Source organism: Pseudomonas sp. QC2, assembly GCF_002859085.1.
GTDB lineage: Bacteria > Pseudomonadota > Gammaproteobacteria > Pseudomonadales > Pseudomonadaceae > Aquipseudomonas > Aquipseudomonas petroselini.
Window position 1 is genome coordinate 1 of sequence record NZ_PKKS01000016.1, and the last position, 57,163, is coordinate 57,163.

A 57,163-nucleotide genomic window follows, 5' to 3' on the forward strand; every position below is an offset into this window, starting at 1 on the left:
GGATTTGTACCTGTGTGATTATTCCTTGGGGAGGCTTGGACGGGGTATGACCCGCGTCCAAGCCTCAAATGTGTAAACGATGTCCCCGGTTTCAGATGTAAACGATGTCTACGGTTCTACAACCCGATGGCAGTGTTTCAGTCAGCTTATCTGTAGCTGACCCACTGCCATCGGGGGCAAGCCTCCTCCCACATTATTTTCGTGACCCGCAAATCTTTCTTCGCCCTCCCAATCCCTCGCTACACTCCCTCTAATACTAAGGTCGTCTGGAACCTGTTCCGCAGCCGCATACAGTGGATACGTTCCAATAATAAAAAAGCTGTGCTGCGAGGATAAAAACAATGAACGACAGCATTTACCTCTCGATTCAAAACAGCCCGCGTTTCAAGGAGCTGGTGAGAAAAAGGGAACGGTTCGCCTGGATTCTCTCGGCGATCATGCTAGGGCTCTACTCCGGATTCATCCTGTTGATCGCCTACGGGCCACAAGTATTGGGGGCCAAGATCAGCCCCGGTTCGTCGATTACCTGGGGCATTCCCCTGGGCGTCGGGCTGATTGTGTCTGCGTTTGTCCTGACCGGCATCTATGTGCGTCGGGCGAACGGCGAATTTGACGACCTGAACAATGCGATTCTCAAGGAGGCTGCGCAATGATCCGGCGTCTACTGGCAGTACTCGGCGCTTCGCTTTTTGCTCCAGCCCTTTGGGCGGCGGACGCATTGACCGGTGAAGTACACAAACAACCGCTGAACGTCTCCGCCATCTTGATGTTCGTCGCGTTTGTCGGTGCCACTCTGTGCATCACCTACTGGGCTTCCAAACGTAACAAGTCGGCGGCCGACTACTATGCGGCCGGCGGCAAAATCACCGGCTTCCAGAACGGCCTGGCGATTGCCGGCGACTACATGTCGGCGGCGTCTTTCCTGGGTATTTCCGCGCTGGTGTTTACCTCCGGCTACGACGGCCTGATCTACTCGATCGGCTTCCTGGTGGGCTGGCCGATCATTCTGTTCCTGATCGCAGAGCGCCTGCGTAACCTGGGCAAGTACACCTTTGCCGACGTGGCGTCCTATCGCCTCGGGCAAACCCAGATCCGCAGCCTGTCGGCCTGTGGCTCGCTGGTGGTGGTGGCGTTCTACCTGATCGCGCAGATGGTGGGCGCGGGCAAGTTGATCCAACTGCTGTTCGGCCTGGACTACCACGTAGCGGTGATCCTGGTGGGCATCCTGATGTGCCTGTATGTGCTGTTCGGCGGCATGCTGGCGACCACGTGGGTGCAGATCATCAAGGCCGTGCTGTTGCTGTCCGGTGCCTCGTTCATGGCGCTGATGGTGATGAAGCATGTCAACTTTGACTTCAACATGCTGTTTGCCGAGGCGATCAAGGTTCACCCTAAAGGTGAGGCGATCATGAGCCCTGGCGGTCTGGTGAAAGACCCGATCTCGGCATTCTCCCTGGGCCTGGCACTGATGTTCGGTACCGCCGGCCTGCCGCACATCCTGATGCGCTTCTTTACCGTGAGCGACGCCAAGGAAGCGCGTAAGAGCGTGTTGTATGCAACCGGCTTCATCGGCTACTTCTACATCCTGACCTTTATCATCGGCTTCGGCGCGATCTTGCTGGTCAGCACCAACCCGGCGTTCAAGGATGCGGCAGGCGCCTTGCTGGGCGGTAACAACATGGCGGCGGTGCACCTGGCCAACGCGGTGGGCGGCAGTATCTTCCTGGGCTTCATCTCGGCCGTGGCCTTCGCCACCATCCTGGCAGTGGTTGCCGGTTTGACCCTGGCGGGTGCCTCGGCGGTGTCCCACGACCTGTATGCCAGCGTGATCAAGAAAGGCAAGGCCAACGATAAAGATGAGATTCGCGTGTCGAAGATCACCACCATCGCCCTGGCGGTGCTGGCTATCGGCCTGGGTATCCTGTTCGAAAGCCAGAACATTGCGTTCATGGTCGGCCTGGCGTTCTCCATTGCTGCCAGCTGTAACTTCCCGGTGTTGCTGCTTTCCATGTACTGGAAGAACCTCACCACCCGTGGCGCGATGATCGGCGGCTGGTTGGGCCTGGTCAGTGCCGTTGGCCTGATGGTGCTGGGCCCGACCATCTGGGTCTCGATCCTGCATCACGAAAAAGCCATCTTCCCGTACGAGTACCCGGCGCTGTTCTCGATGATCATTGCGTTCGTCGGCATCTGGTTCTTCTCTATCACCGACAAGTCGGCGGCGGCAGAGAAAGAGCGTGCGCTGTACTTCCCGCAGTTTGTGCGTTCGCAGACTGGCCTGGGGGCGAGCGGGGCGGTTAATCACTAAGGTTGCAGCTGGATAAAGAAATGCCCCGGTCGCAAGGCCGGGGCATTTTTTTACCTGAATATCGGTGAGGGTAGGTCTGTAGTGAGCGGGCTTGCCCCGCGCTGGGTGGCGAAGCCGCCCCATCTCAGGCACTCAGTTCTCCAATTAGAACCGAGGTGCCTGGGTTTGGGGCGGCTTCGCCACCCAGCGCGGGGCAAGCCCGCTCACTACAAGTTGCACAAATGAATAAGGCCTCCAGAGGAGGCCTTATTCGGTACAACTCAAGTGCTTACTTGCGATCTTCCAGCTTGGTGATGTCACGCGACTCGTAGCCGGTGTACAGCTGGCGCGGGCGGCCAATCTTGTACGGGCTGGAGAGCATTTCTTTCCAGTGGGAGATCCAGCCCACGGTCCGCGCCAGGGCGAAGATCACGGTGAACATGCTGGTTGGAATGCCGATCGCCTTGAGGATGATCCCCGAGTAGAAGTCGACGTTCGGGTACAGCGAGCGTTCGATGAAGTACGGGTCGGTCAGGGCGATCTCTTCCAGGCGCATGGCCAGTTCGAGTTGCGGATCGTTCTTGATCCCCAGTTCCTTCAACACTTCGTCGCAGGTCTGCTTCATCACGGTGGCGCGTGGGTCGCGGTTCTTGTAGACCCGGTGACCGAAGCCCATCAACTTGAACGGATCGTTCTTGTCCTTGGCCTTGGCGATGAATTTGTCGATGTTCGACACATCGCCGATTTCATCGAGCATGGTCAATACGGCTTCGTTCGCACCGCCGTGGGCAGGGCCCCAGAGTGCGGCGATGCCGGCGGCGATACAGGCGAACGGGTTGGCACCCGAAGAGCCAGCCAGGCGCACGGTGGACGTGGAGGCGTTCTGCTCGTGGTCGGCGTGGAGGATGAAGATCCGGTCCATTGCCTTGGCCAGCACCGGGCTGATCGGTTTGATCTCGCACGGGGTGTTGAACATCATGTGCAGGAAGTTTTCCGCGTACGTCAGGTCGTTGCGCGGGTACATCATGGGTTGGCCCATGGAGTACTTGTAAACCATTGCGGCCAAGGTCGGCATCTTGGCAACCAGGCGGATCGCGGAAATTTCGCGATGCTGCGGGTTATTGATGTCGAGGGAGTCGTGATAGAAGGCCGACAGGGCGCCAACCACGCCGCACATGACGGCCATCGGGTGGGCGTCGCGACGGAAGCCGTTGAAGAAGGTCTTCAATTGCTCGTGAACCATCGTGTGGTTCTTGACGGTGCTGACGAACTGGGCCTTCTGCTCGGCTGTTGGCAATTCGCCATTTAGCAGCAGGTAGCAGGTTTCCAGGTAGTCCGACTGTTCGGCGAGTTGCTCGATCGGGTAGCCGCGGTGAAGCAGAATGCCATTGTCGCCATCGATATAGGTGATCTTCGACTCGCAAGAGGCGGTCGACATGAAGCCTGGGTCGAAAGTGAAACGGCCCGTGGCCGTCAGGCCCCGTACGTCGATAACATCGGGACCAACGGTGCCGGTTAAAATGGGCAGCTCGACGGGGGCTGCGCCCTCGATGATCAACTGCGCTTTTTTGTCAGCCATGTGGCCTCCTATTTATGCTTCAAATCATCAGACAGACCCCCCACGCAGGGCCCGCACCACTATAGTGAGATAAATTCAGATGTCAATTTGCCTAAAGTCTTGCCCCAGAAGGCTTTAACCGTACTTTTTCCTCGAAATTGAGCGCCATTTACGCCTTTTATCCCGCCAGCGCAATCAGCTATTAGGGTGAGGAGTGCGCGTTGTCATTAGTAACCTAACTGTCTATACTCGGCCACCGACCGCCAAGGGCTTTTGGGCTTGCTTTCATTGGGGGTCGCACTCCCTGGGTGGTGCTTACCTGACCAGTCGCACTCCCCAACAACTTTGCCCTGATTGTTAGGGGCTCTTCAGTGTGAAAAAAAGCCGTGAATAGCCAACGACCTGTAAACCTAGACCTAAGGACCATCAAACTCCCCATCACCGGCGTTACGTCGTTCCTGCACCGTGTTTCCGGCATCATCCTGTTCCTGGGCTTGGGCATCATGCTTTATGCATTGAGCAAATCCCTGGGTTCCGAGGAAGGATACGCCGAGGTGAAGGCATGCTTGACCAGCCCGCTGGCCAAGTTCGTAGCATGGGGCCTCCTGTCTTCTCTTCTGTATCACCTGGTAGCCGGTGTGCGCCATTTGATCATGGACATGGGCATCGGTGAGACGCTGGAAGGCGGCCGCCTGGGCTCGAAAATCATCATCGCCATTTCCGTGGTGCTGATCGTTCTGGCAGGAGTTTGGATATGGTAACCAGCGTTACGAACCTTTCGCGTTCGGGCCTCTATGACTGGATGGCACAGCGTGTGTCTGCGGTCGTTCTCGCGGCTTATTTCATTTTCCTGATCGGATACCTCGTCGCAAACCCGGGCATCGGCTATGAGCAATGGCACGGCCTGTTTTCCCACAATGCGATGCGAATCTTCAGTCTGCTGGCCCTTGTTGCCCTGGGCGCACACGCCTGGGTTGGCATGTGGACCATCGCGACCGACTACCTGACGCCGATGGCGCTGGGCAAGTCCGCGACTGCAGTACGTTTTCTCTTCCAGGCAGTCTGCGGCGTCGCGATGTTCGCTTACTTCGTCTGGGGTGTGCAGATTCTTTGGGGTATCTGATTCATGGCTAACATTCCAACTATTTCATTCGACGCCATCATTATTGGTGGCGGCGGTGCTGGCATGCGCGCTGCGCTGCAGCTGGCCCAGGGTGGTCACAAGACTGCCGTGATCACCAAGGTGTTCCCGACCCGTTCCCACACCGTATCGGCCCAGGGTGGCATCACCTGCGCCATCGCCTCCGCCGACCCGAACGATGACTGGCGCTGGCACATGTACGATACCGTCAAGGGTTCCGACTACATCGGTGACCAGGACGCTATCGAATACATGTGTCAGGAAGGCCCGGCCGCGGTGTTCGAGCTGGACCACATGGGTCTGCCGTTCTCCCGTACCGAACAAGGCCGTATCTACCAGCGTCCATTCGGCGGCCAGTCGAAGGATTACGGCAAAGGCGGGCAGGCTGCCCGTACCTGCGCCGCGTCCGACCGTACCGGTCACGCGCTGTTGCACACCCTTTATCAGGGCAACCTGAAAGCCGGTACCACGTTCCTGAACGAGTACTACGCTGTTGACCTGGTGAAGAACGCACAAGGCGAGTTCGTCGGTGTGATCGCCATCTGCATCGAAACCGGTGAAACCACCTACATCCGCGCCAAGGCTACCGTGCTGGCGACGGGCGGTGCAGGCCGTATCTACGCGTCGACCACCAATGCCCTGATCAATACCGGTGACGGCGTCGGCATGGCACTGCGTGCAGGCGTGCCGGTACAAGACATCGAAATGTGGCAGTTCCACCCGACCGGCATCGCCGGCGCCGGTGTACTGGTGACCGAAGGTTGCCGTGGTGAAGGTGGTTACCTGATCAACAAGCACGGCGAGCGTTTCATGGAGCGTTATGCTCCGAACGCCAAGGACCTTGCCGGTCGTGACGTTGTTGCCCGTTCGATGGTTAAGGAAATCATCGCTGGCAACGGCTGTGGCCCGAATGGCGACCACGTACTGCTTAAGCTCGATCACCTCGGCGAAGAAGTGCTGCACAGCCGTCTGCCGGGTATCTGCGAACTGTCCAAGACCTTCGCACACGTTGACCCTGTGGTGGCTCCGGTTCCGGTTGTTCCAACTTGCCACTATATGATGGGCGGCGTGCCGACCAACATCCATGGCCAGGCGATCACCCAGAACGCCGACGGCGTGGACGAGATCATTCATGGTCTGTTCGCGGTAGGCGAAGTGGCTTGCGTATCGGTACACGGCGCCAACCGCCTGGGCGGCAACTCGCTGCTCGACCTGGTGGTCTTCGGCCGCGCGGCCGGCCTGCACCTGGAAAAAGCGCTGACCGACGGCATCGAATACGATGACGCAACCGACGCCAACATCGAAGCTGCCCTGGCGCGCCTGAACGCTCTGAACGAGCGCACGGATGGCGAAGACGTGGCAACCCTGCGTCGCGAGCTGCAAAGCTGCATGCAGAACTACTTCGGTGTGTTCCGTACCGGCGAATACATGCAGAAGGGCATCGCCCAGCTGGCTGACCTGCGCACGCGCATCGCCAACGTCAAGATCAACGATAAGAGCCAGGCGTTCAACACGGCTCGTATCGAGGCCCTTGAGCTGCAAAACCTGCTGGAAGTGGCCGAAGCGACCGCGATCGCCGCCGAGGTTCGTAAAGAATCCCGTGGTGCCCACGCTCGTGAAGACTTTGAAGACCGCGACGACGAAAACTGGTTGTGCCACACCCTGTACTTCCCGGGTGACAAGCGCGTGACCAAGCGTGCCGTGAACTTCTCGCCGAAGACGGTTCCGACGTTTGAACCGAAGATTCGGACTTACTAAGGGTGGCTGCCATGTTGAAAGTCAGTGTTTATCGCTACAACCCTGATCAGGACGCTGCGCCGTTCATGCAGGAGTTCCAGGTCGATACCGGTGGTAAAGACCTGATGGTGCTGGATGTATTGGCACTGATCAAAGAGCAGGACGAAGGTTTCTCCTATCGTCGCTCTTGCCGTGAAGGTGTGTGCGGTTCCGACGGCATGAACATCAACGGCAAAAACGGCCTGGCGTGCATCACGCCGCTGTCCGCCGTGGTTAAAGGCAACAAGCTGATCGTTCGTCCTCTGCCAGGTTTGCCGGTTATCCGTGACCTGGTCGTCGATATGAGCATCTTCTACAAGCAATACGAGAAAGTTAAGCCGTTCCTGCAGAACGACACGCCGGCCCCGGCCATCGAGCGTCTGCAGTCCCCGGAAGAGCGCGAGAAGCTCGACGGTCTGTACGAGTGCATCCTGTGCGCTTGCTGCTCGACTTCGTGCCCGTCCTTCTGGTGGAACCCGGACAAGTTCCTGGGTCCAGCTGCCCTGCTGCAAGCGTACCGCTTCCTGGCGGACAGCCGTGACACCAAGACGTCCGAGCGTCTGGCTTCGCTGGATGACCCGTTCAGCGTATTCCGCTGCCGCGGGATCATGAACTGCGTCAACGTATGTCCCAAAGGCCTGAACCCGACTAAGGCCATTGGTCACATTCGTAACATGCTGCTGCAGAGCGGCGTGTAACTGACGTTGTAACAAGGCAGGACCGTTGTGCCCGTAAATGCTACGGCGCAGGCTTCAACCGGCGCCGTAGTTTTAACTTGAGCAGCGACTTACAAAGCCGCGGCTCTTATTTTGAAGAAATGAGACAAGCAGGGGCATTCGGGTTGGTACCCGAACTATCAGCGTGATCCTAAGTGGCTTGTTTTGGTCGCTGCACTTGGCCTTTTGCAAGCAAACTCGGTGTTTTCGCCGGTGGTGTCCCCAAATCGAGGGTGACCAAGCATGCAAGAAAGCGTGATGCAGCGCATGTGGAACAGCGGCTATCTTTCAGGTGGTAACGCTGCCTATGTGGAAGAGCTTTATGAGCTCTACCTGCACGACCCTAACGCTGTGCCAGAAGAATGGCGCACCAAATTTCAGACGTTGTCTTCAGACGGCAACGCTGCCACCGATGTATCGCATGCAACGATTCGCGATCAATTCGTGCTGCTGGCAAAGAACCAGCGCCGCGCTCAACCGGTTTCCGCCGGCAGCGTGAGCAGTGAGCACGAGAAGAAGCAAGTTGAAGTACTGCGACTGATCCAGGCCTATCGGATGCGTGGCCACCAGGCGGCCCAGCTTGACCCGCTGGGGCTCTGGCAGCGTCCTGCACCTGCTGACCTGTCGATCAATCATTACGGCTTGACCAATGCCGATCTTGATACGACCTTCCGTGCCGGCGACCTGTTCATCGGCAAAGAGGAAGCGAGCCTACGCGAAATTCACGAAGCGTTGCAGCAGACATATTGCCGCACCATTGGTGCTGAGTTCACGCACATCACCGATTCCGAGCAACGTCACTGGTTCCAGCATCGCCTGGAAGGTGTGCGTGGCCGTCCGGTGTTGTCCGCCGACGTACGCAGCCACCTGCTCGAGCGCGTTACCGCTGCCGAAGGCCTGGAAAAATACCTGGGCACCAAATACCCGGGCACCAAGCGTTTCGGCCTGGAAGGCGGCGAAAGCCTGATCCCGATGCTCGACGAGCTGATCCAGCGTTCCGGTTCCTACGGTACCAAGGAAGTCGTGATCGGCATGGCCCACCGTGGTCGCCTGAACGTGTTGGTCAACACCTTCGGCAAGAACCCGCGTGAGCTGTTCGACGAGTTCGAAGGTAAGAAGAAGGTCGAGCTGGGTTCCGGTGACGTTAAATACCACCAGGGCTTCTCGTCCAACGTGATGACCACCGGCGGTGAAGTTCACCTGGCCATGGCCTTCAACCCATCCCACCTGGAAATCGTTTCTCCAGTGGTCGAGGGTTCGGTTCGGGCTCGCCAGGATCGTCGTAACGACACCACCGGTGAGAAGGTCCTGCCGATTTCCATCCACGGCGACGCGGCATTTGCCGGTCAAGGCGTGGTCCTGGAAACCTTCCAGATGTCGCAGACCCGCGGCTTCAAGACCGGCGGTACGGTTCACATCGTCATCAACAACCAGGTTGGCTTCACCATCAGCAACCCGCTGGATGCGCGCTCCACCGAGTACGCCACCGACGTTGCCAAGATGATCCAGGCACCGATCCTCCATGTGAATGGCGATGATCCGGAAGCCGTGCTGTTCGTGACCCAGCTCGCCATCGACTATCGCATGCAGTTCAAGCGTGACGTGGTGATCGACCTGGTTTGCTACCGCCGTCGCGGTCACAACGAAGCGGACGAGCCAAGCGGCACCCAACCGTTGATGTACCAGCAGATCAGCAAGCAGCGCACCACCCGTGAGCTGTACGCCGAAAGCCTGACCAAGGCCGGTGTACTGGATGACGCGCGTGTTCAGGCGAAAATCGATGAATACCGCAACGCGCTGGACAATGGCCTGCATGTTGTAAAAAGCCTGGTTAAAGAGCCGAACAAAGAGTTGTTCGTGGACTGGCGTCCGTACCTGGGCCACGCCTGGACTGCGCGTCACGATACGTCGTTCGATCTGAAGACCCTGCAGGAATTGTCCGCCAAGCTGCTGGAAATTCCGGACGGTTTCGTGGTGCAGCGTCAGGTCTCCAAGATCTACGAAGACCGTCAGAAGATGCAAGCCGGCGGCCTGCCGATCAACTGGGGTTACGCCGAAACCATGGCGTACGCGACCCTGGCGTTCGAAGGTCACCCGATCCGCATGACCGGCCAGGACATCGGCCGTGGTACGTTCTCGCACCGTCATGCGGTGTTGCACAACCAGAAAGACGCGGGCACCTACATCCCGTTGCAGAACCTGTACGAAGGCCAGCCACGTTTCGACCTGTACGATTCGTTCCTGTCCGAAGAAGCCGTTCTGGCGTTCGAATACGGTTACTCGACCACCACGCCTCAGGCGCTGGTGATCTGGGAAGCCCAGTTCGGCGACTTTGCCAACGGTGCACAGGTGGTTATCGACCAGTTCATCACCAGCGGCGAGCACAAGTGGGGTCGCCTGTGCGGTCTGACCATGCTGCTGCCACACGGTTATGAAGGTCAGGGTCCTGAGCACTCCTCGGCCCGTCTGGAGCGTTACCTGCAGCTGTGCGCCGAGCACAACATCCAGGTGTGCGTGCCGACTACCCCGGCCCAGATCTACCACTTGCTGCGTCGCCAGGTGATCCGCCCGCTGCGCAAGCCGCTGGTTGTGCTGACACCGAAGTCGCTGCTGCGTCATAAATTGGCCATCTCGACCCTGGAAGATCTGGCTGATGGTTCGTTCCAGACCGTTATTCCAGAAATCGACACGCTGGACGCGGCCAAGGTGACTCGCCTGGTCCTGTGCAGCGGCAAGGTCTACTACGACTTGCTGGAAAAACGCCGTGCCGAAGGCCGCGAAGACATCGCTATCGTGCGTATCGAGCAGCTTTACCCGTTCCCGGAAGACGACCTGATGGAGGCCATCGCGCCTTACACCAACCTCACTCACGTGGTGTGGTGCCAGGAAGAGCCGATGAACCAGGGCGCGTGGTACAGCAGCCAGCATCACCTGCGTCGCAGCATCGGCAACCATAACAAGGCCCTGGGCCTGGAATATGCCGGCCGTGATGCTTCCGCTGCACCTGCGTGTGGTTATGCGTCGATGCACGCCGAGCAGCAGGAAAAACTGCTGCAAGATGCTTTCACTGTTTAACGCCTTCGCGCTGACTGAAACCGAATTTTAAGGACCCACAGATAATGGCTATCGAAATCAAAGCCCCGTCATTCCCGGAATCGGTTGCCGATGGCACCGTTGCCACCTGGCACAAGAAACCAGGTGAGGCCGTCAAGCGTGACGACCTGATCGTTGACATCGAGACTGACAAGGTCGTGCTGGAAGTGCTGGCTGAGGCTGACGGCGTGCTGGGCGCAATCGTTGCCGAAGAAGGCGCTACCGTTCTGTCGAACCAGGTACTGGGTTCGATCGAAGAGGGCGGCGCTGCTGCTGCCGCTCCTGCCGCCGCCGCTGCACCGGCTGCTGCTTCGGCGCCTGCTGCCGCTCCGGCTGCTGGCGCTGAAGACCCAATCGCTGCACCGGCTGCCCGTCAGCTGGCTGACGAGAACGGCATCAACCTGGCGTCCATCAAGGGCACCGGCAAAGACGGCCGCGTGACCAAGGAAGACGTGGTTGCCGCTGTTGAAGCCAAGAAAAACGCTCCCGCTGCCGCACCTGCCAAGGCTGCTGCCCCGGCTGCCGCTGCACCTGTGTTCGCTGCCGGCGACCGCACCGAGAAGCGCGTTCCGATGACCCGCGTACGTGCCACCGTGGCCAAGCGCCTGGTTGAAGCACAGTCGAACATGGCGATGCTGACCACGTTCAACGAAGTCGACATGACTGAAGTCATGGCCCTGCGTTCGAAGTACAAGGACCTGTTCGAGAAGTCCCACAACGGCGTACGCCTGGGCTTCATGTCGTTCTTCGTGAAAGCGGCCACCGAAGCGCTGAAACGCTTCCCGGCGGTCAACGCTTCCATCGACGGCGGCGACATCGTTTACCATGGCTACGCAGACGTCGGCGTTGCCGTCTCCAGCGACCGTGGCCTGGTGGTACCGGTCCTGCGTAACGCCGAACTGATGAGCCTGGCTGAAATCGAAGGCGGCATCGCCGGCTTCGGCAAGAAAGCCCGTGACGGCAAGCTGACCATCGACGAGATGACCGGCGGTACCTTCACGATCACTAACGGTGGTACCTTCGGTTCGATGATGTCGACCCCGATCGTCAACCCGCCACAAGCCGCGATCCTGGGCATGCACAACATCATCCAGCGTCCGATGGCCATCAACGGCCAAGTCGTGATCCGCCCAATGATGTACCTGGCACTGTCTTACGATCACCGCCTGATCGATGGTAAAGAAGCCGTGACTTTCCTGGTGACCATCAAGAACCTGCTGGAAGACCCGGCTCGTCTGCTGCTGGACATCTAAAGACGCAGCGGCAAGTTGCGAGCTACAAGCTGTAGGAAAAAGCAGCTTGGCTTGCGGCTTGTCGCTTGAAGCTTGTCGCTGAATAGAGGAACTATTTTCATGTCGCAGAAATTTGACGTTGTAGTGATTGGTGCAGGTCCTGGCGGCTATGTTGCCGCCATCAAGGCCGCACAACTGGGCCTCTCGACTGCTTGCATCGAAAAATACACCGACAAGGAAGGCAAACTGGCACTGGGCGGTACTTGCCTGAACGTTGGTTGCATTCCTTCCAAGGCGCTGCTGGACAGCTCCTGGAAATTCCACGAAGCCCAAGACGGTTTCGCGATCCACGGTATCAACCATGCTGGCGTGACCATGGACGTGCCAGCAATGGTCGGCCGTAAAGCCAACATCGTCAAAGGCCTGACTTCCGGCGTTGCCACCTTGTTCAAGGCCAACGGTGTCACTTCCCTGCAAGGCCACGGCAAGCTGCTGGCCGGCAAGAAAGTTGAAATCACCAAGCCAGACGGTTCGACCGAAATCATCGAAGCCGAAAACGTGATCCTGGCACCAGGCTCGCGTCCAATCGACATTCCACCGGCTCCGGTTGACCAGAACGTGATCGTCGATTCGACCGGCGCCCTGGAATTCCAAGCGGTACCTAAGCGTCTGGGCGTGATCGGCGCTGGCGTGATCGGCCTGGAACTGGGTTCGGTCTGGTCCCGCCTGGGTTCCGAAGTCACCGTGCTGGAAGCCCTGGACACGTTCCTGCTGGCTGCCGACACCGCCGTGTCCAAAGAAGCGCTGAAGACCCTGACCAAACAAGGTCTGGACATCAAGCTGGGCGCTCGCGTGACCGGTTCGAAAGTCAACGGTGAAGAAGTTGTTGTCAACTACACCGACAAGGATGGCGAAAAGACCATCACTTTCGACAAGCTGATCGTCGCCGTGGGTCGCCGTCCAGTGACCACCGACCTGCTGGCTTCGGACAGCGGCGTGAACATCGACGAGCGTGGCTTCATCCACGTTGACGATCATTGCGCTACCACCGTGCCTGGCGTCTACGCCATCGGCGACGTGGTTCGCGGCATGATGCTGGCGCACAAAGCGTCCGAAGAAGGCATCATGGTGGTCGAGCGCATCAAGGGCCACAAAACCCAGATGAACTACGACCTGATCCCGTCGGTTATCTACACCCACCCGGAAATTGCATGGGTCGGCAAGAACGAACAGCAGTTGAAAGCTGAAGGCGTTGAAGTTAACGTCGGCACCTTCCCGTTTGCCGCTTCTGGCCGTGCCATGGCAGCCAACGACACCGGTGGTTTTGTCAAAGTCATCGCTGATGCCAAGACTGACCGCGTATTGGGCGTCCACGTGATTGGCCCAAGCGCTGCAGAACTGGTTCAGCAAGGCGCAATCGGTATGGAATTCGGCACCAGTGCCGAAGACCTGGGCATGATGGTCTTCTCCCATCCGACCCTGTCCGAAGCGTTGCACGAAGCAGCGTTGGCAGTGAATGGCGGCGCCATCCACATCGCCAACAAGAAGAAGCGTTAAGCGAGATAATAAGAAACCACGGCGGAGTTGCCCGTCGTGAGCCTTGCGCGCAAGACTCACCGCGGAATATCCGCTGGACGCAGTCTTGCGCAGCTTTACGGGCCTTGAGCCCCGCAAGCTGCGCAAGCAGCAGTCACAGGTGGCGCGGCACTCATAATGAGCGCAGCGCCGAATGCGCAGTACCTAACGAAGACGGTAAAAAGCATGAATCTTCACGAGTATCAGGGTAAGCAGCTGTTCGCTGAATACGGCCTGCCAGTTTCCAAGGGCTACGCAGTAGACACCCCGGAAGCAGCAGCAGAAGCTTGCGACAAAATCGGCGGCACTGAGTGGGTTGTCAAAGCCCAGGTCCACGCTGGTGGTCGCGGTAAAGCGGGCGGCGTTAAGCTGGTTCGCAGCAAAGAAGACGCCAAGGCCTTCGCACAGCAGTGGCTGGGCAAGCGTCTGGTGACTTACCAGACTGATGCCAATGGCCAGCCAGTCACCAAGATCCTGGTTGAATCGTGCACTGATATCGCTAAAGAGCTGTACCTGGGCGCTGTCGTTGACCGTTCGAGCCGTCGCATCGTGTTCATGGCTTCCACCGAAGGTGGCGTGGACATTGAAAAGATCGCCGAAGAAACCCCAGAAAAAATTCTGAAAGCCACTATCGATCCACTGGTTGGCGCTCAGCCATTCCAGGGTCGCGAGCTGGCTTTCCAGCTGGGTCTGGAAGGCAAGCAAGTTGCCCAGTTCGCCAAGATCTTCGTAGGTCTGGCCAAACTGTTCCAGGATCACGATCTGGCCCTGCTGGAAGTGAACCCGCTGGTGATCAAGGCTGACGGCGATCTGCATTGCCTCGACGCCAAGATCAACATCGACGCCAACGCCATGTACCGTCAGCCTAAGCTGAAGACTTTCCACGATCCGTCGCAAGACGATCCGCGCGAAGCGCACGCTGCCAAGTTCGAACTGAACTACGTAGCCCTGGAAGGTAACATCGGTTGCATGGTCAACGGTGCTGGCCTGGCCATGGGTACCATGGACATCGTCAACCTGCATGGCGGCAAACCAGCCAACTTCCTCGACGTGGGCGGTGGTGCTACCAAAGAACGCGTAACCGAAGCCTTCAAGATCATCCTGTCCGACTCCAACGTCGCTGCAGTACTGGTCAACATCTTCGGCGGCATCGTTCGTTGCGACATGATTGCCGAAGGCATCATCGGTGCAGTGAAAGAAGTGGGCGTTAAAATCCCGGTTGTTGTTCGCCTTGAAGGTAACAACGCTGAACTGGGCGCTAAAGTACTGGCAGAAAGCGGTTTGAACATCATCGCGGCTACCAGCCTGACCGACGCTGCTCAACAAGTTGTCAAAGCTGCGGAGGGCAAATAATGAGCGTCCTGATCAATAAAGACACCAAAGTTATCTGCCAGGGTATTACCGGTTCGCAAGGTAGTTTCCACACCCAGCAAGCCATCGAATACGGCACCAAGATGGTTGGCGGCGTAACGCCGGGCAAAGGCGGCACCGAGCACCTGGGCCTGCCTGTGTTCAACACCGTGAAAGACGCTGTAGCTGCCACTGGCGCCACCGCCAGCGTGATCTACGTTCCAGCTCCTTTCTGCAAGGACTCGATCCTGGAAGCGGCCTTCGGCGGCATCAAGCTGATCGTCTGCATCACCGAAGGCATTCCTACCCTGGACATGCTGGACGCTAAAGTTAAGTGCGACGAGCTGGGCGTAGTCCTGATCGGCCCTAACTGCCCAGGCGTGATCACGCCAGGCGAATGCAAGATCGGCATCATGCCAGGTCACATTCACTTGCCAGGTAAAGTCGGTATCGTTTCCCGTTCCGGCACCCTGACCTACGAAGCTGTTAAGCAGACCACTGACGCCGGTTTCGGTCAGTCGACTTGCGTCGGCATCGGCGGTGACCCGATCCCAGGCTCCAACTTCATCGACATCCTGAAGCTGTTCCAGGAAGACCCGAAGACCGAAGCGATCGTGATGATCGGTGAGATCGGCGGTTCGGCTGAAGAAGAAGCGGCTGCCTACATCAAGGCACACGTGACCAAGCCGGTTGTTTCCTACATCGCTGGTGTGACTGCCCCTGCGGGCAAGCGCATGGGCCATGCGGGCGCAATCATCTCTGGCGGCAAGGGTACTGCAGACGAGAAGTTTGCTGCCCTGGAAGACGCAGGCGTTAAAACCGTGCGTTCGCTGGCAGACATCGGCAAGGCGTTGTCCGAGCTGACCGGTTGGGCTGTCAAGTAAGCCTCGCGCTTTACTGACGCTTCACCAGCAAAGGCCACCTTCGGGTGGCCTTTGTGCTTTCTGAGGTTTAATAAAGATCAAAATGTGGGAGGGGGCTTGCCCCCGATTGCAGTGGGTCAGTTAACAAATACAGTGACTGACACTTCGCCATCGGGGGCAAGCCCTCTCCCACATTTATCTGCATTGCCAGATTAAGTATGAAAATGCGACATAGAGATGTCGCTTATCGGACAGTGCGCCCCGCAACAGTGCGTTTGTCAGCCCAATTCTGTACCCTTGCCGCCTCTTTATGCGCCCGCATCCCAAAAGGAAGCCGCGCGCTAGACCGTTCGGCGCCCATAAGGGCCGGCAGTATTTCCCTCATCCACAGGGAATCCCCCTCTAAATTCCGATTCAGTAGTGTGGTATTTCCTCAAATGAAAGTGTTGAAAAGCCAGGACATCCTGGCGCTGGGCTTTATGACGTTTGCCCTGTTCGTGGGCGCCGGCAACATCATCTTCCCGCCTATCGTGGGTTTGCAGTCCGGGCCTCATGTCTGGATGGCAGCGCTGGGCTTCCTGATCACCGCAGTGGGTTTGCCGGTGGTCACGGTGATCGCCCTGGCCAAGGTCGGTGGCGGTATGGACGCGTTGAGCAGCCCGATCGGCAAGATCGCCGGTGGCCTGCTCGCGGCGGCGGCGTATCTGGCGGTAGGGCCGCTGTTCGCCACCCCGCGTACCGCGACCGTCTCCTTCGAAGTGGGCCTGGCGCCGCTGACCGGCGAAAGCCCGCTGGCGCTGTTCCTCTATAGCTCGGTGTACTTCCTGGTGGTGTTCTTTGTCTCCCTGTACCCAGGTCGTCTGTTGGACACTGTTGGCCGCTTCCTGGCGCCGCTGAAGATCATCGCGCTGGCCATCCTCGGTATCGCGGCGTTCGCCTTGCCGGCCGGTGACGTGGGCGTTGCTACCCCGGAATACGTGGCTGCGCCGTTCTCCCAGGGCTTTATCAATGGTTACCTGACCATGGACACCCTGGGCGCCCTGGTATTCGGCATCGTGATCGTCAATGCCATTCGCTCCCGTGGCGTCGAGTCGCCGAAGCTGATCACCCGCTACGCGATCATTGCCGGGCTGATTGCCGGTGTGGGACTGGCGCTGGTGTATATCAGCCTGTTCCGCCTCGGCTCGGGCAGCCATGCAGTCGCCTCGGGTGCGGCTAACGGTGCCGCCGTGTTGCATGCCTACGTGCAGCACACCTTCGGTTCCCTGGGCAGCGGTTTCCTGGCGGTGTTGATCTCGCTCGCGTGCCTGGTTACCGCCGTGGGCCTCACCTGCGCTTGCGCTGAGTACTTCAGCAAAATCCTGCCGCTGTCCTACAAGACGCTGGTCGTGATCCTGGCTTTGTTCTCGCTGTTCGTGTCGAACCTGGGCCTGACCAAGCTGATTGCGTTCTCGATCCCGGTACTCACCGCGATCTACCCGCCGTGCATCGTGCTGGTGGCGCTGAGCTTCTGCAAAGACTTCTGGCAGGAGCAGGGCCGCATCGTTGGCCCGGTGATGCTGGTGTCGTTCATCTTCGGTTGCATCGACGCGCTCAAGGGCGCGGGCCTGGCGGGCTGGATGCCGTCGCAACTGGCGAACCTGCCGCTGAGCGAACAAGGCCTGGCGTGGTTGGTGCCGTCGGTGATGACGTTGGTCGTGGCGGTGGTGATTGACCGTATGCTCGGCAAGCGTAGCGAAGCGATCGCATAACCCACGTTCGCGCAGTGCTGAAATGCCCCGTATCAATCGATACGGGGCATTTTTTATGGGCATCAGGCAGTGTCTTTTGGCCTGAGCTAGCGTCGAACAGGCTACAGAATCTAAACATTGGAATGCGATCAGTGTGGGAGCGGGCTCCCACCTTCAGACCGTGTTCCGCCACCCGCCACTGTGTAACAGGACCCGCATGTCGTTCGTCGAAACCAATCAGATCCATCTGCTGGCCGCCCTCTGGTTTATCCTCTGCTGGGGCGGCTACACCCGCTACGCCACCTGGATGGCCCGCGACACCGCCTGCCTGGCCAGTGTGCTGCACCTGTATCGCGAAGACTGGATGCGCCGCATGCTGCTGCGCGACAACCGCATCGCCGACGCCAGCGTGATCGGCAACCTGGAGCGCAATGCCTCGTTCTTCGCCTCCAGTACCTTGATCATCCTGGCCGGTATTCTCACCGTGCTGGGTGCCTCGGAACGCGCGGTGTCGCTGTTGGCCGACATTCCCATGGTGCAGCAGGCTTCCCAAGGCATGTCGGAGATCAAGCTGTTGTGCCTGGCGCTGGTGTTCGTCTATGCGTTCTTCACGTTCAGTTGGTGCATGCGCCAATACAACTTCGCGGCGGTGCTGGTCGGCTCGGCACCGATGATTGGTGAGCGGCATGTGTCGGAGCAGGAGCGCAAGGCGTTTGCACTGCGCGCGGCGCGGGTGATCTCCATGGCCGCCAACCAGTTCAACTTTGGCCTGCGCGCTTATTACTTCGGCATGACCATGCTGGCGTGGTTTGTCAGCCCTTGGTTATTCATGTTGATGAGCAGTGGGGTAGTGTTGGTACTGTACCGTCGGGAATTCCATTCCGACGTACTGCAAGTGATGGTGTATACACAGACGGATACGTCGCCGCCGGAGGCGGTGAAAGAGGCTGTTTAATTAACGCTTCAACTAAAAACAGCAGACAAAGAAAAGCCCGCTATTTAAGCGGGCTTTCTTTTTGCAGCGAAGCTATTTCAAGCCGCGGTCTCAAGAACCGGTGGCAGGCGTAGCAGGTGCTGCTTCTTTTGCGGCGGCTGCGTTCGATTCAGCCTGAGCTTTGGCAGCATCGGCGTTTTCTTTCGCAGCGTCGTTCACTTTATCCTGAGCTTTCGCCATATCTTTCTGAGCTTGCTCAGAATGCGCGGCGGCATCTTGGGCTTTGTCTTCGGATTTTTTATCGCAGGCAGCGAGACCGAGGGCAGCGGCCAACATCATGGAAATAGCTAAAGTCTTGCGCATGGGGTGTTTCTCCTTATTGAAGATATCTACTGGCCTTTCGAGCATGGCCGTTCAGCATTAGTTCCTTTTATTGCGCAGATATATAAACCACGGTCGCCAAGGAACTTTCACGCGTACCACCTGCACGGCATATCCCCACCCATAAGAGTCTGGAGCCCATGACCGAAAATCCTTTGTTAGAGCGTGCGAAGCGTTTTGTATCGGCCTTGCGCCACTGTCAGGTATTGGGTATTGCCGCTTATCAGGCCAGCAAGGAGGGCATCACGCTGGTCATGCCTTATGCGCTGCATTTGGTCGGTGACCCGCGGACCGGAGTGATCCATGGCGGCGCGCTGACCTCGCTGATGGACACCGCCTGCGGCATGGCCACCCTGTGTGTGTTGCCGGAGTTTGAGGTGTGCCCGACCCTGGACCTGCGCATCGACTACATGCATCCCGCCGAGCCGCGCAAGCCTGTATACGGCTTTGCTCAATGCTACCGAGTGACTGCCGACGTGATTTTTACCCGTGGATTCGCCTATCAGGATGACCCGCAGCAACCCATTGCCCATGTGGTCGGTACCTTCATGCGCATGGGTAAGCGCCTCAAGGGCACTCAAGGGTTGAGCAGCACGATCAAAGGAGAGCAGGCATGACGCACCGCTTCAAGACCCGTCTGGAACAAGCCCATGAGCGCGGCGACTACGCGGCGCTGCTCGAGCTGATTCCCTATGCCAAACTGATTGGCATCGAATGCACCCGGCTGGGGGATGAGCTGCTGTTTCGCCTGCCGGCCAGCAAGGACAATATTGGTAACCCTATATTGCCGGCGCTGCACGGCGGGGTGATCGCGGGTTTTATGGAGCTGTCGGCGGCGCTGCACCTGCTGGTGTTTACTGGCACACCGGGTATCCCGAAAATCATCGATTTTTCCCTGGATTACCTGCGCGCCGGCCAATTTCGCGACACTTACGCCAAATGCCAGGTGTGGCGCCAAGGCCGACGGGTGGCCAATGTGGCGATTACCGCCTGGCAAAGCACGGCGGCGGAGCCCATCGCCACCGCTCGCGCGCATTTCAAGATCGAGGAACCAAGCCGCCCTTGAAATCCTGGTCTTAGCCCCCAACTTTGATGACAACCCGCCGCCAACCCTTCAGGGCGCGGCCACTGCCATCCAATTGGAGTTTGATGACCATGAGTGTGGAAACTCAAAAGGAAACCCTGGGCTTCCAGACCGAGGTGAAGCAACTGCTGCACCTCATGATCCATTCGCTGTATTCCAACAAGGAAATCTTCCTTCGCGAATTGATCTCGAACGCCTCTGACGCTGTCGACAAATTACGTTTCGAAGCCCTGTCCAAGCCTGAGTTGCTGGAAGGTGGCGCGGAACTGAAAATCCGTGTGAGCTTCGACAAAGACGCCAAGACCGTCACCCTCGAAGACAACGGCATCGGCATGAGCCGCGAAGACGCGATCACCCACCTGGGTACCATCGCCAAATCCGGCACCGCCGATTTCATGAAGAACCTGTCGGGCGACCAGAAAAAAGATTCGCACCTGATCGGCCAATTCGGCGTGGGCTTCTATTCGGCCTTTATCGTCGCTGACAAGGTTGAGGTATTCAGCCGCCGTGCCGGCCTCGACGCCAGCGAAGGCGTGCACTGGTCGTCCAAAGGCGAGGGCGAGTTCGAAATCGCCACCGTCGACAAGGCCGATCGGGGTACCCGTATCGTGCTGCACCTTAAAGACGGTGAAGACGAGTTCGCCGATGGCTGGCGCCTGCGCAACATCGTCAAGAAGTACTCCGACCACATCGCCCTGCCGATCGAACTGCCGAAAGAACAAGCGGCCGCCGAAGGCGAAGAGACGCCTGCCCAGGAATGGGAAGTGGTCAACCGTGCCAGCGCCCTGTGGACCCGTCCGCGTACCGAGATCAAGGACGAGGAATACCAGGAGTTCTACAAGCACATCGGTCATGACTACGAAAACCCGCTGAGCTGGAGCCACAACAAGGTCGAAGGCAAGCTGGAATACAGTTCGCTGCTCTATGTACCGGCCCGTGCTCCGTTCGACCTGTACCAGCGTGAAGCGCCAAAAGGCCTCAAGCTCTACGTACAACGCGTGTTCGTGATGGACCAGGCAGAATCCTTCCTGCCGCTGTACCTGCGCTTTATCAAAGGCGTCGTCGACTCCAACGATTTGTCGCTGAACGTGTCGCGGGAAATCCTGCAGAAAGACCCGATCATCGACTCCATGAAGTCGGCGCTGACCAAGCGCGTGCTCGACATGCTGGAAAAACTGGCGAAGAACGAGCCTGAGCAATACAAGGGCTTCTGGAAAAACTTCGGCCAGGTCATGAAAGAAGGCCCGGCGGAAGATTTTGCCAACAAGGAAAAAATCGCCGGCCTGCTGCGGTTTGCCTCCACCCAGGGTGACGATGGCGAGCAGGTGGTGTCCCTGGCCGAGTACCTGGCGCGCGCCAAGGAAGGTCAGGACAAGATCTACTACCTCACCGGCGAAACCTACGCACAGGTCAAGAACAGCCCGCACCTGGAAGTCTTCCGCAAGAAAGGCATCGAAGTGCTGCTGCTGACCGACCGTATCGATGAGTGGCTGATGAGCTATCTCAACGAATTCGACGGCAAGTCCTTCGTCGACGTGGCCCGTGGTGACCTGGACCTGGGCAACCTGGACTCCGAAGAAGAGAAGAAAGAAGCCGAAGAAGTCGCCAAGTCCAAAGAAGGCCTGGTCGAGCGGATCAAGGCTTCCCTGGGCGATGCCGTCAGCGAAGTGCGGGTCTCCCACCGCCTGACCGATTCCCCGGCGATTTTGGCCATCGGCGAGCAGGACCTGGGTATGCAGATGCGCCAGATCCTTGAAGCCAGCGGTCAGAAGGTGCCGGATTCCAAGCCGATCTTCGAATTCAACCCGGCTCACCCGCTGATCGAGAAACTCGACGGTGAGCAGAGCGAAGAGCGTTTTGGCGACCTGTCGCACATCCTCTTCGACCAGGCGGCCCTGGCCGCTGGTGACAGCCTCAAAGATCCGGCCGCGTATGTGCGCCGACTGAACAAGCTGTTGGTTGAACTGTCGGTTTAACACCGTTGTAGAAAAACCCGCTTCGGCGGGTTTTTTCGTTCTACTGCACCTCACCTGGAGAAAATGATGAGCCAAGTCACTGTGCGTTCCGTGGTCTATCAGATTGATGGCCAGTCCTATGAAAGCCGCCTGGCGTTCGATGCCAGCCACAAGGGTCCGCTGCCGGGCCTGTTAATGGCGCCGAATTGGATGGGGGTGAGTGCGGGTGCCGAAGAGATCGCCAAGCGCGTGGCGAGCAACGGCTATGTGGTGTTGATCGCCGACCTGTACGGGCAGACTGTGCGTCCGTCGAACGGCGATGAGGCCGGTGCGGCGATGATGCCGTTGAAGGATGATCGCGCGTTGCTGAACAAGCGCATGCAGGCGGCCTTTGAGCAGCTGCAGGGCCAGACTGAGGCAGCGGTTGATACGTCCAAGCTGGCGACTTTTGGTTTCTGCTTCGGCGGTTGCTGCTCCCTGGAGCTGGCGCGTACCGGTGCACCGCTCAAGGCGGCCATCTCGTTCCACGGTACCCTCGACACGCCTAACCCGGCGGATGCGAAGAACATCAAGGGCTCAGTGCTGGTGCTGCACGGTGCCTCGGACCCCTTGGTGCCGAAAGAGCAACTGCCGGCGTTTGAAGATGAAATGAACGCGGCCGGTGTGGATTGGCAATTGCTGAGCTACGGCGGCGCGGTGCACTCCTTCACCGACCCGGATGCGAATGTGCCGGGCAAGATGATGTACGACGCGAAGACTGCTGAGCGGGCCTTCCGGTCGATGCATAACTTGTTGGATGAAGTGTTCAAGGGCTAAATCTCTAGCGCTTGTTCGGGCCTCATCGCAGGCAAGCCAGCTCCTACAGTTTGATTTGTGAACACAGTCGAAAGTGGGAGCTGGCTTGCCTGCGATAGCTACCTCACAGGCAACTCAATTCTTTCAGACTCACCCGGCACCGTCGGCCAATCCCCAGCCGCCCAGCGCTGCCTGGCCTGCTCGATCACCGCCGGGTCACTCGCGACAAAATTCCAATTGATCCGCCGTGGCCCATCCAGCGCCGCGCCGCCAATCAAGACCAGGTGACAATCGGTATCGGCAGACAACGTCATCTCCCGTTCGGCCGGCAACACCACCAGGCTGTGCACCTCTAGCGCCTCACCGTCCAACTGAGCCTCGCCCTCCAGCACATACACCGCACGTTCCTCATGCTCATCCGGGATCAGCAGCGTGGTGGCCGTTTGCATTTGCACCTCGGCATACAAGGTGGGCGAGAGCACCGGCACCGGCGATTTAAGGCAAAAACCGTCGCCCGCGATCAGGCGGATCTGCACGCCCAGGTTGTCGCTCACCGGCAGGCTCGCGGCCGGGTGATGACTGTAGTGGCCTGGCCCGGTCTCGTGGTCCTTGGGTGAGGCCAGCCACACTTGCAGCCCATGCAGGCTGAAACCATGGGTCCTGACCGCCTCGGGTGTACGCTCGACGTGGGCAATCGCGCTGCCGGCGGTCATCCAGCTGACGTCGCCCGCCTGCACCACCTGGTCCGAGCCCAAGCTGTCCTTGTGCTGCAATACCCCTTCGAACAGGTACGTCAGCGTGGACAGCCCGATATGCGGATGTTGGCGGATATTCATGCCATCGCCCGGTGCATAGCGGGTGAGCAGCATATGGTCGAAAAACACAAAAGGCCCGACGCTGCGGCATTCCCGTGATGGCAGCGGGCGCAGGATCGGTTGGCCTTCGACGTCTTCGGCGCGAGGGCGAATCACGGTGAGGGTGTTCATGGTGCGTCCCAGTCTGAGCGGGTTGGAGAGTGCTGAGCATAACCCGCTCGACGGGAGGTTGCCGCTATTGGCTGAAGGCGCCTTCCGACAGTTGAGTGTCGATGCTGATTTCGGCAGTGGTCATCAGCTTGTGCACGGGGCAGCGGTCGGCCACGCGGTGCAGCTCATCGCGTTGCTCATCGGTGAGCACACCTTTAAGGGTCAGCTTGACGTTGAGTTTGTATTTGCCCTTCTGCTCCTCGGCGGCGTCGTGGGTGACCTCCACGGTGACACCGGTGAGCGGGATATCTTTCTTCTGGGCGTAGAGCTTGAGGGTCAGGGCCTTGCACGACGCCAGGGCGGCATCGAAGTAGTCATGGGGGGAGGGCGCCGAATCGTCACCGCCCAGGCTTTTGGGCAGGTCGGTAAACAACTCATGGTTGTTGATGTTGACGCTGTGGCGAAAGTTGTCCTGGTTCAGGGTGTTCACGGTAACAGGCATGGCAAACCTCACAGGGGGGCAGGATGAAGGTCATGCAGTTATAGAGCATGCTGGCACTTCAGTGTTCCACGTTTTTTGGGGGATGAACCGCGGCACGCCGCGCAAGGTCTACCCGTATCAGCCCTTATCGAGGTTTTACCGTGCCCTGGACTCGCCTGACTCTTGCCCTGTTGCTCGCCGCCGGCAGCCTTGCCGCGCAGGCCCGCGACTATGCCTACAGCGACGCGCACCTGCATTACGTGGATTTCTTCCAGGAAACGGCGGGCATGGACAAGCTGCTCAAGGCCATGGCCGACAACCGCATCGAGCACGTGATGATTTCCGGCATTCCAGTGGCGAAGAAATGGCACGAAGACGAACCCAAGCGCCCACGCTATTACGCCGGTGACGACGCCGATGCCTACTGGTACAGCGCAACCGATGTGATCGTGGCCGCAGCGGTCAACAAACTGACCCCTGAGCAGCGCCAGCGTTTTCACCCGTTTCTGTCGGGCTTCAACCCCAACGACAAGAACTCCGATGCCCATATCCAGCGCATGCTCGACCTCAACCCTGGGCTGTGGCAGGGCATCGGCGAAGTTTTCACGCGCCATGATGACCTGACGGCTATCACTGCGGGCGACACCCCACGCGCCAATAACGAAGCCATGACCCGCATCTATCACTTGGCGGCGGAGAACGACCTGCCGGTGATGCTGCACTCCAACATCACCTCCAAGCGCGAGCGCAACCCGCTGTACCTGGCGGAAGTGGAGGAGCCGCTGCGCAACCATCCCCACACCCGCTTCATTTGGGCGCATGCCGGCACCAGCAAGGAGATCCACCGCCATCAGGTGCGGATGGACTTTTTGTTGCCCACCTTGAGCCGCATGCTGGAGGCCTATCCGAACCTGTATATCGACCTGTCCTGGAGCATGCTCACGCCGTACTTGCTGGATGATGGGGGTCAGCCGCGCCCGGAGTGGGTAAAGCTGGTAGAGCGCTTTCCAGAGCGCTTCATGCTGGGCTCTGACGTAGTAGGGCGCTTCAACAAGCTGGGTAAGGAAATGCGCCGCTTTGACCCTTTTCTGGATGCCTTGCCCGAGGACGTTGCGCAAAAAGTCGCGCGGGACAACTTCTTGGCCATCCTGCCTAAAGCGGCGCGCGAGGGTGCGGCACGTTGATATCGCGTTTTGGTCTTGCGCAAAAGCGCATTAACCTTGCGCCTGTAGGTCCATCGTGCCCCCAGGCGTTGGCGCAGAACGAACAGAAACTCACCGACATCAACACGCATAAAAAAGCCCCGAACCAGTCGGGGCTTTTCATGTGATCAACCTGCGGGGTTTATTTACCCTGCCAGCGTTTCAGCACCAAGGTAGCGTTAGTGCCACCAAAGCCGAAGCTGTTGCTCATCACGGTGTCGATTTTTGCGTTTTCAACGGTTTTGGTCAGGATCGGCATATCAGCCACAACCGGATCAATCTCGTCGATGTTGGCCGAACCGGCCATGAAGTTGCCTTCCATCATCAGCAGGCAGTAGATCGCTTCGTGAACGCCAGCGGCGCCCAGGGAGTGACCGGACAGGCTCTTGGTGGAGCTGATGGCCGGAGCCTTGTCGCCGAACACCGCACGCACGCCTTCCATTTCCTTGGCATCGCCGACCGGAGTCGAGGTGCCGTGGGTGTTCAGGTAGTCGATTGGGGTGTCCACGGTGGACATGGCCATCTGCATGCAACGGATGGCGCCTTCACCGCTTGGGGCAACCATGTCGTAGCCATCGGAGGTCGCGCCGTAGCCGACGATTTCCGCGTAGATCTTGGCACCACGGGCCAGAGCGTGTTCCAGCTCCTCGACGACCACCATGCCGCCACCGCCGGCGATGACGAAACCGTCACGCTTGGCGTCGTAGGCGCGGGAGGCTTTTTCCGGGGTTTCGTTGTATTGGGTAGACAGTGCGCCCATGGCGTCGAACAGGAACGACTGGCTCCAATGCTCTTCTTCACCGCCGCCGGCGAACACGATGTCCTGCTTGCCCAGCTGGATCTGCTCAACGGCAGTCCCGATGCAGTGAGCACTGGTGGCGCACGCGGAGGAGATCGAGTAGTTCACGCCCTTGATTGCAAACGGCGTGGCCAGGCAGGCGGAAACGGTGCTGCCCATGGTCCGCGTTACACGGTACGGGCCAACGCGCTTCACGCCTTTTTCGCGCAGGATGTCCAGCGCTTCCATCTGGTTCAGGGTGGATGCGCCGCCGGAACCGGCGATGAGGCCGGTGCGTACGTTCGATACCTGGTCTTCGCTCAGGCCGGAGTCGGCGATTGCGTCTTTCATCGCCAGGTAGGCGTAGGCGGCAGCGTGGCCGACGAAGCGATAGATCTTGCGATCGATCAGCTCTTCGAGGGGCAGGTCGATGGAGCCGGAAACCTGGCTACGCAGACCCATTTCGGCATATTCCGGGTTGAAGCGGATGCCAGGGCGACTTGCACGCAGGTTAGCGGTGACGGTCTCTTTGTCATTGCCCAGGCAAGAAACGATGCCCAGACCAGTGATAACGACGCGGCGCATGCGGATAACCCTTAAAAGTTGTCAGTGGAAGTGAATACGCCGACCCGAAGGCCTTCGGCAGTATAGATCTCGCGACCGTCGACGCTCACCGAACCATCGGCGATGGCCAGGTTCAGCTTGCCCTTGAGGACGCGCTTGATTTGAATGTTATAGGTGACTTTCTTGGCGGTCGGCAGGACCTGGCCAAAGAACTTCACTTCGCCCGAACCCAGGGCGCGGCCGCGGCCCGGCAGGCCTTGCCAGCCGAGGAAGAAACCGACCAGCTGCCACATGGCGTCAAGGCCCAGGCAGCCTGGCATCACAGGGTCGCCTTCGAAATGGCAAGCGAAGAACCACAGGTCCGGGGTGATATCCAGCTCGGCGACCAATTCACCTTTGCCGTACTTGCCACCCTCTTCACTGATATGGGTGATGCGATCCACCATCAGCATGTTGGGGGCGGGCAGTTGCGCGTTACCTGGGCCGAACAGCTCACCGCGACTGCAGCGCAGCAGGTCTTCCCGAGTAAAGGCGTTTTGTTTGGTCATGCGAGCTCCTCAATAATCCCATGCGGCAGGGTAGGGCAAATCTTCCCGAACCGAATGAAGCGTTCATGCCTCATGTCGGCAGCCTACACATAGACTATTGCGTTGTAGTGAAAGTCACAGCGGCAAGGTACTGAATGTACACTTGTTCACTGAAATTTTAAACCGGGCCTGTTTATGGGCCCGTTCGGGTGCCTAAGACTGCCGCACTTTCGTCTTTCACGCCAGTCGGAGTTGGCTGATGGCGCGGCGCTATTGCACCCAGCGCTGTAGGATTTGCTGCAAATCCGTGCGTTTGAACGGCTTGGCCAGGTAATCGTTCATTCCCGCCGCCAGACAGGCTTCGCGGTCACCCTGCAAGGCGTTGGCCGTCAGGGCGATGATGGGCAGGTCGGCGCAACCCGGCAACTGACGAATCTGTCGGGTGGCCTCGTAACCATCGATCAAAGGCAGCCGGCAATCCATCAGGATCGCCGTGAAAATCAGGCTCTCGGCGCTGCGGATCGCCTCGGCACCGTCGGTGGCCAGGCTCACTTCAAAGCCCAGGCTGCGCAGCATGGCTTCGACCACCGTACGGTTGACGGGGTTGTCTTCCACCAGCAGCACATGGCGGCCATTGCCGGCGCTGGCTTTGCCGTCGGTATCGGCAGCGACGGCGGGGACGCTGTGCTGGTCGATGGCCAGGGGGATTTCCAGGGTGAACACCGAGCCGCGGCTTTCCTCGCTTTGGGCGCGCAGCGTGCCGCCCATGCGTTCAGCCAGGGTACGGGCGATGGGCAGGCCCAGCCCGGTGCCGCCGTAACGTCTTGAAATGGAACTGTCGGCCTGCTGGAACGCATCGAACATCAATTCCAGGCGGTCGGCGGAAATCCCGATGCCGCTGTCACGCACGGTGCAGGTGAACCACACCAGGTCATGGTCGAGGGTTTGCCAGTGCGGCTCGACGCTGACGCTGCCGTTCTCGGTGAACTTCAATGCATTGCCGATCAGGTTCACCAGGATCTGGCGGATCCGCGTCGGGTCACCCTGCACCCGCAAGGCGTCCATTCCTTGCGGAATCGACAGCTGCAGCGCCAGCCCACGCTGCTGGGCGCTGTGCTGGAACGCCTGGGCGCAGCTGTTGATCAGGTCTGCCAGGTTGAACGGAATATGCTCCAGTTCCAGCGCGGCGCGCTCGATACGCGAGAAGTCGAGGATGTCGTTGATGACCTTGAGCAAGTGTTCGGTGGATTCGGAGGCGAGCGCCGCGTATTCGCTCTGCTCCTCGGTCATCTCGGTGGTTTCCATTAACTGCAACATGCCCAGCACGCCGTTCATGGGCGTGCGCAGCTCATGACTCATCATCGCCAGGAAATCCGACTTGGCGTTGTTGGCGCGCTCGGCCTCTTCGCGGGTCTGGATCAACTGGGCCATGGCCTGTTGCTGCTCGCGACTGGCCTGGTTGAGGCCTTCGGCGAGGTTGTTGATATGCCGCGACAGGTCGCCCAGCTCCGAGTCATCCACGATGGGCAGTGGCGTCTTGTAGTCGCCCTGCTGGATGGCCTTGACCGCGTTGCCCATGGCACTGATCGGCTGTGACAGGCTGGCGGCCAGGCGCCGGGCGAGCAGGAAGGTGAACAACAGGGCGAACAGCGCCAGGATGCCGGCCTTGAACAGGATCTCCTGCTGACGCTGGCTGAACGCATCGTTGGACATGCCGACGATCACCCGGCCCAGGTAGTCCGCACGCGGTGCCTTGGATTCGTTGAGGTTGTCCTGGAAAAAGTCATTGCCCAACTGGATGTGTTGCAGGCGGATCGGTGCCTGGAAGACTTTTACCGACAGCGAGCGGTCGTGCTTTTCCGACGGTTGTTCGACATACACCAGGATGTTTTCGCTGCTGTCCTGGATCTCCAGGAAGCGCACATGGGGCGTGGCCAATGTGGCGCGCAACAGGCTGTCGAGCACATCGTTGTTGCCGGATATCACCCCGTACTCGGTGGCGGGCGCCAGTTGGTTGGCGATCAGTTGGCCGGTGTGGTCCAGTTCCTGGCGCAGGTCCTGGATACGCACGAAGGTGAAGAAGCTGATCAACAGCAACGTCAGCAACAGCGCCGGTCCCAGGGTGATGAGCTGGGTGCGGGTGTTGATGTCCCAACGACGACGCAAGGTCATGGGCGTTTTTCTCCTTCGGCCAATCGCAGGGCGACGTTGGCTTCGTCTACCTGTTCGATCCCCAATGAGCGCGCAACCTGCGGGTTGCCCACGACTTTGAAATGTTCCGGGTACAGCGAGTGCGGCCAGTTCGTCGGCGCAAGGTCCAGCAGGCGGTCGAGTACCGCCAGCCAGTCGGTCTGGTCGCTGTAGGTGCTGGCCAGGCTGCCTGCGCGTACAAATCCGGCATTCGGCCCCACCAGCGGCAATTGCTGGGCGTAGCTGCTCAGCAGCAGGTTCTTCGCGGTTTTCGGGTTGTACAGCTGCGGGTCATCGAGGCCGAGCAGCACGTCACTGTTCCTGAACAAGGTTTGCAGTGGCCGGCTGTCGCTGGTGTTGTCCCAGCGCTGCGGCACGATCTCCAGGCCGAGGGGCTTGGCGTGCTGGCGCAGTTCGGGCAGGAGGAATTCACTGTCGGCACTGTAGAGCACGCCGATGCGCCGCGCTTGGGGCAGGATGGCGGCGATCAACCGCAGTTGGCGCTCCTGCGCAGGGTCGCTCCACAATAAGCTGATGCGTGGGTGCTGCGTTGTGCCCAGGCGTTGGTGCGCCTGCAGCCGACTGATGCGCAGTACCAGGGTCGGCGGCCCTTGGGTGTCTTGCAGGCGCCAGTCGAGGCCGGGCAGGTCCAGCAGGATCAAGCGCGTGCTCGCCGGCAGGCGGCTGGGCGCCGGCAAGTCGTTGAGGGGCGTGAAGGTGACGTGGTCTTCGGGGCGTTGCTGGGCCAGGGCCTGGGCAAAAGCCTGCACGCCTGCGCCGTCTTCGGCGGCGGTCAGCAGGATGTCGGCGCTCCAGGCCGGCGCGGCCCATAGCAGGCAGGCCAGCAGCACAGCGCGGCGCCAGAGCGAAGTGATAAATAAGCAGGTCATCCGTGACGAGTCGCCCATGTCAGAACTCTAACTCCGCGCTGAAGTAGAGCACATGGCGATGGTCATAATTGTTATCGGCCCACGTAGTGGGCTGGTTATCGAGGCGTTGTTGCAACATGCCGGCCAGCTCCACGTTGGCTTTGCCCAGGGCAATGCGCTTGGCCACCCGCAGGTCGACCCGTTCGAAGCGATATTGGTTGAGCGCGTCATCGCCGTAGTAGAACAGCGCACTGGACCAGCCCTGGCCCCATTCGCGCAACCAGCCGGCGGAGCCACTGTTACGTGCGGTTTGCGCTTTGTCCAAAGGGTTGCTGGTAGTGGCGTCGACGTAAGCATAGGTGAGCCGCAGGCGGTCGGCATTGCTGACGCGCCAGTCGAACTGCGATTCGGCGCCGGTAAACCGCGAGCTGTTGGCGTTGCTGGCGATGTACTGGTTATTGCGCAGCGGCGAACTGATCATGTCGGTGATTTCGTCGTAGAACAGTTTCACGTCCATGTTCAGCCCGATGTCGGCAAAGAAACCGTTGTACCCCAGTTCCCGTGACTTCATCAGCTCTTTATCGAGGTTGCCCGGGCCACGGGTCTTTACGAAGTATTGCCCGGTGGTCTGCCCATAGGCGGGTGAGCTGAGGTTGGTGACGCGGTAGCTCCAGTTGACGTTGTTCTCAAACATGTCCGGCGAGCGGATGGCCTCGGAATACACCGCGCGCAGGCCGTGGCGCGGGTTGATCAGGTAGTTGACCGCCACTCGCGGTGTCAGCGAGTTGCCGCTCAGGTGGGTGTCCTCATACATCGCGCCGCCTTGCAGCAGCCAGTGTTCGCTGGCGCGCCATTCCATCTGGCCGAACAAACGCCAGGTGGTGTCGTCCAGGGTGCCATTGAAATAGGTGTCGGAGTCGGCGCGGTCATAGCGGTAGTTCATGCCGCTGACCAGACGCAGGCTGTCGGACAGGCTGAGGGTGTCTTGAATCTCCAGGTCGTAGCGGCTTTCGCGGGTGCTCTGGTCGATGTCACCGCACACGCTCTGGTTGGCGCCGTTGCGCCATTGGTTCAATACCTGGTTGGCCAGGGCCTGCTCGGCGGCGCTGCCCGGTGGCGCGCTGCCCTGGCTGTAGGTGTCCATATGCCGGGCGAGCAGCTCGGCGTAGTTGGGGTTCAACTGCCACAACTGGGTCAGCTCAGGGCTGAACGAGACCTTGGCATCACAGGCCTTCCAGATTTGCCGGCGGTCCCATTGCTGGGCCGAGCCCTGGATATACAGGCTGTGGTCAGGGTTGAAGTCGACATTCCAACGCAGGGAGCCGGCGTAGTCCTTGGCCGTGACGTCGGAATTGTTGCCGCCTTCGGTAATTCCGGCAAATACCGGACTGTAGGTATAAGGACGCTGGTTGGTGCCTTCCTTCGCATCCAGTTGCCAGTCGAGGCTTTGTTGGGTGTTCAGCATCTGGCTGACCGCCAGGCTGAAGCGGTTGAGGCGGCGGCCGTCACGGCGGTCGGCGCCCGCGGCATCGCTGTCGAAGCCGTCGTCCTGTTGCCCGGAGAGGGACAGGCGCAAGTCGCCGGTTTCCCAGCCCACGCCCTGGCTGGCATAGAAGTCATTGATGCCGCGTTCGCCACGCACCACTTTGACCCGCGTACCGTGGCTGTTGGCCGGTGAGCGCGTAAGAATGTTCACCACCGCCATCAAGGCATTGGCGCCATAGCTGACGGTGTTGGGGCCGCGGAAGACTTCGATGCGCTCGATATCTTCCATCGCCACCGGAATGTCACTCCAGTCCACAGTGGCCAGGCCAGCGCGGTACACCGAACGGCCGTCGATCAACACCTGCATGCGCCGCGCGTCGCTGGCACTGGTGCCGTGGTAGTTCACCGCCGCCTGGTTGCCGGTGGTGTAGCCGACCATCATCCCCGGTACCAGGCGCAGCAACTCACTGATGTCCCGCGCACCGCTGGCCTTGATCAGCTCGCTGTCGATCACGGTCATGCTGCCGGGCACGGCGGCGGCCGATTGCTTGAGGCGCGTGGCGGTCAGCACTTGCGGCAGCGGTTGGCTGTCGAGGAACAGGTCGTCGGCCAGCACCGGTGCGCTGCACAACAACATCAACCATAGGGATGAACGAGGAGGAGGGCCCAAATACACGGCGCAGCCTTGATAATTACGGATAGCCGCCCATGTTAACTGAGGTGGGGCCTTTTGCCAGTCGCCCGACTTGCAATTACTTCATGTAAGCGTGGCGTTTTCCGACAAACGCACGAATTGCTAGGGGGGCTGGCCGCAAGCGGGTCGGCCCGTATAATGCCGCCATCGCCACTGGTATGGATTAACGGATTGCATATGACTGAACAGCGCCCTATCGCGGTCCTGGGAGGCGGAAGTTTTGGTACCGCCGTGGCTAACCTGCTGGCCGAGAACGGTCACGCTGTGCGCCAATGGATGCGCGATCCCGAGCAGGCCGAGGCCATTCGGGTGCACCGGGAAAATCCGCGTTACCTCAAAGGCATCAAGATTCATCCGGCAGTCGAGCCTGTTACCGACCTGCTGGAAACCCTTACGGCCTGTGATCTGTGCTTCGTCGCGCTGCCGTCCAGCGCGTTGCGCTCGGTGCTGGCGCCCCACGCCGAACGCCTGGCGGGCAAGCTGCTGGTCAGCCTGACCAAGGGCATCGAGGCGCAGACCTTCAAACTGATGAGCGAAATCCTCGAAGAGATCGCGCCCCAGGCGCGCATTGGCGTGCTGTCCGGGCCCAACCTGGCACGCGAAGTCGCCGAGCACGCGCTGACCGCCACGGTGGTCGCCAGTGAAGACGAAGAGCTGTGCGAGCGCGTCCAGGCCGTGCTGCATGGCCGTACCTTCCGCGTCTACGCCAGCAGCGACCGCTTTGGCGTCGAGTTGGGCGGTGCGCTGAAAAACGTCTACGCGATCATTGCCGGCATGGCCGTGGCGCTGGGCATGGGCGAAAACACCAAAAGCATGCTGATCACCCGCGCCTTGGCGGAGATGACCCGCTTTGCGGTGAACCAGGGCGCCAACCCGATGACCTTCCTGGGTCTGGCGGGCGTGGGCGACTTGATCGTCACCTGCTCCTCGCCGAAAAGCCGCAACTATCAGGTCGGCTTTGCCCTCGGCCAGGGCCTGAGCCTGGAAGACGCGGTCACGCGCCTGGGCGAAGTGGCCGAAGGCGTCAACACCCTCAAGGTGCTCAAGGCCAAGGCCCAGGAAGTCGGGGTGTACATGCCGCTGGTCGCCGGGTTGCACGCGATCCTGTTTGAAGGGCGCACCTTGAACCAAGTCATCGAGCTGCTGATGCGCGCCGAGCCGAAAACCGATGTCGACTTTATTTCCACCAGTGGTTTCAACTGAGGAACGCGTCATGAACGATCCGAAAGCAGCCCCCAAGTATGAGTCCATTGCCCTGCGCATCCTGTGGATGCTGGTGTTTGCCCTGGTGTGGCAGGTGGCGCAGTTCCTGCTCGGCGCGCTGGTGGTGGTGCAGTTGGTTTACAGATTGATCTATGGCGCACCGAACCTGGGGCTGATGAACTTCGGCGACAGCCTCAGCCAGTTCCTCGCACAGATCGGCCGTTTCGGCAGCTTCCACTCCGAACAGAAACCGTGGCCGTTCGCCGACTGGCCGACCCCGCGCGCGCCGGAGGGCGAAGCTGCCCACAGCGTGCCGCCGGCGCCGCACCCGGTCCGTGACGAAGAGCCGAAGCTATGAAGGTGTGGATACTGCGCCACGGTGAGGCCGAAGGGCATGCGCGCACCGACGCCGAGCGCAACCTCACCGAGCATGGCCGCGCCGAAGTGTTGCGCAGTGCTGCGCAGCTGATGGGCCAGCCCCTCAGCGCGATCATCGCCAGCCCCTATGTGCGGGCGCAGCAGACCGCGCAACTGGTGCGCGAGGTGCTGGGGTTCGAACCGGAGGTTCGCACGGTGCCGTGGCTCACCCCCGAGGGCAACCCATTGCAGGTGCTGGACAAGCTCGACACCGATGACAACGTGCTGCTGGTCAGCCACCAGCCGCTGGTGGGCAACCTGATCAGCTTTTTGCAGCATGGTCATCAGCGTCAGCCACAGCCGATGCACACCGCCAGCCTGGCGGAACTGGAGGGGGATTTCCCGCTGGCGGGGCTGATGAGCCTGGTCAGCGTAAAAAAACCTTAGGCTGAATCGCGGCTTTGTGTGTGCTATATAGTCAACCAAGCAAGTGCTTGGTTGGCTATTGTCGGACCACAAAGGAGCGCGTCCCATGCCCGTCGCTTTTCGTTTGCCGTTGCAGGTCTTCTTCGAACGTGAAGCGCGTCATCCGCGCCAAACCTTCCTGGTCCAGCCCTCTGGCGGCGGCGAGGTGCAGCCCCTCACCTGGGGTGAGGTCGGCCACCAGGCCCGTTGCGCCGCGCACTGGCTGCGGGCCCGCGAGTTGCCCCAGGGCTCGCACATTGCCCTGATCTCGAAAAACTGTGCCCACTGGATCATCGCCGACCTGGCCATCTGGATGGCCGGGCACGTCTCAGTGCCGCTGTACCCTAACCTCACCGCCGACTCCGTTGCCCATGTGCTGACCCATTCCGAGGCGGCGCTGGTGTTTATCGGCAAACTCGACGACTGGCCCGCGATGGCGCCTGGCGTGCCGTCCAATGTCCCGACCATCAGCTTGCCGCTGTGCCCGACCGGCACGTTCGATTTCAGCTGGGCTGACCTGCAAGCCTGTTCGCCGATCCAGGACGAGCCGCTGCTGGCCGCTACGGACCTGGCCACCATCATCTACACCTCCGGCACGACCGGCCTGCCCAAGGGCGTGATGCACAGCTTCGGCGCGCTGGGGTTTGCCGCCACCCGTGGCACCGAGCTGTTCGGGTTGGGGGAGGGCGACCGGCTACTGTCGTACTTGCCGCTGTGTCATGTGGCGGAGCGCATGTTTGTAGAAATGGCGGCGATCTACACCGGGCAAACGGTATTTTTCGCCGAAAGCCTGGATACGTTTCTGACCGATCTGCGTAGGGCGCGTCCGACCGCCCTGTTTGGAGTGCCGCGTATCTGGACCAAATTCCAGATGGGCGTCTACGCCAAAATCCCCGAGAAGCGCCTGGACACCCTGCTGCGCCTGCCTTTCATCGGCAAGCGGGTGGGCCACAAGGTGCTCGCCGGCCTGGGCCTGGACGCGTTGCGCATTGCCCTGTCGGGTGCGGCGCCGGTGCCCGAGGCGCTGCTGCGCTGGTATCAACGCCTGGGCCTGGATGTGCTGGAGGTGTACGGCATGACCGAAAGTTGCGGCTACTCCCACGTGTGCCGCCCCGGCCAGCAGACCCTCGGCTGGATCGGCCTGCCGTGCCCCGGCGTGGAAGTACGTATCGACCCCGAAGGCGAAGTCCAGGTGCGCAGCGGTGCGACTATGCTCGGTTACTACAAAGACCCGCAGAAAACCGCCGAGACGATTACCGCCGATGGTTTCCTGCGCACCGGCGACAAGGGCGAACAGGATGCCGATGGTCGCCTGCGCCTGACCGGGCGGCTCAAGGAAATCTTCAAGACCAGCAAAGGTAAATACGTGGCGCCGGCGCCGATTGAAAACCGCTTGGCTGAACATGCGCGTATCGAGCAGGTGTGCGTAGTGGGGGATGGGCTGCCCGCGCCGATAGGGTTGTGCGTGTTATCGGCGGTGAGCGAGGACCCGCACGCACTGCGCAGCAGCCTTGAGCGTTGGCTGGCACAGGTCAACCAGGCGCTGGATAAGCATGAACGCCTGCGCCAACTGGTGGTGGTGAAAGACAACTGGGCGGTGGAGAACGGCTTCCTGACCCCGACCTTGAAGATCAAGCGCAACGTGATCGAATCGACTTACGGTGCACAATTCCAGGCATGGAGCGAGCGTTCCGAAACCGTTCTGTGGCAGGATTAGGATCATCATAAAACCAACAAGGACAACGGCATGAGCCTCTGGCGTACCCAACCGAATATCGACCAACTCAATGCGGCCCAGAAAAACACCATCGGTGAACTGTTGGATATCCGCTTTGAAAGCTTCGACGACGACTCCCTGACCGCCAGCATGGTGGTCGATCATCGCACCCACCAGCCCTACGGCCTGCTGCACGGCGGCGCGTCGGTGGTGTTGGCCGAGAGTGTCGGCTCCATGGCGGCCTACCTGTGCATCGATGCCAGCAAGTTCTATTGCGTGGGGCTGGAGGTCAACGCCAACCACCTGCGCGGTGTGCGCAGCGGGCGCGTAACGGCGGTGGCCAAGGCGATTCACATTGGCCGCACCACCCAGGTCTGGGACATCCGCTTGACCAGTGACGATGGCAAAACCAGCTGCGTGTCGCGCCTGACCATGGCCGTGGTGCCGCTGGGCGAGACCCCACCGGCGCGATAGGCGTGGCGTGAGTGTCATCATTCCTGGCAGTTACAGTCATTGCTGTGTACGTCGGGCATGGTGACAATCAATCTCTGTTTTTGTAGATGGATCCGGTATGTCGCAGCATGTGTTTTTTGCCCACGCCAATGGTTTCCCTTCGGCCACCTACGGCAAGTTGTTTGCCGCCCTGGCGCCGGAATACGCAGTGGCTCACCTGCCGCAACACGGTCACGACCCCAGGTTTCCGGTGGACGATAACTGGCAGAACCTGGTGGACGAACTGATCCATCATCTGGAGCAGCAACCGGAACCGGTGTGGGGCGTGGGCCATTCCCTCGGGGGGGTCTTGCACCTGCACGCGGCCATGCGTTGCCCGCAGCTGTATCGCGGCGTGGTGATGCTGGATTCGCCGGTGCTGACCCGTGCCGACCGCTGGGTGATCCGCGCGGCCAAGCGCTTCGGGTTTATCGACCGCCTGACCCCGGCCGGGCGTACCCTGGGGCGGCGCGAAGAGTTCAGCGACCTGGACGCCGCACGCAGCTATTTCGCCGGCAAGACCCTGTTCCGTGGCTTTGACCCGGAATGCTTCGACGCTTACCTGCAACATGGCCTGCATCAGGTGGGCGATCGCCTGCGCCTGCGCTTCGACCCGGCCACCGAAATCAGCATCTACCGTGGCGTGCCCCATACCAGCCCCGGCCAGGTGCGCCAATTGAAAGTGCCGCTGGCCGTCGTGCGCGGCCGGCAGAGCCGGGTGGTGATGCGTCACCACGCCAGCGGTGTCGGGCGCCTGCCCATGGGTGAAATGCTCACCATGCCCGGCGGCCATATGTTCCCCCTTGAACGCCCCCAGGACACCGCGGCCTTGATCAAGCAGCTGTTCTCCCGCTGGGAAGCCCGCGAGCAGAGTTGCGCATGAGCACACCGGTTGAAGAGGTGCGCCTGAGCCTGCCGCATATCGAACTGGCGGCCCACCTGTTCGGCCCCGAGGACGGTTTGCCGGTGATCGCCCTGCATGGCTGGCTGGACAACGCCAACAGTTTTGCGCGACTGGCGCCCAAACTTCAGGGCCTGCGCATCGTTGCCCTGGACATGGCCGGGCACGGGCATTCGGCGCATCGTCCTAGCGGCGCCGGTTATGCCTGGTGGGATTACGTGTATGACGTGCTGCAAGTCGCCGAGCAGTTGGGTTGGAAACGTTTTGCATTACTTGGCCACTCCCTCGGCGCCATCGTGTCTCTGGTGCTGGCGGGTGCGTTGCCGGAGCGCGTGACGCACCTGGGATTGATCGACGGTGTGATCCCGCCGACCGCCAGCGGTGAGAACGCCGCCGAGCGGCTGGGCATGGCCTTGCAGGCGCAATTGAACCTGCAGGACAAGCGCAAGCCGGTCTATAACACTCTGGACCGAGCGGTCGAGGCGCGCATGAAAGGCGTGGTGGCGGTCAGTCGCGAAGCCGCGCAACTGCTGGCCCAGCGCGGTTTGATGCCGGTGCCGGGCGGCTACACCTGGCGTACCGACAGTCGCTTGACCCTCGCTTCGCCGATGCGCCTGACCGACGAACAAGCCATGGCTTTCGTACGGCGCGTCAGTTGCCCTACGCAGTTGGTGGTGGCTGCCGACGGCATGCTGGCGAAACATTCAGAATTGCTTTCTCAACTACCCTTTACGGTCACCACGCTGCCGGGTGGCCATCATTTACACCTGAATGATGAGCCCGGCGCGGTCCTTGTTGCAGACTGTTTCAATCGGTTCTTCACCACGCCTTGACTTGGCGCGGTCAACTGCCGAGGCTGGGCGGATTGAAAGGGAGTCAACCATGAACCATCTCAACACCGCTGTGCGCTCCGATGGCCAGGGCTCATTGATCCGATGAGCCTACGTAAAGGATCTATCCGTGCCCTCGGGCTGTGCTGTTTCAGTCCCCTGGTGTTCGCCGCCGATGTGCCAGGAAGCCAGGATTTACCGGCAGTGTCACGTCAGGTCGACTCACAGATCGTCGACTACCGCCCCGCCGAAGAGAAGGAACGCATCTACCCGATGGGCGCGATCCGCAAGATCAGCGGCCAACTGCGTTACGAAGGGCAGGCCACCGCCCGTGGGCACGCCACGGCGATTACCTATGAGCTGCCCGCCGAGCACACCTCCAGTGCCGCGTTTACCGCTACGCGTGAAGCGTTGCAGGCGAAGGGCGCGCAGCTGTTGTTCTGGTGCCAGGCCCGCGATTGCGGCGAAAGCAGCCTGTGGGCCAATGAAGTATTCGGCAACGCCAAGCTCGTCGGTGCCGATGGGCAACAGGAATACCTGCTGCTGCGCCTGGCCGCCCCGCAGGACAACTCCCTGGTGGCGCTGTACGGCATCACCCGTGGCAATCGCCGCGCCTATCTGCATGTGGAACAACTGGACGCCAACGCGCCGCTGGGCAACCTGTTGCCCACCTCGGCGACTCTGCTGCGCGAGTTGAAAAGCACCGGCGAGCTGGATTTTCCAGCGCTCGGCGGCGACCCTGACGACACCTGGCTGACCCTGATTTCCCGTGGGTTGAACCTTGACGCCACCTTGCGCGTCAGCCTGACCGGCCCGAATGCCGAAGCCTGGCGCCAGGCACTGGTCGACAAAGGCGTGCGCGCCGCGCGCATGGAAACCGGTACTGCTGAAACCAAAGGCCTGCACCTGCATCTGATACGCTGACCGTTACAAGGCGAACGGACCCGCGCCGTTCGCCTAAGCTCTCTTCCTACAGCCTTCCTCTAGAGATACTCCATGCTCAATAACGATCGCCTGCTGGTGCAAATCCTGCTGCTGGTGCTGTTCGGTGCCAGCTTCTGGGTGATGGCGCCGTTCTGGTCGGCGCTGTTCTGGGGCGCGGTGCTAGCGTTTGCCAGTTGGCCGTTGATGGTCCTGCTCACCCGCTGGCTGGGCGGGCGTGAATCCCTGTCCGCCGGTATCCTCACGTTGTGCTGGATGTTGCTGGTGGCATTGCCGCTGGTGTGGCTGGGTTTCAACCTCGCGGACCATGTGCGCGATGCCACGGCATTGATCAAGGATATCCAGGTCGATGGCCTGCCGGCGGCACCGACCTGGCTCGGCTCGATCCCGTTTGTCGGCGAACGGCTGGTGGCAATGTGGGACAGCATCGACCAGCAGGGCGCGGCCTTGATGGTCAGCATCAAGCCGTACCTGGGGCAGGTCGGCAATTGGCTGCTGGCGCGCAGTGCACAGATCGGTGGTGGCATCCTGGAACTCACCCTGAGCCTGGTCTTCGTGTTCTTTTTCTATCGTGACGGGCCGCGCCTGGCCATGTTCGTCCATCGCTTGCTGGAGCGCTTGATCGGCGACCGCGCCGGCTACTACATCGAATTGGTGGCGGGGACGGTCCAACGGGTGGTCAACGGTGTGATCGGCACCGCCGCCGCCCAGGCCGTGCTGGCGCTGATTGGTTTCCTGATCGCCGGCGTACCAGGTGCGTTGGTGCTGGGTATCGTCACCTTCCTGCTCAGCCTGATCCCCATGGGCCCGCCGCTGGTGTGGATCCCGGCCACCGCTTGGCTGGCCTGGAAGGGCGACTACACCTACGCGGTGTTCCTTGGCGTGTGGGGCACCTTCATCATCAGCGGCGTGGACAACGTGCTCAAACCCTACCTGATCAGCCGTGGCGGCAACCTGCCGCTGGTGATCGTGCTGCTCGGGGTGTTCGGCGGCTTGATTGCCTTTGGTTTCATCGGCCTGTTCATCGGCCCGACCTTGCTGGCGGTGGCCTACAGCTTGTTGATGGATTGGAGCGCGGCCCAGGCCCAGGGGCGTCGTGAAGACAAGCCGCTGTAACGATGGTGTGAGGGCTCATGGGGGTGTGGGCTGTCTGTGGTGAGGGGTTGGATCTCAGGTCCTCGGTAACCACATCACCGCAGTCAACCCACCGCCTGGGGTTTCCTCAAGCTCCAGTCGACCGCCGAGGCGTTCCGCCGCCTCCTTGGAAATCGTCATGCCCAGGCCGACCCCGCCGGAATTGCGATTGCGTGAGCCTTCCAGCCGATAGAACGGCTCGAACACCGCCTCGCGTTTGTCTGCCGCAATTCCCGGCCCGTGGTCGATAACGCGAATGACCAAGGCTTCACGGCTGTCTTGCAGTTCGATGCGCGCAGTACCGGCATAACGCAAGGCATTGTCGATCAGGTTGTTGAGGCAGGAACGCAGGGCCATCGGCTGCACCTGCAAGGGCACGCAGCTGCCGGCGAATTGCACATCGCAGCCTTGGTCCTGGGCGTTCTCGCTCATCGACTCCACCAACGCCTGCACATCCAGCCAATGCCGGGTTTCGCTGGTGCGTTGTTCGTGCAGGTAGCTCAGGGTGGCGTCGAGCATGCCGATCATGTCGTCCAAGTCCTGGCGCATCTGGCCCTGCAGCTTGGTGTCTTCGATCTGTTCCAGGCGCAGCTTGAGGCGTGACAGCGGCGTGCGCAGGTCATGGGAGACGGCACCGAGCATGCGCGCACGCTGGCTGACCTGTTCGCGGATACGCCGTTGCATCAGGTTGAAGGTCGACGCCGCTTGCTGAGCCTCCCGCGGTCCCGATTCGTCGAGGGGCGGGCTGTCGAGGTCCAGGCTCAAGCGCTCGGCGGCGTCGCTGAGGCGCTGGATCGGTCGGCTCAACAGTTTGGCACCGTACCAGGCGGCGATAATCAGCGAGACGAATTGAAACGTCAGGGGCACCACCGGGCCGCCAAACCAGGGGCGATGGTGCTCCTTGCGCAGCGGCACCAGCCTGCCGTCCGGCTGCTCGATAAACTGTTCAGGCGGTGGGGGGGGCGGTTGGCCGTAATGGTGGAACCAGAAGAACGCCAGCGCATGGGCCAGCACGATAGCCACCAGCAACACGCCGAACAGCCGACCGAACAGCGTGTTGAAGGGGGCACGCATCAACCGATATCCCGCGCATCGAACAGGTAGCCTTCGCCCCGCACGGTCTTGATCAGTTGTGGCGCCTTGGGATCATCGCCGAGTTTTTGCCGCAGGCGCGAGACCAGCAAGTCGATGCTGCGGTCAAAGGCTTCGATCGAGCGACCACGGGCGGCATCCAGCAATTGCTCGCGGCTGAGTACCCGGCGTGGGCGCTCGATAAACACCCACAGCAGGCGGAATTCGGCGTTGGACAGCGGCACTACCAGGCCATCATCCGCCACCAGCTGGCGCAATACGCTGTTGAGGCGCCAGTTGTCGAAGCGGATATTGGCACGCTGTTCGGTGCGATCATCGCGCACCCGGCGCAGGATGGTCTGGATACGCGCCACCAGCTCACGGGGTTCGAACGGCTTGGACATGTAGTCGTCGGCGCCCAGCTCCAGGCCGATGATGCGGTCGGTGGGTTCGCAGCGGGCGGTGAGCATCAGGATCGGGATATCCGATTCCGAGCGCAGCCAGCGGCACAGCGACAGGCCGTCCTCGCCAGGCAGCATCAGGTCGAGCACCACCACGTCAAAGGTTTCGGCTTGCATGGCCTGGCGCATGGTCGTGCCGTCGGTCACGCCGGTGGCGAGGATACCGAAGCGCGCCAGGTAGTCGATCAGCAGTTCGCGGATCGGCACATCGTCGTCAACAATCAGCGCACGGGTGTTCCAGCGCTTGTCATCGGCGATCACCGCGCCTTTTTGCTCGTCGTTCACAGGGGCGGAAGGGGTCTGCATAGTGTGATCATCTGCCTGGTTGTTGCGGTCAGCATAGGCGCCCAGCCACATGGCTGGAAGTGCTGCTCGGTGGGTCGTGCGAGCGAGGCTAGCGGTGGGGCGTGTTGGGGGCATGTCGTGAATGTATCTGTTTTGAAACAATTGCCCAAAAAATGCTCGCTCAAGGGCGGTTGGGCAGTATTTACCGATCATCGGATCCCGCAACGGCGCTGCGTGCGCTACAATCCGCGCCGATTTCGACTTGCCTGAGAGCCCATTCCAATGTCCGTCTGCCAGACGCCTATCATCGTCGCCCTGGATTACCCCACCCGTGACGCCGCACTGAAGCTGGCTGACCAGTTGGACCCGAAACTGTGTCGGGTCAAGGTCGGCAAGGAACTGTTCACCAGTTGCGCCGCGGAAATCGTCGGCACCCTGCGTGACAAAGGTTTCGAGGTGTTCCTCGACCTGAAATTCCACGACATCCCGAATACCACCGCCATGGCGGTCAAGGCCGCCGCCGAAATGGGCGTGTGGATGGTCAACGTGCACTGCTCCGGTGGCCTGCGCATGATGACGGCCTGCCGTGAAGTGCTGGAACAGCGCAGCGGCCCTAAACCTTTGCTGATCGGTGTGACCGTGCTGACCAGCATGGAGCGCGAGGATCTGGCCGGTATCGGCCTGGATATCGAGCCTCAGGAACAGGTGCTGCGTTTGGCCGCCCTGGCGCAGAAAGCCGGCCTTGATGGCTTGGTGTGTTCGGCGCTGGAAGCCCAGGCGTTGAAAACTGCGCATCCATCGCTGCAACTGGTGACTCCGGGGATTCGTCCGGCGGGGAGCGCCCAGGATGATCAGCGCCGTATCTTGACCCCGCGTCAGGCGCTGGACGCGGGTTCGGATTACCTGGTGATTGGGCGTCCGATCAGCCAGGCGGCGGATCCGGCCAAGGCGTTGGCTGACGTGGTCGCCGAAATCGCCTGATTGTCAAAGGTGGGAGGGGGCAAGCCCCCTCCCACATTCAGATCTCCACCCTCTAGATCTATCGCTTGTCAGCTGACCTTGAGCACCAGCTTTCCGAAGTTCTCTCCGTTGAACAACTTCATCAGCGTCTCCGGGAACGTTTCCAGTCCCTCCACGATGTCCTCCTTGCTCTTGAGCTTGCCCTGCGCCATCCAGGCGGCCATTTCCTGGCCGGCGGCGGCGAAATTTGCGGCGTGATCCATCACCACAAAACCTTCCATGCGCGCGCGATTGACCAGCAGTGACAAGTAGTTGGCCGGGCCCTTCACGGCTTCCTTGTTGTTGTATTGGCTGATGGCACCGCAAATCACCACGCGGGCCTTCAACGCCAGGCGGCTGAGCACCGCGTCGAGGATATCGCCACCGACGTTATCGAAATACACGTCCACACCTTTGGGGCACTCGCGTTTGAGTGCGGCGGGCACGTCTTCGCTTTTGTAGTCGATGGCGGCGTCGAAGCCCAGTTCGTCGACCAGGAACTTGCACTTGTCGGCGCCGCCGGCAATGCCCACCACGCGGCAGCCTTTGATCTTGGCGATCTGGCCGGCAATGCTGCCCACGGCGCCGGCTGCGCCCGAAATCACTACGGTTTCACCGGCCTTGGGCGCGCCGGTGTCCAGCAGTGCGAAGTAAGCGGTCATGCCGGTCATGCCCAAGGCAGACAGGTAACGGGGGAGGGGCGCGAGTGTCGGGTCCACCTTATAGAAGCCGCGTGGCTCGCCGAGGAAGTAATCCTGCACGCCCAAGGCGCCGTTGACGTAGTCGCCGACCGCGAATTTCGAGTTGTTCGAGGCAATCACCTTGCCCACGCCCAGCGCACGCATCACTTCACCGATGCCGACCGGCGGAATATACGACTTGCCTTCATTCATCCAGCCACGCATGGCCGGGTCGAGGGACAGGTATTCATTGCGCACCAGCACTTGGCCGTCCTGGGGGGTACCCACCGGTACTTCCTGGTAGGTGAACGTCTCCCGGGTGGCCGCGCCGACCGGGCGCTTGGCGAGCAGGAATTGGCGGTTGGTCTGGGCGGTCATGGCAGCGACTCTTCTGGAAATGAACCTGAAGTGATAGACCTTGAACGGGTAGAGGGCAAGGTTCACCGAGGGCGCGAATGCCCTTCGATAGACAGTGCTGATAGTCGGGTGGTGGCTCTTATCACTGCGATTCATGCAGCGCCAACCGGCCTTTTGATAGTGCTGACGCGCCCGGCGCGGCGTTGGCTAGACTCGACCCACTGCTATTCCCCCAACAGGACATCTTCTTATGAGCATGACGTTTTCCGGCCAGGTCGCTCTGGTAACGGGTGCCGCCGCCGGTATCGGCCGCGCTACCGCGTTGGCGTTCGCCGCCGAAGGCTTGAAGGTCGTGGTCGCCGACCTGGATGCGGCGGGCGGCGAGGGCACCGTTGCCTTGATTCACCAGGCCGGCGGCGAAGCGCTGTTTGTGCGCTGCAACGTCACGCTGGAGGGGGAGGTGCAGCAATTGATGGCCCAGACCCTCGCCGCCTATGGCCGCCTGGACTATGCCTTCAATAATGCCGGGATCGAGATCGAGAAGGGTAAGCTGGCTGACGGCAGCCTGGATGAGTTCGACGCGATCATGGGCGTCAACGTCAAAGGCGTGTGGTTGTGCATGAAGCACCAATTGCCGCTCTTGCTGGCCCAGGGCGGCGGCGCGATTGTTAACACCGCGTCGGTCGCGGGGCTGGGCGCTGCGCCGAAGATGAGCATTTATGCCGCGTCCAAACATGCGGTGATCGGCCTGACCAAATCGGCGGCCATTGAGTATGCGAAGAAGAAAATCCGCGTCAACGCGGTGTGCCCGGCGGTGATCGATACAGATATGTTCCGGCGTGCCTATGAAGCCGACCCACGCAAAGCCGAATTCGCCGCCGCCATGCACCCGGTCGGGCGCATTGGCAAGGTCGAGGAAATCGCCAGTGCGGTGCTGTATCTGTGCAGCGACGGTGCGGCATTTACCACTGGCCAAGCGTTGGCGGTGGACGGTGGCGCGACGGCGATCTAGGACCTCACCTCGCTCTCCATTCGAAAACGTTGGGGGGGCTGTGGGGCTTTTCCATAGCTGGCAGTGTGCCCTGTCAAAATGTGTATCATTAGGTAAATAATCCAATAGAATCAATACTTTAATAAAACTTGGCGACGGGTCGACAAGGGCTTCTGTGCTTAACTGTTCCGGGTTGAATAACAGACAGTTGAAGTGAGTGGCGCATGGATTTAGGGATCGATCGACAAGCCCTTGTACCGGTGGTGCAGCAGATCATCAGCGCAGTGGCGCAATGGATTCGCACGAGTGGGGCGAGCCCTGGCACACGCTTACCGTCCATCCGCCAGGTGGCCCTTGATAACCTGCTCAGCCAGTCCAGCGTCATTGAGGCGTTCGAGCGGATGGTCGCCCAGGGCTTGCTGGTGTCCAAGCAGGGGGCAGGTTTCAGGGTGGCCCAGCCGCCGCAGGCGCACGAAGGCCAGTGGTACGAAGGTGCTGAGCGGGAATGGGGGGCTTTCGCCGATAACCCATTGGGCGAGCTCAAGCTGGGTTGCGGCTGGTTGCCGGATGCCTGGCGCGAAAGCGATGACATCAGTTACGCGATTCGTGAAGTCACCCGTACCGACACCGCCGGGCTGTTCAACTACAGCCCCCCATTGGGTCTGCCGGCGTTGCGTGAGCAACTGCTCAAGCGCCTGGCCCAGGCGCATATTGCCAGCAGCGTTGACCGTATCCTCACCACCGCAGGCGCCAGCCATGCCCAGGACTTGCTGATACGCACACTGCTCAAGGCCGGTGATTGCGTGGTGGTCGAAACGCCGGGGTACGGCAACCTCTATCGGCAATTGTCATTCCACGGTGTGCAGTTGCTGGAAGTGCCGCGCACGCGGGGTGGCCCGGACATTCCTGCACTGGAAACCCTGCTGCAGCGGCATCGGCCCAAATGCCTGTTTATCAACAGCCTGTATCACAACCCGACCGGCTCCAGCCTGAGTCGCGAGGTGGCGGAGCGTTTATTGGCGCTGGCGCACCGCGAGAACTTCCTGATTATCGAAGAGGACGTGTTCGGCGACCTGCAACACGCCAGCTGCACGCGGCTGTCGGCAATGCCCCATGATGACCGGGTGATCTACGTCGCGAGCTTTTCCAAGACCCTGAGCAGCGCCTTGCGCGTGGGCTATCTCAGTGCCAGCACGGCGATCATCACTCAATTGACGAGCCTCAAGACGTTGACCGGCTTCGGCACCTCGCGGTTTGCTGAAGCGGTGGTGGCCACACTGCTGGCTAATGGCACCTATCGTAAGTGGGTGCAACGCTTGCGCAAGCGCTTGAGTATGGAAATGGCGGCGACCTTGCAAGTGCTGGAAGACGAGGAGTGGGAGGTGTTTGCCACTCCCGCTGGCGGTATGTTCTTGTGGGCGCGACCGGGGCAGGCGGATCACTCACGGCTGCAGGCGTGTGCCCGGCGTCTCGGGGTGTTGTTATCGCCGGGGGCGTTGTTCAGCCCGACCAGCGAACCCAGTGAGTGGCTACGCATCAATGTGGCCTATGCTGCTGATCAACGGGCTTTGGCATTGTTCCGCGCCATGGGACCCGCCAGATCGACCTCGAGCATTCTGAAAACGACGAACCTGTAGCTTTTTGCCATTATTGTGGCGCCAACGACTTGTGCTCAGGGCCTTGTGGTTGCCAATCTCGCCGATGTAAACCGGGCTCGATGGCAATTGCCATTGCAAGAGGATTCAAGTGCAATGATTTCGGCCGTGCAACGACAATTCGCCAACCTCGGTATGGCAAAAAAACTGGGCTTGGGCTTCACCCTCGTGCTGCTGTTGACGGCCTTGGTCGCGGCGATCGGCGTGTGGTCCCTGCAAACCGTTGGCCAGCGCTTCGAAGGCCTCAAGGTCATGTCGTCGCTCAACAGCGGCTTGCTCAAGGTGCGCCTGATCGAGCAGAACTATGCGTTGCATGCCGACCCCAAGGACGTCGACGCGCTGCATGAAAGTGTGGATGCCTTGGCGGCCCTCGCCGCCAGCCTCAAAGCCGAATCGGCCGCCAACGTGCCGGTCATGGCCGAGGTCGAACAGGCCCTGGCCGCTTACCGCAAGGCGTTCGATGAGTTTGTCGAATTGACCCAGACCAAGGACCTTGCGTTGGAAATGGCCAGTTGGTCGGTGTCCAGCGTGGCCAATAACCTCGACGTATTGCAGGCCGGGCTGGCAGACGACGGCGCTTATGGCCTTAAGGAAAGCCAGGGCAAGGAAGGTGCCGAGTTTATCGAGCAGGCGGGGCAGGTCAGCCAGGTGTCGCGGCTGATGCTGCAAGCCATGAACGAAGCTCACGTACGCCTGGACCAGAGCCGCAAGGCGGACCAGGACGACGCCGAGCAAGGCAAGATTGAGCAGGCTGACCAGGCGCTGGCTCAGGTTGAGCAACTGAAGACCTCGGTCAAGGACCCCGGCTACCAGACTGTGCTTAACGAAGTGGCTGGGCATATCGCCGCGTTCAGCGAGAAGCTCGGTGAGTACACCGGCCTGCTGGCGCAGGAGAAGGTGGTCTACACGCAATTGCATGATCGGGCGGAGCAAGTGGTCGGCCGGGTCAACCAGGCCTATGCCGCCGAAGACCTGTCGATGCAGGCGCAGTTGAAGAAAAGCGCGATGCTGATCATCGGCTCTTCGGCCCTGGCCTTGCTGGTGGGGTTGATTGCAGCGTGGGTGATTACCCGGTTGATCGTCGCGCCGCTGCGCAGTGTGATCGCCGTGGCCCAGCAGATTGCCGCCGGTGACTTGAGCGGGCGCATGGAGGTCAGCCGCCGCGATGAAATCGGCCAGTTGATGCAGGCAATGCAACAGATGGGCAACGGCCTGAGCCAGATGGTCAGCGGCCTGCAAGCCGGTATCGAGCAACTGGCCAGCTCGGCGCATTCCTTGTCCAGTGTGACAGAGCAGACCAACGTCGAAGTCAGCAGCCAGAAAGAAGAAACCGAGCAGGTTGCCACGGCGATGAACCAGATGACCGCCACCGTGCACGATGTGGCGCGCAACGCCGAGGAGGCTGCGCAGGCCGCACAGACGGCGGACGACAAAGTCGACAGTGGCCAACAGGTGGTGCGCCAGAGTTTGCAGCGCATCGAGTTGCTGGCCACCTCCAGCACACGCGCCAGCGCGAGCATCGAAAGCCTGAGCACCGAGATCCAGCATATCGGCACCGTGTTGAGTGTGATCAAAAGCGTGGCCGAACAGACCAACCTGCTGGCCCTCAACGCCGCTATCGAAGCCGCGCGTGCCGGCGAGCAGGGGCGCGGTTTTGCGGTGGTGGCCGATGAGGTGCGGGCCTTGGCCAAGCGCACCCAGCAATCCACCGAAGAGATCGAGCGGCTGGTCAGCACCTTGCGCAGCGCGGCACAGTCATCGGTGCAGCAGATTCAGCAAAGCGGTGAGCTGGTGAAACTGGCGGTGAGTGATGCGCTGGAAACCGAAAGTGCCCTGGGCAGCATCGCGGTGGCGGTGTCGTTGATCCAGCAGATGAACCAGCAGATTGCGGCGGCGGCCGAGCAGCAAAGCTCGGTGGCCGAAGAGATCAACCGCAGTGTCACCAGTATCCGCGCCAGTGCCGATCAGTCGGCGCTGAGCATGCAGGGCAACGCCGCGTCGAGTATTCAACTGGCGCAGTTGGGGGCCGAGCTCAAGGGTATGGTGGGGCACTTCCGCCTGTGATCACCGCGCCTGCGCAGCGATCACAGGGGAGGGTGGTCAGGCGTGGTTGGCGAGAAAGGTCAGCAGGGCTTCGTTGACGAAGTCCGGGTTTTCCCTGGCGCTGATATGCCCGGCTTGCGGGATCAGGATCAGGCTGCAACCAATCAGTTCGGCCATTTCCTCGGACTCGGCGGGTGGGCGCGGTTTGTCCTGTTCGCCGCACATCACCAGTGTGGTGTCGGCGTCCAGGCGTGGCAACTGCTCCAGCACAGCCTCGCGGCTGAAGATCAAGCGGCCCAGGGGCACGATGCTCTCCAGCAGGCGCTCTTTGGAGTAGCCCTGCAATTGTTTGCGGAAGTCCTGGTACAGCGCGGATTCGCGGTCGATGTTCGGGCGGAAGAAGATCGGTGCGATCACGTCCAATAAAGGCTCAGGGATGGCGCCGGCATCTTCAATCATCTTGAACAGTGAGAAATAGTACTGGCGCGTGGCCTCGGGCTCGGCGCCCAGGTACGTGTCCATCAGCACCAGGCTGTTGATCCGCTCGGGTGCCAGCAGTGCCAGGCGTGCGCCCCACATGCCGCCGACCGAGAGCCCCACCAGGTTGATCTGTGCGATGTCCAGATGGTCCAGCAGGGCCAGGGTTTGGCGCGCAAGGTCGTCGAGGGAGTGAGTTTGCGTCGGCAACGGGCCTGATTCGCCATGCCCCCATAGCTCGGGCACGATCACACGGTACTGTTGCGAAAGGGCTTCGATCTGCGGCGCCCACATGTCGCGGTCCCACAGGTAACTTGAGCCCAATAGGACGACCGGGCCGGAACCCTGGTCGACGTAGTGCAGCGGTTGTCCATCAATGACGGCGACAGGCATAGCAGGCCTCTGACTTCATGGAGTGAGGGGCACTTTTTTACGCTAGTCGGGGGCGGGGGGATAGGTGCAAAGTGATGGCATGTGGTGAACTGTGTTCGCCAGATGGGCAGCGAGGGAGCTTGCTCCCGCTGGCGGCCTGACAGCCGAGCGCCATTTAACGGTTAGACCGCGATCCAAATGTGGGAGGGGGCTTGCCCCCGATAGCGGTGTGTCAGTCGATTCATCAGGTGACTGATTCAGCGCCATCGGGGCATCGGTATCTACACAATTCTGGGTATGGCGCTGGATCTGTGGCGAGGGAGCTTGCTCCCGCCGGCGGCCTTGCAGACGACCAGGATGTTGGATCAGACCGGGTACATATCCGTTATTTGGGTAACGGCTGCTATGGGTTCCGCCCTTACGGCGGCTCACTTTTGAAGAGCGCAAAAGTAAGCAAAACGCGCTTGCCCCAACACTCGGCACCTCGCTCACGCTCGGTGTGCCCGTAATCCGACAGGTATTTGGGGGGCCGCCGCCACGCGCCATCCATGGCGCGGGGCGGCTAAACCGGCATCCCTGCCGGTTTACCCCTCAAATCCCTGTCGAATTCCGGCCAGCGTGTTTGACGGGGCGCCTGAGATCAAAAGCGAGATCAAGATCAAGATCAAGATCAAGAGCGGCTCGCTTCGCATCGTGGTTAGGCTGGTTGCTACAGCGTTGTGTAGATACCTATGTATAAGGAGAGGGGCATCAGTCGTAGATGACTTTCTTCTTCCACTCGGCGTCGGCGTCGACCACTTTGAGGCCTTCGGTCAGTTCGTTGACTTCGTCTTCGGCCGGCTTGCTGTTGGTCAGCACCGTGGAGTTGGCGCGGGCCAGTTGGCCTTCCAGCTGTTGCAGCTGTGCGCTGTAGATGACCGGTTCAGGCTGTTTGCGCAGGTACTGCACGCCACGTTCGAAGGCCAGGCGCGCCTGGCCTGGCTGGCCTTGTTGCAGGGCGTGCTGGCCGAGGTTGTTGAAGAACTCGATATGCAGCAACACCAGGATATGGCGGATTTCCTTGATCCAGTGCTTGGCTTCGTTGGCCGGCAGGAAACCGTCTTGTGCGGCGCGGGTGACCTGACCATGTAGGGCTTCGAGCAGGAAGCGCACGTCCTTGGCCTTGGCTTCGGTCTGGATCGGCGCGGGTGGGTTGTTCACCGGGATCGATTCGCCCTGAGCCACCAGCGTATTGAGTTCGGCGATGCGGGCCTTGATGGGGGCGCTGGTCTTGTTGAGGTTCAACAGGCGCTGGTTGACGTTGAGTTCCAGTCGGGTAAGCAACAACTTGAGCGCCGGGGACATCAACTGGCCGGGGAAGGTCTCGGTGATTTCACCGCAACGGCGCAGGCGATCGTTAAGCTCGATCTCGGTGCGCTTCTTTTCCAGCTTGTTGTTTTCCACCACGTGGTTCATATAGCCAATGGCGATCAGTATTACGATCCCGGCTATTACCAGCAGGGTGATCATGAGTGGTGTCACCGGTGTGACCTCTTTATAGGGTTTACAGTGGAGTGTAGTGACTGGGCCATCCGGCGGATAGGGCTGATCGACCAGTTGCCCAGGTAGTTTGCTTCTCTATAGATAGGCGTCCGTTACATGGATGCACATTGCCATCATTTGTCGGAGCGAACTATAGCGCCTTGTCGGACGCCAGAATATAGGCGCCAAAGCCTGGGCGGGCACAATCCTCCGATAAGCCCGGAAAGCAGGGCGAAGTCATTGATTTAAATAAATTTATCCTTGGGGGTTGACGACCTTTCAATCCATCCATAGAATGCGCGCCACTTACAGCGTAAAGCACACAGCGAAACGCGGTAGGGAGTGAATGTTGTACGTGTGTCCCCTTCGTCTAGTGGCCTAGGACACCGCCCTTTCACGGCGGTAACAGGGGTTCGAGTCCCCTAGGGGACGCCAATATGCGGGAATAGCTCAGTTGGTAGAGCACGACCTTGCCAAGGTCGGGGTCGCGAGTTCGAGTCTCGTTTCCCGCTCCAAATTTAAGCGGTATTGCCTTCGGGTGGTACTGAGTGAAACCAGGGCATAATCTTCGGATTTAATCTCTGGACACTGAAATACACACCATGTGTTTCAGTTGTGTGTCCCCTTCGTCTAGTGGCCTAGGACACCGCCCTTTCACGGCGGTAACAGGGGTTCGAGTCCCCTAGGGGACGCCATTTGCGGGAATAGCTCAGTTGGTAGAGCACGACCTTGCCAAGGTCGGGGTCGCGAGTTCGAGTCTCGTTTCCCGCTCCATATTCAACGAAAACGCCGATCAGTGATGATCGGCGTTTTTGTTTGCGTGGGATTTATGCCGGACGAAAAAAACCGCCATCGCGACGGGCTCATTCGGCTATCAGAGCTTCGGCAACTGCCCGATACGCCCCATCATTTCAGTAACGATCTGCAGGTCCAGCAAGAACTGGTCGACCGTCTTGAACTCTTTATTGGTGTGGCCGGTGTACTTAACGTCGAGCCTGGCCAGGCCGAACTGCACGCCATTGGGCAGGTCATGCACGGAGGTTGAGCCGGCAGAGGCGCCGAATTTTCGCTGCATGTCGAGGTTTTCGCTGGCGACGTCCAGCAACGCCTTGACCCACTCACCCTCAGGGTCGCGGAGCATCGGTTCGGTCATCAAGTAGTCCACGTCCATTGCAATGGCGTTCTTCGTGCTCCAGGCGCCCAACTTGTCGGCAATCTCGGCTTTCAGCACGTCCAAGCGTTTTCCCTTTGGTACGCGTAGGTTGACCGTCAGCGTGAAGGTCTTTTCATCCATGCCGATAAAGGTCAGTGATGTAGTCAGAGGCCCCATGAATGCATCCGAAAAGCCAATACCCAGTTTGCCTCCCAGGTAATCCAGCCCCCAGTTGTCGGCAGCGTAGCGCGCGGCATCGGAAATAGGGTTTTGCTTGAGTGCGATGTTCCCGTCCAGGCTGTGGATGAAGCCCAACATCCTGGCGACGGGGTTCACACCGGATTCGGGTTCTGATGAATGCGCAGACACGCCGGTAACGGTCAGTTGGACTTCCTTGCCGATGACTTGGGCGATTACGTTGAAATTATCGCCATTGCGCCTCGCATAGTCGTTACCCGCCTTTTGCAGGCGGGCTGCCAATTCAATCGGATTTTCCCCCACCAGTATGGCAACCGAGGTCAGCGGGATCTGGTTGGCGGCGAGGCCTCCGGTCATGGAGATGATTTCGGCGCCGTCGCCCTGTGCAGTACGTCGGGCAAAGTTCGCGGTGACAGTGCCATAGCCTTTCTCGGCAATGACCACCGGATAACCGCCATCCAGAGCCACGTTGTAGTGGGGCGTCGGGTTGCGTTCAAAGTAGTAGGCGATTGCATCGCCGGCGATTTCCTCAGTGGTATCGACCAGCAGCTTGAAGTTTCTCGCCAGCGGTAGCCGCTCCTCCTGGATGACCTTCATGGCGTAGAGCGCCACCACGATGCCGTTCTTGTCATCTTCCGTGCCTCGGCCATACAAGCGGTTGCCGACCTGGGAGACCTTGAAGGGGTCAAGCCGGGTGCCGTCTTCCAATACCCAGTCCTGCGGATTGGCAGGCACGACGTCGGCATGCGCGTGAATGCCCACGATTTCATCGCCGGTGCCGTTGAGCGAGACCTCGAAAACGCGGTTGTCGATGTTGCGAAAGGAGAGGTTGAATGATTCTGCCAACGTCTTGAGTGTGTTGCCCATCTTGATGAATTCGGGGTTATCGTGCTGGGCAACACCCTCCACACGAAAGGTCGGAATGGCCACCAGTTCGCGCAGGGTGCCCATGGCGGCGTCGCCGTACTTCAATCGGGCATAGAGGCCAAGCAGGCGATGAATCTGGTTTTGCTGCGCGGTGGAAAGTGCCGTGCCGTCAAGGAAACCGCTGATTGCCGCGCCCAGGTCGCTGCTCATGGGGGGTTCACTCACGCCCAGCTGTCTCAGGAACTCACGGAAGTCAGTGGGCGATGTCTCACTGAAGTGCGTGAGGATGGCGCGGCTTTGTTGCGGGGAAATATTGGCCTGTACGGGCAGGGTGAATGCTGCAAGGGGGACTACCAGGGCAGCGATGAGCAGGTGCTTAAGTGATGACTTCATTGTTGTGGCACTCCTATCTTCGTAGGCAGTTGAGATTGCCTGCCGAAGCTAACACCGTGAGGTAGAAGGAGAGCTGCTCAAAACAAAATGAGATATTTCCTACGAGCGTCTTACCCATGCAAAAACGCCGCTCGGTCACGGGCGGCGTTTTTGTGTGTGCGCAGCCAGGCAGCCAACGCGATGGACCCGCCAGGACGGCGGATCCGAGGGGGCTCAGAGCTTCGGCAATTGCCCGATGCGGCCCATCATTTCGGTAACGATCTGCAGGTCCAGCAAGAACTGGTCGACGGTCTTGAACTCGTTGTCGGTGTGCCCGGTGTATTTCACTTCCGGGCGCGCCAGGCCGAATTGCACGCCGTTGGGCAATTCATGCACGGAGGTCGCACCGGCCGAAGTGCCGAACTTGTGTTCCATGCCCAGGTTTTCGCTGGCCACCGCCAATAGGGCTTTGACCCATTCACCTTCCGGGTTGCGGTACATCGGCTCGGCGATCGAGTAGGTGAAGTCCACGTTGACCTTGGTTTTCTTGTCCCAGGCGCTCAGTTTGTCGGCAATCTCGGCCTTGAGCTTTTCCGGGGATTTTCCCTTCGGCACGCGCAGGTTCACCGCCAGCTTGAACGCTTTGTCATCCAGGCCGACAAACGTCAGCGAGGTGGTCAGCGGGCCCATGAACGCATCGGAAAAGCCCACGCCCAATTTACCGCCCAAGTAATCCAGCCCCCAGTTGTCGGACGCATACCGTGCGGCATCGGTGATGTGGTTGTGCTTGAGGGCGATCTTGCCGTCGAGGCTGTGGATCAGCTCCAGCATGCGCGATACCGGGTTGACTCCGGATTCCGGCTCGGACGAGTGAGCGGACACGCCGGTGACCGTCAGTTTGACGTGCTTGCCGTCGACCTTGGCGGCGACTTCAAAATCACCGCCGTTGCCTTTGGCATATTCAGTCCCGGCCTTTTGCAGGCTGGCGGCCAATTCCGCAGGCTTGTCGCTTACGAACGTGGCAACGGATGCCGACGGAATCTGGTTGGTCGCCATGCCACCGGTCATCGAGATGATTTCCGCGCCTTTGCCTTCACCCTTGCGCCGCGGGAACGTCGCCATCACGGTGCCGTAGCCTTTCTCGGCAATCACCACCGGGTAGCCGCCGTCCAGTGCCAGGTTGTACTGCGGTGTCGGGTTCTTTTCGAAGTAATAGGGAATGGCGTCGCCGGAGGTTTCCTCGGTGGTGTCCACCAGCAGCTTGAAGTTGCGCGCCAGCGGCAGCTTCTCTTCCTTGATCACCTTCATGGCATACATGGCCACCACGATGCCGTTCTTGTCATCCTCGGTGCCACGGCCGTACATGCGGTCGCCGATCAGCGTGACTTTGAACGGGTCCAGTTGGGTGCCGTCCTTCAGCACCCAATTCTCCGGTGTCACCGGCACCACATCGGCGTGGGCGTGGATGCCGACGACTTCGTCGCCGCTGCCTTGCAGGGAGATTTCGTACACGCGGTTATCGATATTGCGGAAGTTCAGGTTAAAGGCCTTGGCCAAGTCCTGGATCTTGCCGGCGATCTTGATGAATTCCGGGTTTTTGTACTGTGGTAGACCGTCCACGTTAAAGGTCGGGATTTCCACCAGCTCGCGCAGCGTCTCAGTGGCGGCCTTGCCGTATTTCACTCGGGTGTAGATGCCCAGCAGGCGATTGATTTCGTTCTGCTGGTCGGCGCTCAAGGATTTGTTATCAAGGAAGGCACTGATCGCCGGGCCCACATCGCTGGTTTTGCCCAGATCGCCCTTGGCCAGGGTACCGAGGAAACTCCGAAAGTCGGTGACGGACGTTTCGTTGAAACGCTTGATGATTGCCGTGCTTTGCTCTGCGGTGATGTTGGCGAAAGCGGGGCTGGTGATGGCTGAGAGGCTCGCCGCGAACAGGGTGGCCGCGGCCAGTTGCTTGAGTGGAAAGTGCATTGCTGGAGGCATTCCTTTGCAGGTGGTGAGTAGGGTGTTTCTGATCGAACTGTCAGAAATATTTCCACACACTACCACTCTGAAGGAAAGGGGGGGGAGATCTGAATGAAGGAAATGTCCTGCTTTTCATGCGAAAACGCCGTTCATTACGAACGGCGTGTTTACCGCTTACTGTGGCACCCGATACAAGGTCTGCTTGAATGTTCCATCGGGTCGTGGCTCGGAAGTTACCGACGACAAGGGAGCCACACGCCTGGCAGCGCATCAGCCTTTCCCTGGGAGGGCTCGCTCATCACACACAGATAAGGTGTCGTCTCAGTCGATCTCGTAGCGCACCGACAGCGCGCCCTTTTTCTCCGACATCGCGAGGATGCTGACGCGGCCCAGCTCGCCCAACGTGTGCACATGAGTTCCGCCGCAGGCGTACGCGGGGAGTTCGCCGAAGCCTACTTGGCGGGTGCCGTCTTCCAAGTTCATGTGGCGCGGGTAGTCTGCGGCGATCCATTGGTTGACCTGCTGCTGGATCGTCTCGGCCTCCATCGCCTGCGCGGCTTCGCCACGGATGAAGGTGATCTTGCCTTCGCCGGGCCAGTGATGGGCTTTGATCGGCATCCAGCCCAAGGTTTCACCCACGTTACCGATCAAATGCCCGGCGGAATGCAATCGGCTGTGCAACGCACGGCGCTGTTCATCGACCCTAGCTGTGACTGGGCCAAGCTCCAGCGGGCGGTCGACGTAGTGCACCACGCGATCGGCTTCCTGGGTCACGCGCAGCACTGAACTCTCACCGAGCCAACCCGTATCGAAAGGTTGCCCACCGCCCTGTGGGTGAAAAATCGTCGACTGCAGGATGACCGCAAACTGGCCCTCATGGGGTGTGCAACTCAGCACTTCCAGCTCGGCAGTCAGGTGGTCGTGGGTGAAAAACAGGCGCTCGGTCATGATCTACATCCGCATCAGGGTTCTGCGGGCAGTATAAATAGTGCGTACATCGGTGATAATCCACTCAACTATCAATGGACCTGTGCACCATGAGCATCAATCTACCGTTGTCGCTGTTGGGCGAAATGGCGATTTTCGTCAACGTGGTGGAAGCCGGCAGCTTCTCCGAGGCCGCTCGGCAGATGGGCGCGTCGCCTTCATCGGTGAGTCGCAGTATCTCGCGCCTGGAGAAGGCCCTGGCGACACGGTTGCTGCAGCGCACCACGCGCAAGTTGCGCCTGAGCGAGGGCGGGGAAGAGGTGTTCAAGCGTTGCCAGGAGATGGTCAACGCCGCGCGTTCGGTGATGGAGATAAGCGGCCAGTTCAATCATGAAGCCGAAGGACTGGTGCGGGTCAGCGTGCCCAAGGCGGTGGGGCGATTCGTGGTGCACCCGCATATGCCGGAGTTCCTGCGGCGTTATCCCAAGGTGGACGTGCAG

The 57,163-nt window shown here is 60.2% G+C and carries 49 protein-coding genes, 4 tRNA genes and 1 pseudogene (1 of these 54 cut by a window edge); 37 read left to right on the plus strand and 17 right to left on the minus strand.

The annotated features are described in order from the left end of the window. Positions 1-341: 341 nt before the first annotated feature. Positions 342-653: a DUF485 domain-containing protein gene (locus QCBJ_RS14045; protein ID WP_012723085.1), complete on the plus strand. Its 312-nt coding sequence runs from the start codon at positions 342-344 to the stop codon at positions 651-653. After that, entirely contained in the window at positions 650-2,308 is a 1,659-nt protein-coding gene (locus QCBJ_RS14050; protein ID WP_012723086.1) for a cation acetate symporter, read from the plus strand. Before QCBJ_RS14045 ends, QCBJ_RS14050 begins: the two co-directional genes overlap by 4 nt. 268 nt (positions 2,309-2,576) lie before the next feature. Here the strand turns inward: QCBJ_RS14050 and gltA are convergent, their stop codons facing one another. After that, on the minus strand, positions 2,577-3,866 hold the full coding sequence (gltA, locus tag QCBJ_RS14055) for a citrate synthase (protein WP_012723087.1): 1,290 nt from the start codon (positions 3,864-3,866) through the stop codon (positions 2,577-2,579). 365 nt (positions 3,867-4,231) lie between these two features. Between gltA and sdhC the strand changes: the two genes are divergently transcribed. The 11 genes from sdhC to QCBJ_RS14110 all read left to right on the plus strand — a co-directional run bounded on the left by sdhC (position 4,232) and on the right by QCBJ_RS14110 (position 18,276). Beyond that, positions 4,232-4,606 (plus strand): succinate dehydrogenase, cytochrome b556 subunit, encoded by a 375-nt coding sequence (gene sdhC / locus QCBJ_RS14060; protein ID WP_003190005.1) that lies wholly within the window; start codon positions 4,232-4,234, stop codon positions 4,604-4,606. Next, positions 4,600-4,968 carry a succinate dehydrogenase, hydrophobic membrane anchor protein gene (gene sdhD / locus QCBJ_RS14065; RefSeq protein ID WP_003172805.1) on the plus strand — a complete coding sequence of 123 codons (369 nt, stop codon included), beginning with the start codon at positions 4,600-4,602 and terminating at the stop codon, positions 4,966-4,968. The genes sdhC and sdhD overlap by 7 nt, the downstream gene beginning before the upstream one ends. A 3-nt stretch (positions 4,969-4,971) precedes the next feature. Next, positions 4,972-6,744: a succinate dehydrogenase flavoprotein subunit gene (gene sdhA, locus QCBJ_RS14070; protein WP_012723088.1), complete on the plus strand. Its 1,773-nt coding sequence runs from the start codon at positions 4,972-4,974 to the stop codon at positions 6,742-6,744. An 11-nt stretch (positions 6,745-6,755) separates the two neighbouring features. Continuing rightward, on the plus strand, positions 6,756-7,460 hold the full coding sequence (locus QCBJ_RS14075) for a succinate dehydrogenase iron-sulfur subunit (RefSeq protein ID WP_003172807.1): 705 nt from the start codon (positions 6,756-6,758) through the stop codon (positions 7,458-7,460). A 261-nt stretch (positions 7,461-7,721) separates the two neighbouring features. Beyond that, positions 7,722-10,553 carry a 2-oxoglutarate dehydrogenase E1 component gene (locus QCBJ_RS14080; protein ID WP_012723089.1) on the plus strand — a complete coding sequence of 944 codons (2,832 nt, stop codon included), beginning with the start codon at positions 7,722-7,724 and terminating at the stop codon, positions 10,551-10,553. Between the two features lie 44 nt (positions 10,554-10,597). Further along, positions 10,598-11,824: a 2-oxoglutarate dehydrogenase complex dihydrolipoyllysine-residue succinyltransferase gene (odhB, locus tag QCBJ_RS14085; protein ID WP_012723090.1), complete on the plus strand. Its 1,227-nt coding sequence runs from the start codon at positions 10,598-10,600 to the stop codon at positions 11,822-11,824. A gap of 99 nt (positions 11,825-11,923) precedes the next feature. Beyond that, on the plus strand, positions 11,924-13,360 hold the full coding sequence (gene lpdA, locus QCBJ_RS14090) for a dihydrolipoyl dehydrogenase (RefSeq protein WP_012723091.1): 1,437 nt from the start codon (positions 11,924-11,926) through the stop codon (positions 13,358-13,360). Between the two features lie 204 nt (positions 13,361-13,564). Next, positions 13,565-14,731 (plus strand): ADP-forming succinate--CoA ligase subunit beta, encoded by a 1,167-nt coding sequence (sucC, locus tag QCBJ_RS14095; protein ID WP_003210567.1) that lies wholly within the window; start codon positions 13,565-13,567, stop codon positions 14,729-14,731. After that, entirely contained in the window at positions 14,731-15,612 is an 882-nt protein-coding gene (sucD, locus tag QCBJ_RS14100; protein WP_003210566.1) for a succinate--CoA ligase subunit alpha, read from the plus strand. Before sucC ends, sucD begins: the two co-directional genes overlap by 1 nt. Before the next feature lie 416 nt (positions 15,613-16,028). Then, on the plus strand, positions 16,029-17,342 hold the full coding sequence (gene brnQ, locus QCBJ_RS14105; protein WP_046033847.1) for a branched-chain amino acid transport system II carrier protein: 1,314 nt from the start codon (positions 16,029-16,031) through the stop codon (positions 17,340-17,342). Between the two features lie 196 nt (positions 17,343-17,538). Then, positions 17,539-18,276: a DUF599 domain-containing protein gene (locus tag QCBJ_RS14110; RefSeq protein ID WP_102061066.1), complete on the plus strand. Its 738-nt coding sequence runs from the start codon at positions 17,539-17,541 to the stop codon at positions 18,274-18,276. A gap of 90 nt (positions 18,277-18,366) precedes the next feature. On the opposite strand, the gene QCBJ_RS14115 is transcribed toward QCBJ_RS14110, so the two are convergent. Beyond that, positions 18,367-18,618 (minus strand): hypothetical protein, encoded by a 252-nt coding sequence (locus tag QCBJ_RS14115; protein WP_012723095.1) that lies wholly within the window; start codon positions 18,616-18,618, stop codon positions 18,367-18,369. A 158-nt stretch (positions 18,619-18,776) separates the two neighbouring features. Between QCBJ_RS14115 and QCBJ_RS14120 the strand changes: the two genes are divergently transcribed. From QCBJ_RS14120 to QCBJ_RS14135, 4 genes are all read left to right on the plus strand, one after another. Then, a complete protein-coding gene (locus QCBJ_RS14120) occupies positions 18,777-19,253 on the plus strand; it encodes a PaaI family thioesterase (protein WP_102061067.1) in 477 nt (158 codons plus the stop codon). Beyond that, entirely contained in the window at positions 19,250-19,702 is a 453-nt protein-coding gene (locus QCBJ_RS14125; RefSeq protein ID WP_046033845.1) for a PaaI family thioesterase, read from the plus strand. Before QCBJ_RS14120 ends, QCBJ_RS14125 begins: the two co-directional genes overlap by 4 nt. An 89-nt stretch (positions 19,703-19,791) precedes the next feature. Beyond that, on the plus strand, positions 19,792-21,696 hold the full coding sequence (gene htpG / locus QCBJ_RS14130) for a molecular chaperone HtpG (RefSeq protein ID WP_043205029.1): 1,905 nt from the start codon (positions 19,792-19,794) through the stop codon (positions 21,694-21,696). 66 nt (positions 21,697-21,762) lie between these two features. Further along, positions 21,763-22,491 (plus strand): dienelactone hydrolase family protein, encoded by a 729-nt coding sequence (locus QCBJ_RS14135; protein WP_046033844.1) that lies wholly within the window; start codon positions 21,763-21,765, stop codon positions 22,489-22,491. Between the two features lie 98 nt (positions 22,492-22,589). Here QCBJ_RS14135 and QCBJ_RS14140 read toward each other — a convergent pair whose 3' ends face one another. Together QCBJ_RS14140 and QCBJ_RS14145 are read right to left on the minus strand one after the other, a co-directional pair. Further along, on the minus strand, positions 22,590-23,456 hold the full coding sequence (locus QCBJ_RS14140) for a pirin family protein (protein ID WP_102061068.1): 867 nt from the start codon (positions 23,454-23,456) through the stop codon (positions 22,590-22,592). A 64-nt stretch (positions 23,457-23,520) separates the two neighbouring features. Further along, positions 23,521-23,937, minus strand: a complete 417-nt coding sequence (locus QCBJ_RS14145; RefSeq protein WP_012723101.1) for an OsmC family protein — start codon at positions 23,935-23,937, stop codon at positions 23,521-23,523. A 140-nt stretch (positions 23,938-24,077) separates the two neighbouring features. Here QCBJ_RS14145 and QCBJ_RS14150 point away from each other — a divergent pair, with 140 nt between their 5' ends. Next, the gene (locus QCBJ_RS14150) at positions 24,078-25,100 is read left to right on the plus strand and encodes an amidohydrolase family protein (protein ID WP_102061069.1); all 1,023 of its coding nucleotides are present in this window, start codon (positions 24,078-24,080) and stop codon (positions 25,098-25,100) included. 160 nt (positions 25,101-25,260) lie between these two features. Here QCBJ_RS14150 and fabB read toward each other — a convergent pair whose 3' ends face one another. The 5 genes from fabB to QCBJ_RS14175 all read right to left on the minus strand — a co-directional run bounded on the left by fabB (position 25,261) and on the right by QCBJ_RS14175 (position 32,207). Continuing rightward, positions 25,261-26,481 carry a beta-ketoacyl-ACP synthase I gene (gene fabB / locus QCBJ_RS14155; RefSeq protein WP_012723103.1) on the minus strand — a complete coding sequence of 407 codons (1,221 nt, stop codon included), beginning with the start codon at positions 26,479-26,481 and terminating at the stop codon, positions 25,261-25,263. A gap of 11 nt (positions 26,482-26,492) precedes the next feature. Next, complete coding sequence (gene fabA, locus QCBJ_RS14160; protein WP_010211704.1) at positions 26,493-27,008, minus strand: 3-hydroxyacyl-[acyl-carrier-protein] dehydratase FabA; 516 nt, start codon at positions 27,006-27,008, stop codon at positions 26,493-26,495. A 249-nt stretch (positions 27,009-27,257) separates the two neighbouring features. After that, positions 27,258-29,159 carry an ATP-binding protein gene (locus QCBJ_RS14165; RefSeq protein ID WP_012723104.1) on the minus strand — a complete coding sequence of 634 codons (1,902 nt, stop codon included), beginning with the start codon at positions 29,157-29,159 and terminating at the stop codon, positions 27,258-27,260. Then, positions 29,156-30,085, minus strand: coding sequence for an ABC transporter substrate-binding protein (locus QCBJ_RS14170; protein WP_043205034.1), 930 nt, complete (start codon positions 30,083-30,085; stop codon positions 29,156-29,158). The genes QCBJ_RS14165 and QCBJ_RS14170 overlap by 4 nt, the downstream gene beginning before the upstream one ends. 1 nt (position 30,086) lies before the next feature. Then, entirely contained in the window at positions 30,087-32,207 is a 2,121-nt protein-coding gene (locus QCBJ_RS14175; protein ID WP_012723106.1) for a TonB-dependent siderophore receptor, read from the minus strand. Between the two features lie 195 nt (positions 32,208-32,402). Between QCBJ_RS14175 and QCBJ_RS14180 the strand changes: the two genes are divergently transcribed. From QCBJ_RS14180 to QCBJ_RS14220, 9 genes are all read left to right on the plus strand, one after another. Then, positions 32,403-33,428 carry an NAD(P)H-dependent glycerol-3-phosphate dehydrogenase gene (locus tag QCBJ_RS14180; protein ID WP_012723107.1) on the plus strand — a complete coding sequence of 342 codons (1,026 nt, stop codon included), beginning with the start codon at positions 32,403-32,405 and terminating at the stop codon, positions 33,426-33,428. A gap of 10 nt (positions 33,429-33,438) precedes the next feature. Beyond that, complete coding sequence (locus QCBJ_RS14185) at positions 33,439-33,786, plus strand: DUF4389 domain-containing protein (RefSeq protein WP_012723108.1); 348 nt, start codon at positions 33,439-33,441, stop codon at positions 33,784-33,786. Next, positions 33,783-34,232, plus strand: a complete 450-nt coding sequence (gene sixA / locus QCBJ_RS14190; RefSeq protein WP_102061070.1) for a phosphohistidine phosphatase SixA — start codon at positions 33,783-33,785, stop codon at positions 34,230-34,232. Before QCBJ_RS14185 ends, sixA begins: the two co-directional genes overlap by 4 nt. Before the next feature lie 85 nt (positions 34,233-34,317). Further along, complete coding sequence (locus QCBJ_RS14195) at positions 34,318-35,967, plus strand: AMP-binding protein (RefSeq protein ID WP_102061071.1); 1,650 nt, start codon at positions 34,318-34,320, stop codon at positions 35,965-35,967. A gap of 30 nt (positions 35,968-35,997) precedes the next feature. Beyond that, a complete protein-coding gene (locus QCBJ_RS14200; protein WP_012723111.1) occupies positions 35,998-36,441 on the plus strand; it encodes a hotdog fold thioesterase in 444 nt (147 codons plus the stop codon). A gap of 97 nt (positions 36,442-36,538) precedes the next feature. Next, positions 36,539-37,342, plus strand: coding sequence for an alpha/beta fold hydrolase (locus QCBJ_RS14205; RefSeq protein ID WP_064052875.1), 804 nt, complete (start codon positions 36,539-36,541; stop codon positions 37,340-37,342). Further along, entirely contained in the window at positions 37,339-38,193 is an 855-nt protein-coding gene (locus QCBJ_RS14210; protein ID WP_102061072.1) for an alpha/beta hydrolase, read from the plus strand. Before QCBJ_RS14205 ends, QCBJ_RS14210 begins: the two co-directional genes overlap by 4 nt. Before the next feature lie 102 nt (positions 38,194-38,295). Further along, the gene (locus tag QCBJ_RS14215; protein WP_012723114.1) at positions 38,296-39,114 is read left to right on the plus strand and encodes a DUF4892 domain-containing protein; all 819 of its coding nucleotides are present in this window, start codon (positions 38,296-38,298) and stop codon (positions 39,112-39,114) included. Positions 39,115-39,186: 72 nt separating this feature from the next. After that, entirely contained in the window at positions 39,187-40,248 is a 1,062-nt protein-coding gene (locus QCBJ_RS14220; protein WP_102061073.1) for an AI-2E family transporter, read from the plus strand. Between the two features lie 54 nt (positions 40,249-40,302). Here QCBJ_RS14220 and QCBJ_RS14225 read toward each other — a convergent pair whose 3' ends face one another. Both QCBJ_RS14225 and QCBJ_RS14230 read right to left on the minus strand, forming a co-directional pair. Beyond that, entirely contained in the window at positions 40,303-41,340 is a 1,038-nt protein-coding gene (locus QCBJ_RS14225) for a HAMP domain-containing sensor histidine kinase (RefSeq protein WP_046033839.1), read from the minus strand. Further along, positions 41,340-42,104, minus strand: coding sequence for a response regulator (locus QCBJ_RS14230; protein WP_043206166.1), 765 nt, complete (start codon positions 42,102-42,104; stop codon positions 41,340-41,342). The genes QCBJ_RS14225 and QCBJ_RS14230 overlap by 1 nt, the downstream gene beginning before the upstream one ends. 261 nt (positions 42,105-42,365) lie before the next feature. Here QCBJ_RS14230 and pyrF point away from each other — a divergent pair, with 261 nt between their 5' ends. Then, a complete protein-coding gene (gene pyrF / locus QCBJ_RS14235; protein ID WP_012723118.1) occupies positions 42,366-43,064 on the plus strand; it encodes an orotidine-5'-phosphate decarboxylase in 699 nt (232 codons plus the stop codon). Between the two features lie 68 nt (positions 43,065-43,132). Here pyrF and QCBJ_RS14240 read toward each other — a convergent pair whose 3' ends face one another. Then, the gene (locus QCBJ_RS14240; protein ID WP_102061074.1) at positions 43,133-44,140 is read right to left on the minus strand and encodes an NADP-dependent oxidoreductase; all 1,008 of its coding nucleotides are present in this window, start codon (positions 44,138-44,140) and stop codon (positions 43,133-43,135) included. A gap of 229 nt (positions 44,141-44,369) precedes the next feature. On the opposite strand from QCBJ_RS14240, the gene QCBJ_RS14245 reads away from it, so the two are divergent. From QCBJ_RS14245 to QCBJ_RS30750, 4 genes and pseudogenes are all read left to right on the plus strand, one after another. Continuing rightward, complete coding sequence (locus QCBJ_RS14245) at positions 44,370-45,131, plus strand: SDR family oxidoreductase (protein WP_012723120.1); 762 nt, start codon at positions 44,370-44,372, stop codon at positions 45,129-45,131. Between the two features lie 203 nt (positions 45,132-45,334). After that, positions 45,335-46,747, plus strand: a complete 1,413-nt coding sequence (locus QCBJ_RS14250) for a PLP-dependent aminotransferase family protein (protein ID WP_102061075.1) — start codon at positions 45,335-45,337, stop codon at positions 46,745-46,747. Positions 46,748-47,770: 1,023 nt separating this feature from the next. Continuing rightward, positions 47,771-47,923, plus strand: a pseudogene (locus QCBJ_RS30745) (HAMP domain-containing protein); the annotation flags it as partial. A 201-nt stretch (positions 47,924-48,124) separates the two neighbouring features. Further along, positions 48,125-48,829 (plus strand): methyl-accepting chemotaxis protein, encoded by a 705-nt coding sequence (locus tag QCBJ_RS30750; RefSeq protein WP_370636885.1) that lies wholly within the window; start codon positions 48,125-48,127, stop codon positions 48,827-48,829. Positions 48,830-48,865: 36 nt separating this feature from the next. On the opposite strand, the gene QCBJ_RS14260 is transcribed toward QCBJ_RS30750, so the two are convergent. Both QCBJ_RS14260 and QCBJ_RS14265 read right to left on the minus strand, forming a co-directional pair. Then, a complete protein-coding gene (locus QCBJ_RS14260; protein ID WP_093546170.1) occupies positions 48,866-49,678 on the minus strand; it encodes an alpha/beta fold hydrolase in 813 nt (270 codons plus the stop codon). Positions 49,679-50,407: 729 nt separating this feature from the next. Continuing rightward, positions 50,408-51,178, minus strand: coding sequence for a hypothetical protein (locus QCBJ_RS14265; protein WP_012723124.1), 771 nt, complete (start codon positions 51,176-51,178; stop codon positions 50,408-50,410). 359 nt (positions 51,179-51,537) lie between these two features. On the opposite strand from QCBJ_RS14265, the gene QCBJ_RS14270 reads away from it, so the two are divergent. The 4 genes from QCBJ_RS14270 (at position 51,538) to QCBJ_RS14285 (ending at position 51,952) form a co-directional block, all read left to right on the plus strand. Continuing rightward, a tRNA-Glu gene (locus QCBJ_RS14270) sits at positions 51,538-51,613 on the plus strand. A gap of 4 nt (positions 51,614-51,617) precedes the next feature. Next, positions 51,618-51,693 (plus strand) — tRNA-Gly (locus QCBJ_RS14275). A gap of 104 nt (positions 51,694-51,797) precedes the next feature. After that, a tRNA-Glu gene (locus tag QCBJ_RS14280) sits at positions 51,798-51,873 on the plus strand. Between the two features lie 3 nt (positions 51,874-51,876). Further along, positions 51,877-51,952, plus strand: a tRNA-Gly gene (locus QCBJ_RS14285). 100 nt (positions 51,953-52,052) lie between these two features. Here the strand turns inward: QCBJ_RS14285 and QCBJ_RS14290 are convergent. The 3 genes from QCBJ_RS14290 to QCBJ_RS14300 all read right to left on the minus strand — a co-directional run bounded on the left by QCBJ_RS14290 (position 52,053) and on the right by QCBJ_RS14300 (position 56,684). After that, positions 52,053-53,789, minus strand: a complete 1,737-nt coding sequence (locus tag QCBJ_RS14290) for a dipeptidase (protein WP_102061076.1) — start codon at positions 53,787-53,789, stop codon at positions 52,053-52,055. A gap of 213 nt (positions 53,790-54,002) precedes the next feature. After that, the gene (locus QCBJ_RS14295; RefSeq protein ID WP_102061077.1) at positions 54,003-55,742 is read right to left on the minus strand and encodes a dipeptidase; all 1,740 of its coding nucleotides are present in this window, start codon (positions 55,740-55,742) and stop codon (positions 54,003-54,005) included. A 315-nt stretch (positions 55,743-56,057) separates the two neighbouring features. After that, a complete protein-coding gene (locus QCBJ_RS14300) occupies positions 56,058-56,684 on the minus strand; it encodes a hypothetical protein (RefSeq protein ID WP_012723128.1) in 627 nt (208 codons plus the stop codon). 89 nt (positions 56,685-56,773) lie between these two features. Here QCBJ_RS14300 and QCBJ_RS14305 point away from each other — a divergent pair, with 89 nt between their 5' ends. After that, positions 56,774-57,163 carry the beginning of a LysR family transcriptional regulator gene (locus QCBJ_RS14305; protein WP_102061078.1) on the plus strand. Its footprint extends 594 nt past the window's final position, so 390 of the gene's 984 nt are visible here — the first part of the coding sequence; its start codon is at positions 56,774-56,776; its stop codon lies beyond the right edge, outside the window.

Excerpts from the sequence above, each read along its gene's own strand:
- QCBJ_RS14165 (WP_012723104.1), bottom strand. The coding sequence starts at position 29,159 with ATGACCTTGCGTCGTCGTTGGGACATCAACACCCGCACCCAGCTCATC.
- QCBJ_RS14215 (WP_012723114.1), top strand. The coding sequence starts at position 38,296 with ATGAGCCTACGTAAAGGATCTATCCGTGCCCTCGGGCTGTGCTGTTTC.
- htpG (WP_043205029.1), top strand. The coding sequence starts at position 19,792 with ATGAGTGTGGAAACTCAAAAGGAAACCCTGGGCTTCCAGACCGAGGTG.
- QCBJ_RS14135 (WP_046033844.1), top strand. The coding sequence starts at position 21,763 with ATGAGCCAAGTCACTGTGCGTTCCGTGGTCTATCAGATTGATGGCCAG.
- QCBJ_RS14080 (WP_012723089.1), top strand. The coding sequence starts at position 7,722 with ATGCAAGAAAGCGTGATGCAGCGCATGTGGAACAGCGGCTATCTTTCA.
- QCBJ_RS14050 (WP_012723086.1), top strand. The coding sequence starts at position 650 with ATGATCCGGCGTCTACTGGCAGTACTCGGCGCTTCGCTTTTTGCTCCA.
- QCBJ_RS14210 (WP_102061072.1), top strand. The coding sequence starts at position 37,339 with ATGAGCACACCGGTTGAAGAGGTGCGCCTGAGCCTGCCGCATATCGAA.
- QCBJ_RS14220 (WP_102061073.1), top strand. The coding sequence starts at position 39,187 with ATGCTCAATAACGATCGCCTGCTGGTGCAAATCCTGCTGCTGGTGCTG.
- QCBJ_RS14045 (WP_012723085.1), top strand. The coding sequence starts at position 342 with ATGAACGACAGCATTTACCTCTCGATTCAAAACAGCCCGCGTTTCAAG.
- QCBJ_RS14125 (WP_046033845.1), top strand. The coding sequence starts at position 19,250 with ATGACGCACCGCTTCAAGACCCGTCTGGAACAAGCCCATGAGCGCGGC.
- QCBJ_RS14230 (WP_043206166.1), bottom strand. The coding sequence starts at position 42,104 with ATGCAGACCCCTTCCGCCCCTGTGAACGACGAGCAAAAAGGCGCGGTG.
- QCBJ_RS14115 (WP_012723095.1), bottom strand. The coding sequence starts at position 18,618 with ATGCGCAAGACTTTAGCTATTTCCATGATGTTGGCCGCTGCCCTCGGT.
- fabB (WP_012723103.1), bottom strand. The coding sequence starts at position 26,481 with ATGCGCCGCGTCGTTATCACTGGTCTGGGCATCGTTTCTTGCCTGGGC.
- lpdA (WP_012723091.1), top strand. The coding sequence starts at position 11,924 with ATGTCGCAGAAATTTGACGTTGTAGTGATTGGTGCAGGTCCTGGCGGC.
- QCBJ_RS14120 (WP_102061067.1), top strand. The coding sequence starts at position 18,777 with ATGACCGAAAATCCTTTGTTAGAGCGTGCGAAGCGTTTTGTATCGGCC.
- QCBJ_RS14245 (WP_012723120.1), top strand. The coding sequence starts at position 44,370 with ATGAGCATGACGTTTTCCGGCCAGGTCGCTCTGGTAACGGGTGCCGCC.
- sixA (WP_102061070.1), top strand. The coding sequence starts at position 33,783 with ATGAAGGTGTGGATACTGCGCCACGGTGAGGCCGAAGGGCATGCGCGC.
- gltA (WP_012723087.1), bottom strand. The coding sequence starts at position 3,866 with ATGGCTGACAAAAAAGCGCAGTTGATCATCGAGGGCGCAGCCCCCGTC.
- QCBJ_RS14140 (WP_102061068.1), bottom strand. The coding sequence starts at position 23,456 with ATGAACACCCTCACCGTGATTCGCCCTCGCGCCGAAGACGTCGAAGGC.
- QCBJ_RS14260 (WP_093546170.1), bottom strand. The coding sequence starts at position 49,678 with ATGCCTGTCGCCGTCATTGATGGACAACCGCTGCACTACGTCGACCAG.
- sdhA (WP_012723088.1), top strand. The coding sequence starts at position 4,972 with ATGGCTAACATTCCAACTATTTCATTCGACGCCATCATTATTGGTGGC.
- QCBJ_RS14225 (WP_046033839.1), bottom strand. The coding sequence starts at position 41,340 with ATGCGTGCCCCCTTCAACACGCTGTTCGGTCGGCTGTTCGGCGTGTTG.
- QCBJ_RS14300 (WP_012723128.1), bottom strand. The coding sequence starts at position 56,684 with ATGACCGAGCGCCTGTTTTTCACCCACGACCACCTGACTGCCGAGCTG.
- QCBJ_RS14295 (WP_102061077.1), bottom strand. The coding sequence starts at position 55,742 with ATGCACTTTCCACTCAAGCAACTGGCCGCGGCCACCCTGTTCGCGGCG.
- QCBJ_RS14200 (WP_012723111.1), top strand. The coding sequence starts at position 35,998 with ATGAGCCTCTGGCGTACCCAACCGAATATCGACCAACTCAATGCGGCC.
- sdhD (WP_003172805.1), top strand. The coding sequence starts at position 4,600 with ATGGTAACCAGCGTTACGAACCTTTCGCGTTCGGGCCTCTATGACTGG.
- odhB (WP_012723090.1), top strand. The coding sequence starts at position 10,598 with ATGGCTATCGAAATCAAAGCCCCGTCATTCCCGGAATCGGTTGCCGAT.
- QCBJ_RS14185 (WP_012723108.1), top strand. The coding sequence starts at position 33,439 with ATGAACGATCCGAAAGCAGCCCCCAAGTATGAGTCCATTGCCCTGCGC.
- QCBJ_RS14205 (WP_064052875.1), top strand. The coding sequence starts at position 36,539 with ATGTCGCAGCATGTGTTTTTTGCCCACGCCAATGGTTTCCCTTCGGCC.
- QCBJ_RS14145 (WP_012723101.1), bottom strand. The coding sequence starts at position 23,937 with ATGCCTGTTACCGTGAACACCCTGAACCAGGACAACTTTCGCCACAGC.
- sucC (WP_003210567.1), top strand. The coding sequence starts at position 13,565 with ATGAATCTTCACGAGTATCAGGGTAAGCAGCTGTTCGCTGAATACGGC.
- QCBJ_RS14195 (WP_102061071.1), top strand. The coding sequence starts at position 34,318 with ATGCCCGTCGCTTTTCGTTTGCCGTTGCAGGTCTTCTTCGAACGTGAA.
- fabA (WP_010211704.1), bottom strand. The coding sequence starts at position 27,008 with ATGACCAAACAAAACGCCTTTACTCGGGAAGACCTGCTGCGCTGCAGT.
- QCBJ_RS14075 (WP_003172807.1), top strand. The coding sequence starts at position 6,756 with ATGTTGAAAGTCAGTGTTTATCGCTACAACCCTGATCAGGACGCTGCG.
- QCBJ_RS14240 (WP_102061074.1), bottom strand. The coding sequence starts at position 44,140 with ATGACCGCCCAGACCAACCGCCAATTCCTGCTCGCCAAGCGCCCGGTC.
- QCBJ_RS14110 (WP_102061066.1), top strand. The coding sequence starts at position 17,539 with ATGTCGTTCGTCGAAACCAATCAGATCCATCTGCTGGCCGCCCTCTGG.
- QCBJ_RS14180 (WP_012723107.1), top strand. The coding sequence starts at position 32,403 with ATGACTGAACAGCGCCCTATCGCGGTCCTGGGAGGCGGAAGTTTTGGT.
- brnQ (WP_046033847.1), top strand. The coding sequence starts at position 16,029 with ATGAAAGTGTTGAAAAGCCAGGACATCCTGGCGCTGGGCTTTATGACG.
- pyrF (WP_012723118.1), top strand. The coding sequence starts at position 42,366 with ATGTCCGTCTGCCAGACGCCTATCATCGTCGCCCTGGATTACCCCACC.
- QCBJ_RS30750 (WP_370636885.1), top strand. The coding sequence starts at position 48,125 with ATGACCGCCACCGTGCACGATGTGGCGCGCAACGCCGAGGAGGCTGCG.
- sucD (WP_003210566.1), top strand. The coding sequence starts at position 14,731 with ATGAGCGTCCTGATCAATAAAGACACCAAAGTTATCTGCCAGGGTATT.
- QCBJ_RS14170 (WP_043205034.1), bottom strand. The coding sequence starts at position 30,085 with ATGGGCGACTCGTCACGGATGACCTGCTTATTTATCACTTCGCTCTGG.
- QCBJ_RS14250 (WP_102061075.1), top strand. The coding sequence starts at position 45,335 with ATGGATTTAGGGATCGATCGACAAGCCCTTGTACCGGTGGTGCAGCAG.
- QCBJ_RS14290 (WP_102061076.1), bottom strand. The coding sequence starts at position 53,789 with ATGAAGTCATCACTTAAGCACCTGCTCATCGCTGCCCTGGTAGTCCCC.